Below are 57,671 nucleotides of genomic sequence, written 5' to 3' on the forward strand. Positions count from 1 at the left end.
AAACTGGATCCGGCCAAGGACTACACCCAGGACAAAGACTGCGTAGGTTGTCACGTGGATGGATTTGGTCAGAAAGGGGGCTATACGATCGAATCGCCCAAACCGATGCTGACGGGTGTAGGCTGTGAATCCTGCCATGGACCTGGACGTAACTTCCGGGGAGATCATCGTAAGAGCGGGCAGGCTTTTGAGAAATCGGGCAAGAAAACGCCTCGCAAAGATCTGGCAAAGAAAGGACAGGACTTCCACTTTGAAGAACGCTGCAGTGCGTGCCATCTGAACTACGAAGGTTCACCGTGGAAAGGAGCCAAAGCGCCTTACACCCCGTTTACACCGGAAGTGGATGCGAAATACACCTTCAAGTTTGATGAAATGGTCAAGGAAGTCAAAGCCATGCATGAACATTACAAACTGGAAGGCGTATTTGAAGGAGAGCCGAAATTCAAATTCCATGATGAATTCCAGGCCAGTGCCAAACCCGCCAAAAAAGGAAAATAGTGATGACCAGACTGCAAAAAGGATCGATTGGTACTCTGTTGACAGGAGCACTGTTGGGTATAGTCCTGGTGGCTGTTGTCTTTGGTGGAGAAGCGGCATTATCGACCGAAGAATTCTGCACCAGCTGTCATTCCATGACTTATCCGCAAGCCGAGTTGAAGCAATCCACCCACTATGGTGCGCTGGGTGTTAACCCGGGATGCAAGGACTGTCATATTCCTCAGGGAATAGAGAATTTCCATCTTGCGGTAGCGACACACGCGATAGATGGTGCCAGAGAACTGTATCTGGAGCTGGTCAACGACTACTCCACCCTGGAGAAGTTTAATGAAAGAAGACTGGAGATGGCTCATGATGCGAGAATGAATCTCAAGAAATGGGACAGCATCACTTGCCGCACCTGTCATAAGAAGCCGGCACCTCCTGGAGAGAGTGCTCAGGCTGAACATAAAAAGATGGAAACAGAAGGGGCGACCTGTATAGATTGTCATCAGAATCTGGTGCATGAAGAAGTTCCGATGACGGATTTGAATGCAAGTATTGCTCAAGGCAAGCTGGTATTGAAACCGGAAGATGATGGGGATGATGAAGAAGCTGATGAGGACGAAGATGAAGAAACCGAAGAAGCTGACGACAGCAGCGACAGCGAATCCGCTTCCTCCAGTGACAACAGCGACAACGAAGACGATAACAACGATGAGTAAGTTTTGAGTATGTAGTTGTTGAGTATCGAAGATACATCAAACAGCAAGTTGCAGTCTTTTGAGGCCAGATTGGCTTCCGGATTGTAGCTTGCTTTTTTATCAGAAGATTCGTAGTTTTCAGTTAAACAAATGTGTACAGGTGGATTGGTTAATTTGAATTCTGACAAGAGGTACGATGGGCAGCAAACTTTATATTAGGACGTTCGGCTGCCAGATGAACGAGTATGATTCGGCCAAAATGGCTGATATCCTGTTGTCTGAAAAGGGTATGGAGTTGGCCGAAACACCTGAAGAAGCCGATCTGATCCTGTTTAATACCTGTTCGGTTCGTGAAAAAGCACAGGAAAAAGTTTTTCATGACTTGGGACGCGTACGGCATCTTAAAAACAGCAAACCAGATCTTCTGATTGGTGTGGGTGGGTGCGTAGCCAGTCAGGAAGGTCCTGAGATAGTCAAACGTGCTCCGTTTGTGGATTTGGTATTTGGGCCTCAAACATTGCACAGATTGCCTGATCTGATCGATGCTCGCAGGCGTACAGGTCGTCCCCAGGTAGATATCAGCTTTCCTGAGATAGAGAAGTTTGATCGCTTGCCGCCTGCACGTACAGAAGGGTCCACTGCTTTTGTATCGATTATGGAAGGGTGCAGTAAATACTGCAGTTTCTGTGTCGTGCCTTATACCCGGGGAGAAGAAGTTTCGAGACCGCTGGATGATGTTCTTACCGAGGTAGCAGGACTTGCAATACAGGGCGTCAAAGAGGTTACGCTGCTCGGACAGAATGTAAACGCCTACTTAGGCAAAATGATCAATGGTGAGATTGCCGATTTTGCTACACTACTGGACTATATTCATGAAATTCCCGGTATAGAACGCATCCGATATACCACCTCTCATCCGAGGGAATTTACAGCTCGATTGATTGAAGCATATCAACGCTTACCGAAGCTGGTTGGTCATGTACATCTGCCCGTGCAATCCGGATCAGATAGAATATTAGCTGCAATGAAGCGCGGTTATACTACCGTTGAGTACAAATCCATTGTTCGCAAATTGCGTCTCGTTCGTCCGGATATATCAATATCATCCGATTTCATTATCGGATTTCCTGGAGAAACAGAGGATGATTTCGAAGCAACGATGAAACTGATTGATGATGTACATTTTGATGAATCTTTCAGTTTTATTTACAGCCCGCGTCCAGGAACACCGGCTGCTGATTTGCCGGATAACACGTCACATCAGATAAAATTGACAAGACTGTATCGTTTGCAGGAAAAAATTCAGCTTAATGCACAAGCAATCAGTCAGGGCATGGTCGACACTGTCCAGCGTATTTTGGTAGAAGGTCCGTCGAGAAAAGATCCTGGCGAATTTTGTGGCAGGACAGACAATAATCGGGTAGTCAATTTTGCCGGGCATGCAGGGCTGACAGGAAGTTTTATTGATATCAGAATAACAGCGGTTTCATCTCATACATTGCGTGGTGAAATTTCTGATATGCAATGATCATAGTGTTGCCATTGGCTTGCGGTTTTATCTGATTACTGCCAAAGTCCAAGCACGACAATGACACTTGATGCGGCAACAAAATCCAAGCCGGTTGAACTGATGTTCTCTCCCACGGACAATGAACGCCTGGCCAACCTTTGTGGCGCACTGGATGAAAACCTCAAACAGGTTGAGTATGCTTTCAATGTGATGATTTCACGCAGAGGGGGGCATTTTAAGCTTTATGGCTCTGTAGAACATACTCATCTGGCAATTCAGGCGCTAAAAAAATTTTATGATGATTCGTACCATCACCTCAGTGTGGAACAAATACAGCTGGGCCTGATTGAAATTCGAAATAATCCTTCACCTCCTCTTGGGGACTCGGATAGGGCTATTGCCGGTTCCAATGCAACTTCCTTGCAGCTTGTTACCCGTCGCGGCAATATTCAGGGCCGTACTGCCCGGCAGACTGATTACCTTTTTCAGATCAAGAAACATGATATTACTTTTGGTATTGGCCCGGCAGGTACCGGTAAGACTTATCTTGCCGTTGCCTGTGCAGTGGATGCGCTGGAGCGTGAACTGGTCAGTCGTGTTATTTTGGTGCGTCCAGCTGTGGAAGCTGGAGAAAGGCTGGGGTTTTTGCCGGGAGATATGGTGCAGAAAGTGGACCCCTACTTAAGACCGCTTTATGATGCTCTGTATGATTTGATGGGATTTGAAAAAGTCAGCAAGCATTTTGAAAGAGGGATCATCGAGATTGCGCCATTGGCTTTCATGCGCGGCCGTACTCTTAATCAGTCATTCATCATTCTGGATGAAGCACAAAATACAACGGCTGAACAGATGAAGATGTTTCTGACACGTATCGGTTTTGGCTCTAAAGCCGTTATCACCGGAGATATAACGCAGATAGATCTGCCTAAGCATCAGAAGAGCGGTTTGGTTGAAGCAGAACGAGTATTGAAGAATGTAAACGGGATCGCATTTACCCGCTTCAGGACGGAAGATGTAGTCCGTCATCCGTTGGTTCAACGTATAGTAGATGCCTACGAGAAATATGCCCCTGACAAAGAATCCGGTTGAGTCGCCAGATCATGAGCAGGAACTCGTACTGACAGTGCAGTACGTGGCTGATAAGACGGATATTCCGAATAGACGATTGTTTCGTAAGTGGGTTAAAGCAGCACTAAGTAAACCTGCAGAGGTGGTTATTCGTATTGTTGACAGGCAGGAAGGCGAAATACTCAATCGCGACTTTCGTGGCAAAAGTTCGGCAACCAATGTGTTGACGTTTGTGTATGACGACGATGTTCCGCTTTTGGGTGATATTGTGTTGTGTGCGCCAGTGATTTGCAACGAGGCACAGCAGCAAGGCAAAGATCTGACTGCTCATTATGCTCACCTTACTATCCATGGTATTTTGCATTTGCAGGGCTATGATCACATCCGCGATGAAGATGCAGTGGTGATGGAATCACTCGAAACAGAGATTATCACCAGACTCGGTTACCCCGATCCTTATGTCATTCAACATTGAGATGATATAAGCACGCGTGAGACAGTCTTTTTTATTCCCGATGTTATATACATTTCATGAACGAAACCTCCCCTAAAATCGGTTGGTTTGAGCATATCAGTACATTACTTTCGCGCAAACCGGAAGATCGTGAGCAATTGCTGGCTCTGTTGCATTCTGCTTATGAGCGCAACCTGCTTGATGCAGATGCATTGGCTATGATTGAGGGAGTGATGCAGGTTTCTGAAATGCAGGTACGTGATGTCATGATCCCTCGTTCGCAAATGGACACCATTGATATCAGTGAGAAACCGGAAGGGTTTATTCCATTTGTAATGGAGACTGCTCATTCGCGTTTCCCGGTTACGGATGGCAGCAAAGATCAGATTATCGGTGTATTGCTGGCAAAGGATTTATTACGTTATTACGCGAGCAGGGAAGAATTCAATATCAGGGATATGCTGCGCCCGGTGATCTATATACCCGAGTCCAAGAAATTGAATATTCTGCTTAAAGATTTTCGCAGTAACCGTAGCCATATTGCTATCGTCGTTGATGAGTATGGTGGCGTAGCCGGGCTCGTCACGATCGAAGATGTCCTGGAACAGATTGTCGGAGATATTGAGGACGAATTTGATTTTGATGAAGATGATGCTTACATTGTTGCAGATACGGATGGTCACTATCGTGTCAGGGCAATTACAGAAATATCCAGCTTCAATGAGACATTAGGCGCAACGTTCAGTGACAAGGAATTTGATACGATTGGCGGTCTCGTTATCAATAAATTTGGCCGGCTTCCTAAAAATGGAGAATCCATTACTATTGAGGGTTTCAATTTCACTGTCACGAGAGCGGACAGCCGTCGTTTGCATTTGTTGAAAGTAGAGCGTATCGAGCCCGGGGTGGTTGAAGATGCAGATTCTCATGACTCGGTTTAATCTCTGCGGGTTCAATTCCCCGCCCCTTGGGGCGCGAAGGCTGGCTGAAAGCCAGCGGGCTTGGAAGGCGCAGTTAATACCCAGCTGCTTGCAGCGAGGTGTTTTATTGTGTTTCAACAATATGCTGCGTTGCTGAATTAATGATGAATGGTTGTTTGTGATTGAGACAGAAGGTTGCAAATTGTTAAATAAAGCCCGCTTATATCTTCCTTATCCCGGGAATCTGAGAGATGAGTGATCGTGAAATCGATCAGCAGTTGGTAGAACAGGTACAACGAGGTGACAAGCGTGCGTTTGACCTGCTGGTTATCAAGTATCAGAGACGACTGGCGCGTTTATTATCGCGATTCATCCGTGATCCTGCTGAAGTGGAGGATATTACTCAAGAGACTTTTATCAAGGCCTACCGGGCATTACCTTCTTTTCGCGGTGATAGTGCCTTTTATACCTGGTTATATCGGATCGGGGTCAATACGGCCAAGAATTTTCTGGTATCACAAGGTCGTAAGCTTCCTGCAACTGTAAATGGGTTCGGTACCGAGGAGGCGGAAAATTTTGAAGGAGCCGATCAGCTTCGGGAAGTAAACACTCCGGAAAGTGAACTTATGGGCAAACAGGTTGCCCAAACCGTAAATCAGGCGCTTGAAGCTCTGCCCGAGGAGTTGCGCACGGCGATTATTCTCAGGGAAATCGAAGGGCTTAGTTATGAAGAGATTGCTGATATCATGAATTGTCCTATTGGTACGGTGCGGTCCCGGATATTCAGGGCACGTGAAGCTGTGGCCGACAAATTAAGGCCTTTATTGGGTACTGATAAAAGTAAAAGATGGTGACAAGAGGTGAAATTGTGAGAAATAAAGTTTCTGAGTTGATGGATGGTGAACTTGATGGCACTCATGCTGCCAAGATTATTAACGCAGTCAAAACCGACAACGATTTGTTTTCTGACTGGAAAATTTATCATGCAATCGGTGATTCGTTGCGTCAGTCGGCCGTTAATATAGATATATCGGAACAGGTCAGAAATCAACTGGCTGATGAGCCACTTTTATTATCACCTTATCCACACAAAACCCACCAAAATCGTAAACAAAAGCTGCTGGGTCTGTCGGTTGCCGCTTCGGTTGCTGCGTTATCGATTGGATGGCTGATATCTCAATCAATGGAACAGCATGAAACGACACTTAAAGAAATATATGTGGCTGAAAAAAATAACGGAAAGACTGCGCCTGTCGGAGGGCCTCGTTCGTTAATGACTTTTCAGCCGGTATCTGCGTATTCATCTCCTTCTATGCCTGTAAACACCCACTACAATAATGATCCTCTGATTTACAGGGATCTTACCTATGAAAGATCAGTTCGTTATCCAGCCACCGGAATATCTTCCCCTGCTGAGGTAGTCGGGGAACAGTCTGCTGCATCTGCTGAATAGCGCACCGGCCCAACTATATAAGAAAATAAACACTATCTCTTAACTGGTGATTGCATGGCTGACATAATCTCCCGGAATAATTTCCATTCAGGTATAGGATCCAGGTTTTTGATAAATACGGTTACAGTTGCGGATATATGGCGCAAGGGTATTTTTGCGATTTGTCTTTTGGTAGCAGCGTTTATGTTGTCTGCCTCATTGCATGCGAAGGATTTACCGGATTTTACTGACCTGGTGGAAAAGCATGGGCAAGCAGTTGTCAATATTAGTACCGTACAAACGCAGCAGATAGATGCGAACCATTTCTTTCCGGGAATTCCCAACATCCCCGAAGATTCTCCTTTTTACGAGTTTTTTCGCCGGCATATGCAACCTTTTTCCGGCCCGAGAAAATATGAATCCCGTTCACTGGGCTCAGGTTTCATCATCAGTAAGGATGGTTATATTCTGACCAATGCACATGTAGTCGAATCAGCCAATGAAATCACGGTCAGACTGACCGATAAGCGTGAGTTTGGTGCGAAAGTGATAGGGACCGATCGAAAAACGGATATAGCTCTGTTAAAAATTGATGCGGATGATTTGCCGGTAGTCACCCAGGGTAGCCCTGATCAGCTTAAAGTTGGCGAATGGGTGATCGCCATTGGTGCCCCTTTTGGTTTTGAGAATACAGTTACAGCAGGGATCGTGAGTGCGAAAGGGCGATCGCTTGCCCAGGAAAATTATGTTCCTTTTATTCAGACTGACGTGGCAATCAATCCAGGCAACTCTGGTGGGCCACTGTTCAATATGAAAGGAGAAGTCGTAGGGATTAACTCCCAGATTTACAGCCGTACGGGTGGCTTCATGGGGCTTTCTTTTGCTATTCCGATCGATGTGGCAATGGAAATTACCAGTCAGCTCAAGGCTTACGGCAAAGTCTCACGAGGAAAAATCGGTGTCATGATCCAGGAAATGACAGATGAGCTGGCGGAATCTTTCAATCTGGATAAGTCACGTGGCGCGCTGGTTGTTTCTGTGGAGAAAGACGGGCCGGCTGACAAGGCAGGCATCAAGATAAGGGATGTGATTCTGAGATTCGATGGTAAAGGTATCGATACTTCAAGTGATTTACCCCGCATAGTCGGAAATACGAAACCGGATGCCAGGGTATCTGTTGAAGTATGGCGTAATGGCTCAGTCAAGAAACTGACTGTTACAGTAGGGGAAATGCCTGGAGATGACAGTAGTACTACTGTCCAGAAACAAAGTAAATCAGGAGATGCCACCAGCAGGTTAGGGCTTGCTCTGAGAGAACTTTCTGCAAGCCAGAAGAATGAGCTTGGAATTGATAGCGGTCTGCTGGTCGAAGAGGTCTATGACGGAATTGCCAGCAGTGCAGGCATTCGTCCCGGAGATGTCATTCTGGGGTTCAATAACCAGGATATAAAATCTATCCAGCAGTTCAATAAACTATTGGATGATGCCAAAAAAGGCCGGAATATCGCTCTGCTGATAAAAAGGGGAGATATTACGACCTTTATTACTATAAAGATAAATGGGTAAGATTTGCTGCTGGTGCAATGAATAATCAGGTAGAACCCAGGAAATTGGTCGTATATGGAAGGGAAGGTTGTCATCTGTGTGAAGAGATGATTGCTTCCCTGCGGGTATTACAAAAAAAATCCTGGTTTGAGCTGGAAGTAATCAATATTGACGGGAATGAACATTTGACCCGATTGTACAATGATCGTGTTCCTGTTCTTTTTGCTGTCAACGAGGATAAGGAGCTGTGTCACTATTTCCTTGATTCAGATGTAATTGGCGCTTACCTCTCCTAATTTCATCTCACGGCTGATTCGTTGAACAGGTCGGATTTTCCATTCCGGAAGACGCGGCTTTCATATTTTCCTATTCTGCTTGGTATAAGAAATCGAGGTAGAGCAATCGTTGATAGGCTGACGCATTTAACAGACTCTCGCTGCTTCCGTGATCATCAGGGTATACTTGGCTGTCAGGCTATTTTGGCGAAATCAGCCGAATCTATCTTCCCTCTGTCGATTTGTATACAATCGCCCCTTTTGTCTCTAGCTTTTGTCGATTTTTCTCCCGAGCGGTGATTTCTTTTGATACAGCATATTCGTAATTTTTCCATCATCGCGCATATCGATCATGGCAAATCCACACTTGCCGATCGCATCATCCAGTTTTGTGGTGGTCTTTCCGACCGGGAAATGGAGGATCAGGTACTTGATTCGATGGATTTGGAGCGTGAGCGCGGTATTACGATAAAGGCACAAACTGCAGCGTTACACTATCAGGCCAAGGACGGTAAAAATTATCTGCTGAATCTAATTGATACCCCGGGCCACGTTGACTTTTCTTATGAAGTATCCCGCTCACTCTCTGCTTGTGAAGGCGCTTTGCTGGTTGTTGATGCCTCTCAGGGTGTTGAAGCGCAGACGGTGGCAAACTGTTATACCGCGATTGAGCAAGGTGTCGAGGTGATCCCGGTGCTCAACAAGATCGACTTACCTGCCGCGGATCCTGACAGGGTGATAGCCGAAGTGGAAGATATCATCGGAATTGAAGCCAAAGGTGCTTTGCGTATCAGTGCAAAGACCGGTGAGGGAGTGGATCAGGTCCTGGAAATGATTGTGGCGCAGATTCCGCCGCCTGAGGGAGATGTCGATGCACCACTCAAGGCGCTGATCATAGATTCCTGGTTTGACAGCTATGTGGGTGTCGTGATGCTGGTTCGAGTCGTGGATGGTGTACTGAGACCGGGCAACAAGATTTTGTTGATGTCCAGCAAAGCAAATTATTTATGTGAAGAAGTGGGCGTTTTCCAACCGAAAGCGGTAAGCCATAAATCTCTGAGTGCTGGCGAGGTGGGTTTTATCATTTCAGGAATCAAGGATTTGAAATCTGCCAAAGTGGGAGATACGGTGACACTTGCTGATCGCCCCGCCGGTGAGCCCCTGGCCGGGTTCAAGGAAATCAAGCCGCAGGTTTTTGCCGGGTTATACCCGGTCGAATCCAATCAATATGATGCATTGCGTGCGGCACTGGAAAAACTGCAGTTGAACGATGCTTCTCTGCATTTTGAGCCGGAAACTTCCCAGGCACTGGGTTTCGGGTTTCGTTGTGGGTTTCTGGGGTTACTGCACCTGGATATTGTGCAGGAACGGCTGGAGCGGGAATATGACATGGATCTCATTACCACTGCGCCCACGGTGGTTTATCAGGTTGTTCTGCGTGATGGCAAAATCACGGAAATCGAGAATCCATCCAGACTGCCCGACCTGTCCAGCATAGAAGAGATCAGGGAACCGATTATTACTGCGACGATTCTGGTTCCAGAAGAATACGTTGGCACAGTGATGACATTATGTACCGGCAAACGTGGTATCCAGAAAAACATGCAATACATGGGCAGGCAGGTAATGCTGGTCTATGAAATGCCTTTGAACGAGGTAGTTATGGATTTCTTTGACAGATTGAAATCTGTAAGCCGCGGTTATGCTTCACTTGATTATGAATTCAAGGAATTCAGAGCGGCTGATCTGGTTAAGCTCGACATATTGATCAATAGCGACCGGGTGGATGCTTTGTCTCTGATTGTGCATCGTGCCAGCAGCCAGCACCGCGGGCGGGAATTGGCACAGAAAATGCGTGAACTCATCCCGCGACAAATGTTTGACATTGCGGTACAGGCGGCAATAGGTGCTCACATTGTGGCGCGTGAGAATGTCAAGGCATTGCGCAAGAATGTATTGGCGAAGTGCTACGGTGGAGACATTACACGTAAACGCAAGCTGCTGGAAAAGCAGAAAGCGGGGAAAAAGCGTATGAAACGAGTCGGTAATGTTGAAATTCCCCAGGCAGCGTTTCTTGCCATCCTGCAGGTGGATGGCAAGTAACAAGTAAAAGTGCCGGCAAACGGGATGAGTAAGGTGTTGATCGGTATATTTCTAGGTCATGGGGTATTATGAACTTTCCTTTGGTGTTGCTTATTTTATTAGTAGTAACGGGCGGGATCTGGCTGCTTGATTATTTTGTGCTGAGGCACAAACGTGTTTCCGGAAATACCGAAGAGCCATGGTGGGTCGAATATCCTAAAAGCTTTTTTCCGATCATCCTGATTGTATTCAGCCTGAGATCGTTTCTGGTAGAACCTTTCAAAATTCCTTCCGGTTCGATGATTCCAACTTTGCTGATCGGGGATTTTATACTGGTCAATAAATACACCTACGGGATCAGACTGCCGGTAGCAAACCTGAAAATCATTGATATGAATGAACCCCAGCGTGGCGAGGTCATGGTATTTCGTTTTCCCGAGGATCCCTCTATCGACTACATCAAGCGAGTGATCGGTGTGCCCGGAGATATGGTTACCTACCGGAATAAACAGTTGAGTATCAATGATGTTCCCGTTCAGCTGGAGCAGGGGGGGGACTATAAATATATCGATGGTCCGGCATACATTTATACTCAACGGTTCAAAGAGAATATGGATGGCAGCGAACATGACATCCTGATCAATGAAGATATGCCGGATATTCAGCTATCTGCTATTCACCACTTCCCTAATCGGGAGAATTGCACCTTTGACCGGACAGGTTTTTCCTGCAAGGTCCCCGAAGGGAATTATTTTACTCTGGGCGATAATCGTGATGGCAGCAGTGACAGCCGTTACTGGGGGTTCGTGCCGGAAAATCATATCGTCGGGAAAGCCTTTCTGATCTGGTGGAATTTTAATGATCTGAGCAGAATAGGCACGTTGATCAAATAATGATTTGAATCTTCAGTATGTCGCGGAGGTATCTATGAATCCGATTTATTCCTCGATGAACAGAAGGCAGCAGGGAGTGAGTTTGCCGGGTCTGCTGACATGGTCGGTAATCATTATCCTGGTGGCGATCCTGGGGATGAGACTTGTTCCTGTTTACATCGAGTTTGCTGCAATCAAGCGGGCACTGGTGGCAATTGCCAGTGATTCCGAGTTGCATAATGCCGGTGTCCATGAAATTCGCCAGGCGTTTAACAAGCGCGCTGCCGTGGATGCCATAAAATCCGTAAACGGAAATGATATCGTCATTAGAAAGCAGGATGGGCAACTCGTGCTGGATATCAACTACACAGTTACGAAACCTCTGTTTGCAAACCTTTCTTTACTGATCGACTTCGATGCGGCCAGTGATCGATGACCAGTTCCCGGCCTATTGCACACAATACGAAAAACAAGCAGACAAAAACGCTGAAAGGGCGAGATTACGCAGTTTTTTTGCAGAAACTGGGTTATACCTTCAAACAGCCCGATTTACTCCGGGAAGCACTTACTCATCGCAGTCTCGGTTTTCCGAACAATGAACGTTTTGAATTTCTCGGTGACAGTGTGCTGAACTGTGCAGTATCAACATTGCTGTTCAAACGTTTTCCATCATTGCCGGAAGGAGACCTGACCCGATTACGTGCCAATTTCGTCAATCAGCAGGCATTGCATCGACTGGCATCCGCCCTGGGTATCGGAGAGCTGATTTTACTCGGCGAGGGTGAGCGTAAAAGTGGTGGGCATCATCGACCTTCGATTCTGGCAAATGCAGTGGAAGCCATCATTGGCGCGATTTATCTCGAAAGCGGGTTTGCAGTGGTGGAGCAGGTCATTGTTGCATTGTATGAACCCCTGATCAGGCAGTTGGATCCGGATACTTCCGGCAAGGATTCCAAAACCCTGCTGCAGGAATATCTGCAGAGTCGTAAAATCGCTCTGCCTGAGTACAGCGTGCTGTTGGCACAGGGTGATCCACACGCACAGGTTTTTCATGTGGAATGTGTCATTCCCGGATTCGGCATTCGCACGAGAGGTGAGGGAACCAGCCGCCGCCGGGCCGAACAGGAAGCTGCACGCCAAGCCTACGAACTTGCCATCGTAAGGCATTGAGTCGACATCACTCCATAAGCAACAAGCTATATTTTCTCGATCAATCTCAGTTTTTACCTGAATTTACCTGAAAAAGACATTGGCCATGAACGCACCCGGTTACAAAACTGGTTATATATCCATCGTGGGACGGCCCAATGTCGGTAAATCAACACTGTTGAATCATCTGATCAAACAGAAGATCAGTATTACTTCCAGAAAAGCGCAAACTACTCGCCATCGCATTCACGGGATATTGACCGATGCACAGTCGCAGTTTATTTTTGTGGACACGCCCGGTTTCCAGACGCGCCATCGCAGCCAGCTCAATCAGGTAATGAATCGGGTCGTTCTGCAAAGCATGCAGGATGTGGATGTCGTTGTATTCGTGGTTGAAGCAGGTCGATTTGGCCGGGAGGACGAACAGGTTCTGGAACAACTGCCGCGGAATCTGCCCGTGGTCCTGGTGATCAACAAAATTGATTTGCTGCCGGATAAATTGCAGTTGCTTCCGTTCATGCAGAAAATGGCAGATGTGTTCGAGTTTTCTGCTATCGTTCCGGTCAGTGCTTTGCAGAACAGACAGTTATCTGCCCTGATCGAAGCAATTCGTCAGCATTTGCCGGGAAATCCCTTTTTATTTGCCGAAGATGAGATCACCGATCGCAGTGAGCGGTTTCTGGCAGCAGAACTGCTGCGTGAAAAAGTGTTCAGGCAGATCGGAGAAGAAGTACCTTATTCGGTCAGCGTGGTGATAGAGCAGTTTACCGTGGAGGGTAATTTGCGACGCATCCATGCCTGTATCCTGGTGGAAAGGGAAAACCAGAAGGCTATCATCATTGGCAAGCAGGGGAAGAAACTGAAGGATATGGCTACACAGGCGCGCAAGGATATGGAAATGCTGTTCGGCAGCAAAGTCTATCTGGAAGTATGGGTCAAAGTGAAATCCGGCTGGGCGGATGATATCACTGCACTAAAGAGCCTGGGTTATGAGTAAAAGGGAAAGTTTTAGAAATCACTCATTGGAAACAAGCGGGAAAACTGAATAATCATGATAGCTCTGGGTGTCAATATCGACCATGTGGCAACAGTGCGCCAGGCACGCGGCACGACTTATCCCAGCCCGGTCGAAGCCGCACTGGTTGCCGAGGTGGCTGGTGCAGATGCGATTACGCTGCATTTGCGCGAAGATCGTCGTCATATACAGGAAAATGATGTCGTAATTCTGCGTGATCGGCTTAAAACCAGAATGAATCTGGAAAGTGCCGTAACAGAAGAAATGATTGCTTTTGCCTGCCGGATCAAACCGCACGATATCTGCCTGGTGCCAGAGCGACGTGAAGAACTGACGACGGAAGGCGGGCTGGATGTCATTCGCCATTTCCAGCAGGTGAGTGTGGCGTGCAAGCGCCTGGCAGAAGCGGGAATCCGCGTTTCACTGTTCGTCGATGCGCAGGCCGGTCAAATCGATGCCGCAGTCGAGGCAGGTGCTCCCGTAATTGAACTGCATACCGGCCGTTATGCGGATGCTGCAACACCCGAAATGCAGCAGGTCGAGCTGGAAACAATTCGTACCATGGCAGCCTATGCTTTTGGCCGGGGATTGCAGGTCAACGCCGGGCATGGGCTGCATTACGAAAATACCGTACAGATCGCCGCCATACCGGAGCTGTCCGAGTTGAATATCGGCCATGCCATCGTTGCCCGGGCATTGTTCGTCGGTTTTGCTGAAGCGGTTCGCGAAATGAAAGCCCTGCTCCAGCAGGCGCGTGCATGATATACGGCATCGGGACCGACCTGGTCGATCCTGCCCGGATTGCCAGCTCGCTGGAGCGTTACGGTGAACAATTTGCCAGACGTGTGCTGGCAGATTCTGAATGGCCAGATTACCTGGAGCACATCAAACCTGCACTGTTCCTGGCAAAGCGCTTCGCCGCCAAGGAAGCATTCTCCAAAGCAACGGGCACAGGCTTGCGTGCTCCGGTCATGTTCGGAAATATGGCTGTTCAGCATGATTCGCAGGGAAAGCCCTATTTTGAGTTTCAGCAGGAGCTGGCTGAATGGATAGGACAGCGTGGTATCACTCGCCATCATCTTTCCATCAGTGATGAGCTGACCATGGTAAGCGCCTTTGTCGTACTGGAAAAATAGAGATGTCCCTCGGCCCGCTGATGCTCGATATAGCGGGCACAGAACTGACTGAAACGGATCGTGTCCGACTAAGTCATCCCTTGGTGGGAGGCGTTATCCTGTTTGCACGGAACTACGCATCTCCGGCCCAGCTGGCCGGACTGACAGCGGAGATTCATGCGCTGCGATACCCGTCTCTGCTCATTGCAGTCGATCAGGAAGGCGGCAGGGTGCAGCGTTTTCGGGATGGTTTCGCTCGTTTGCCCCCAATGCGTGTGCTGGGAGAAATCTGCGACAGGAACCCGGATCGGGCGCATCACCTGGCGAGCCAGGCTGGTTATGTGCTGGCTGCAGAGCTCAAAGCCTGTGGTGTCGATCTGAGCTTTACACCCGTGCTCGATCTCGATTACGGACAGAGCTGCGTAATCGGTGATCGTGCTTTTCACCGAGAGCCGCAGGTCGTTGCCGATCTGGCTTGCGCCCTGATGAATGGTTTGCAATCAGCGGGAATGGCAGCAGTTGGTAAACATTTTCCCGGTCACGGTGCGATTCGAGCGGATACTCATGTTGAAACCGCCATTGATACACGCAGCTACACCGATATTGAGAAGGAAGATCTGATTCCTTTCCGCCGGATGATCGACGCGGGACTTTCCGGCATCATGGCAGCGCATGTCATTTATCCGGCCATCGACCAACATTCGGCAGGTTTTTCCAGCAGATGGCTGCAGCGCATTCTGCGGCACGATCTGGGTTTCGAAGGCTGTATTTTCAGTGATGACCTGGGTATGCAGGCCGCCAGGAATTATGGCAGCATCACTCGTCGGGCAGAGCAGGCTCTGCAGGCGGGCTGTGATATGGTGCTGGTATGCAATGATGCCGATGCGGCAGATGAACTGCTGGGATCTCTGCACTGGGAATTCTCTGCTGCCAGTCTGGCCAGAGTGGAATGCATGCGCGGACAACACATGATTCATTCTATGGCGCAGTTGCATGAAATGGAACGATTCCTCCAGGCAGCAGACGAGATCAGTAAAATCGATCCGGCCGGTATCAGCGTGTCTTTGTAAGTGTTTAATTTTACAACAAGTTATTTTTACCCTTAATTGATATGGATAATTTATTCGATGTGGCAGTCATCGGTGCAGGCCCTGGTGGCTATGTGGCGGCTATCCGCTGTGCGCAGCTCGGGCTCAACACCGTATGTATCGATGACTGGAAAAATGAGCAGGGCAAACCCAGTCTGGGTGGCACCTGTCTGAATGTCGGCTGTATTCCCTCCAAGGCATTGCTCGAATCTTCCGAGAATTTCGAACGGGCCGGACATAAATTTGCCGAACACGGCATCAAGGTGGATGGACTATCGATAGATGTCCCGGCCATGATCGCTCGCAAGAACAAGATCGTCAAAGCTTTTACCGGCGGCATTGGCATGCTGTTCAAGAAAAATAAAGTGACTGCCCTGCATGGTCGCGGAACGTTGCAAAAGCATGATCAGGCACGTGATGGCGGTGATGACAGCTGGGAAATCCAGGTGAGTGCCGATGGAAAAGAGCAGTCGGTACATGCCAGGCATGTCATCATCGCGACAGGTTCTACGCCCCGTACTCTGAAAGTGGCACCGGTCGACGGGAACAACGTGCTCGACAATGCGGGCGCCCTGGCTTTGCAACAGACTCCCGGGAAACTCGCCATCATCGGCGCGGGGGTGATCGGCCTGGAATTGGGAAGCGTCTGGCGCAGGCTGGGTGCGGAAGTGACCCTGCTGGAAGCCCAGGCTGATTTTCTGCCGGCAGCGGATGAACAGGTGGCCAAAGAGGCCTATAAAGCGCTGACACGCGAGACAGGACTCACCATTCATACCGGAGTCGAGATCAAATCGACCCGAGCAAGTGAAAACGGTGTGGAGATCGACTACGTCGATCGTGACAAGAATGCACAGAACCTGAAGGTGGACAAACTCATCGTAGCCGTGGGACGAGTTCCTAACACTTCCGGTCTGGGGGCTGAAGCAGCGGGATTGAAGCTCGATGAGCGCGGATATATCAGCGTGGATGAATTCTGCCAGACCAGTCTGCAAAATGTATATGCAATTGGAGATGTCGTAAGAGGGCCGATGCTGGCACACAAGGCTTCCGAGGAAGGTGTTGCCGTTGCCGAACGGATAGCATCAGGCCGGCAGGGAGCAACTGATTCATCTGGCCATGTGGATCTTGGAATGATGCCATGGGTGATCTATACCGCGCCGGAGATTGCCTGGGTAGGTAAAACCGAACAAACGCTGAAAGCAGAAGGGGTTGCCTACAAAGCGGGGCAGTTCCCGTTCATGGCCAATGGGCGTGCCCGTGCATTGGGAGAAACGACCGGGTTCGTCAAAATTCTGGCGGATGCGGAAAGTGATCGTATCCTGGGTGTACACATGGTGGGTCCTTATGTTTCCGAGATGATTGCAGAAGCCGTAGTTGCCATGGAATTTTCCGCCAGCAGTGAAGATCTGGCGCGTATCGTACACGCCCATCCCTCACTTTCCGAATCACTGCATGAAGCTGCATTGGGCGTGGATAAGCGGGCCATTCATATCTGATTCTTGTAAGATTTCGGCCTGGATCGTTCGGGAGGAAAACTGTATGAAACTGCTGTTTTTCTGTTTGTTGCTGGTTTCAATGTCTGTACCAGCGGTAGCGGGTAATGAAAAACAGATTTTCGAGCTGGAGGCGGCCATCATGCAGCAGCAACAGGAACAGCAGATCCTGTTTCAGCGGTTTCAAATGCTGCAGGAACTGCGACGCCACGAAATCACGCAGATTGAGCAGGCACTGCCGACCGGCAGTGACGTCATTATCAATGGCGAAGCACCGAAGTATGAAGACGTAGCCAGACAACGCAAGGAACGTGCTGAAAGGGTCCATCGCTATACGGATGAGCTGGATGAACTCTACATGCGCTATCAGGAAACGGAAAATGAAAGACGGGCGCTGATCGAACAGTTGAACGGACTGAAACCGGGCCAGGATGTTTCAGCAGAGCCGAAAAAATGATCGGATAGACTGGTACCTATTTCCCCCGTTCCCTGCTGACATAGGTGAAGAAGTGATTGCTGAAGCGGAACGGGTATCGTCTGATCTTCTTCACAACCCGCGTTTATGCAGATCCGGTTCCTGAAAAACGGATCCTGATTCAAAACATCGGACTTTCCGTCTGATCAGTGAACTCGGGATCCTGGAAAGAGTAATCCATTTCAGGCGGAAGCTGCTCCTGAAAGAAGTATTCATTGAGTGTTCCGAATATATCTCTCATGCCTGTCTCAGGATTGATTTTCGCTACGATGATGCCTTTGGGAGATGAAGTTTTTGCAACCGGTATCGATTTGAGTGCCGTGGCCATGTAGTCGATCCAGATGGGTAAAGCGGCCTGCCCTCCGGTTTCTCTGTTTCCCATGGATCTGGGTTCATCGAATCCCATCCAGGTAACCGCCACCAGATCTTTCTGATAACCGCAGAACCAGGCATCGACCGCGTTACTGGTCGTCCCCGTTTTTCCTGCAATGTCATTACGTTTGAGCGCTCTGGCCCGGGCAGCGGTTCCTCTCTGGACGACATCCTGCATCATGCTGGTCATCAAAAATGCATTGCGCGGGTCGATGACCTGTTTGGCATTTCGGCCGGCAGTGGCAAAGCGGGCCTGTTCGATGATGTTTCCGTGTTCATCCTCGATCCGCTCAATGAAATAGGGATGAATGTGGTAGCCCCCATTGGCAAAAGTGGCATAGCCGATGGCCATCTGCATCGGTGTGGCCGAGCCGGCACCGAGTGCCATGGGAAGGACTGCCGGGTGATGTTTCTTATCGAAACCGAAACGGGTGGCGTAATCCTGCGCGTAAGCCGGGCCAATCGCCTGAAGAATACGGACCGATGCCAGGTTTTTGGAATGTGTCAGTGCGGTGCGCATTCTGATCGGGCCGCTGAACTTGCCATCATAATTCCTGGGTTCCCAGGCTTTGCCGCCAGTTTGCTCCGGCCCCAGATACAATGGTGCGTCATTGATGATCGTAGCCGGGGTAAAGCCTTTTTCAAGTGCGGCAGAATAAACGAACGGTTTGAAGCTCGATCCCGGCTGGCGCCAGGCTTGCGTGGCATGATTGAATTTGTTGAGGTGGTAGTCAAACCCGCCTACCAGTGCACGAATGGCGCCATTGTTCGGGTCCATGGCAACCAGTGCAGCTTCGATTTCTGGCAGCTGAACGATCTGCCAGCTACCTTTTTCCGTTTTCTTCACCCGGATCAACGCACCAGGGCGTATCCGCTTCTCGCCGATTTTGGGATCGTTACTGAGAAATCGGTGAGCTGCTTTCAGACCATCCCCTGTGATCCGGATGGTTTCGCCATTTTTGCGGAAGGCTTCGACGGCACCGGGCGTAGCAGACAGAACGACTGCTGCCAGGATGTCATCGCTGTTGCCGATATCCTGCATGATGTCCTGCAATGCTTCGCGGTCCTTGAGATCTTTTGGCAGTTTCAGGAATGCTTCCGGGCCGCGGTAACCATGCCGGGCGTCATACTCCATGACGCCTTTGCGCAACGCACGGTAGGCTGCTTCCTGATCCGTTTTTCTCAGCGTGGTATAGACCTTGATTCCGCGAGTGTAGGCTTCTTCACGGTAGCGGTCGTAAACGATCTGCCGCACCATTTCTGCGACGTAATCAGCAGGCATGGCGAAGACTTTCACCCGGCGATGAATGGCAATCGCAGTCTCTTTTGCCCGTGCAAACTGTTCAGCAGAGATATATCCGAGTTCGTGCATCCGTTTCAGCACATACTGCTGCCGGGTTTTTGCCCGTTCCAGGTTAACGATCGGATTGAACCGGGAAGGAGCCTTGGGAAGTCCGGCCAGCATGGCTGCTTCCGCCAGATTGATGTCGGTGAGCTGTTTACCAAAATAAGATTGTGCTGCGGAAGAAAAGCCGTAACTGCGCTGTCCGAGATAAATCTGATTGATATACAGCTCGAGGATCTGATCTTTCTCTAAACTGTGCTCGATTTTGAAAGCCAACAAGGCTTCACTGAATTTTCTGGTAAGCGTTTTTTCCTTGGTCAGAAAGAAATTGCGTGCCACCTGCATGGTAATGGTGCTTGCCCCCTGATGCGCGCCGCCCGCCTTGAAATTGGAATAGATGGCACGTAAAACACCAATGTAATCCACCCCGTAATGCTGATAAAAACGATCATCCTCGGCTGCCAGAATCGCTTGTTTGAGTGATTTGGGCACTTCCTCGATTTTGATGAAATCCCTGCGTTCCTCACCGAATTCACCAATCAGCAAATTGTCGGCACTGTAAATTCTCAGCGGGATTTTGGGACGGTAATCAGTCAGTGTTTCAAGACTGGGCAGAGAGGGCAGCGTAACCAGGGCAGCAAACACCACCAGCAATGCGGCAAGCAAACCAGTGGCCAGAGCAACCAGGAAAAAACGGTAAAACCAGCGGAATAACATTCAGAGGCAGTGTATGTGTCGTGTAGGGTGAAAAATGATCTAGAACGAAATTATAAAGGGTATATCAATCGTTATTGTATGAATTAACTCATTCATTAAGCTGTCAGAATCGGCCTCAGTTGCAGTACCCCGTCCGGATGAAAATATTCCGGTCAACACGTTATGCAAGTGAGAGCAGAAATGGCCTTGAGTTCATCCATCCTGAAAAAACCTCTCGATATCAAGTTTGATATCGACTTCAGCCTGCTGGCAGGCACCGCTCGCATGTTGGGGGTGGATATCAGCGCCTCGTCGATCAAGGTGGTGGAACTTTCCAGGAAAGGCAGGTTGCCTCATTCATACCGCCTGGAGCGTTATGTGATCGAGCCCATGCCGGTGGATGCACTACAGGATGGCGGAATCAACCAGATCGAACAGGTAAGCGAATGTCTCCGGCGTGCTGTGAAACGGATGGGGGCACGGCAGAAAAAAATTGTCATGGCATTGCCGCTGACTTCTGTCATTACCAAGAAAATCAACGTTCCCGCCGGTTTGCGTGAGGATGATCTGGAATTTCAGGTTGAAACAGAAGCCAATCAGTATGTGCCATTTGCGCTGGATGAGGTCAATCTCGATTTTCAGGTGATCGGGCCGGTTCCCGGTCATCCGGAAGAAGTGGAAGTACTGCTGGCAGCCGCCCGCAAGGATAAGGTGGAAGATCGGGTGGCAACGGCAGTATCTGCCGGACTGAAAGTGATGGTGATGGATGTCGAGCAGTTTACTGCGCAGGCCGTATCTGCCAGAGCGATCAGACAGCAACTGCCGGATGATGGCAAGGACAAAGTGATTGCACTGATAGACATTGGTGCGAGCGTTACCCGGGTCAATGTGCTGTTGAACGGCGAATCCGTTTATATGCGTGATCTGTCTTTTGGTGGAGATCAGCTGACACAGGAAATCCAGAACCAGTTCAATCTTTCCCCCGAAGAAGCCGAGATTGCCAAGCGCAACGGAACATTGCCGGAAAATTACCGGAATGATGTGTTGCAACCCTTTTGTGAAACGGTGGCACTGGAAGTGTCCCGGGCACTTCAGTTCTTTTTTACTTCTACCCAGTATATCCAGGTGGACTACATTTTTCTGTCAGGAGGGTGCGCAGCCATCCCCGGCCTGGAAGAGATCATCTCTGAACGTACCAAAGTGATTACCCAGATCATCAATCCATTTGCTGACATGGAACTGTCCGGCCGGGTCGCACCGAGACAACTGAAAATGGATGCTCCCGTTCTGTTGACGGCCTGCGGCCTGGCCATGAGAGGATTTGACCCGTCATGATACGCATCAATCTGCTTCCACACCGTGAACTCAAACGTAAAGCGCGTCAGCAGCAGTTTGCCGTACTGGCCGGCCTCACTGTGATACTGGGTATGCTGATCATATGGGGAGTACACGAAATGGTACTGGATAAAATCGATTACCAGAATGGGCGCAATCAGTATCTGAAGGATGAGATCGCCGTGCTGGACCGGCAGATTGCCGAGATCAGATCGATCAGAGAAAAAATTCAGGAAATGCTGGCACGCAAAGGGATCGTCGAATCACTGCAAGGCAATCGTGCCAAGGTGGTGCACATGCTGGACGAGGTGGCCAGGCGAGTACCGGAAGGGGTTTATCTGAAGGGCTTCAAGCAGACGAACGAGCATCTCCGTCTTGCCGGCTATGCCCAGTCCAATGCCTGGGTATCGACACTGATGCGCAATCTGGATGCTTCATCCTGGATGGAATCGCCATTGCTGATCGAAATCAAGGCGGCTACCGCAAATGGTATCAGGCTCAGTGAATTCGATCTGAATGTCAGGTTGACCGAGTTACCGGAAGAAGGCAGTCATACCGGAGGAGAGGAAATGACATCAAAAATTACCGCAGCGGCGGGACAACCATGAACCTGCTGGAAGAGTTGCGTCATGTCAATCCTAATGAGCCGGGAAGCTGGCCGGCTGTAATTAAGGCGGGTGCGCTTGCACTGTTGCTGGCGACCCTGATGGTGGCCGGTTATTTTCTGGACTGGGAAGAACAGTGGACGACGCTGGAGCAGGTGCGGGAAGAAGAAAATACACTCAGAAGTACTTTTCTTGCCAAAAAGACCAGTGCAGTCAATCTCGATGTTCTGCGCCAGCAACTGGCAGAAGTGCAGCAAACGCTGGGCACCTTGCTCAAGCAATTGCCCAACAAATCTGAACTGGATGCGCTGCTGGTGGATATCAACCGGGCCGGGCTGGGACGGGGGTTGCAGTTCGAGCTGTTCAAACCTGATGCCAGGGAGACGGTGCGGGAGTTCTATGCCGAACTGCCGGTTACCATCAGAGTAACGGGCAATTATCACGATATCGGTGCTTTTGCCAGCGATGTGGCTCAGTTGCCGCGTATCGTCACGCTGCACAATATCGAGATCACTCCAGGGAAAGATCATCAGCTGATATTCAATGCGACGGCGAAAACCTTTCGTTACCTCGACGATGAGGAAATCGCAGCACATAAAAGAGAAATGTCGGAGAAAGACAAACAGAAGAATCCCAAGGGGGCGTCATGAGCAGCCGGTTCAGCTGGTGGATAGCTGTAATGATGTTGTCATTGGTGGGCGCATGCAGCCAGGAAGGTTATGAAGATCTGGAGTCTTTTGTCAGGGAATCAGGCGCTGGATTGAAGGGAAAAGTGGATCCCCTGCCTGAAATCAGGCCGCTGGAGCATTTCGTTTATCAGGCGTTTGACATCCCTGATCCCTTCAGCAATCGCAAAAACAAGCCGGGGAAACCGGATCGCAACGAACTGGAACCTGATCTGAAGCGACCGAAGGAAGCCCTGGAGAGTTTTCCGCTGGAGAACCTCGTCATGGTGGGTTCGCTGCGGCGCGGAAATAATGTGTTTGGTCTGGTCAGAGCGCCGGATAACTCGGTTCACCGCGTCAGGACCGGTAATTATCTGGGCCAGAATTTCGGCCTGATTACAGGCGTTTCCGAAGTGGAGATCAAATTGAGAGAGATTACACGGGATAGCGGGGACGAATGGAGCGAACGGGCCAGTGTACTCATGCTGCAAACTCAGGAGCAGAAGCAATGAACTGGATAACGGGAAACAAAGAGTACGAGAATCGCGTCATCGGGGTTATTCACCGGATCTGGCAATGCCTGCCAGCCTGTATTTTGCTGCTTGCATGGGGCTATGTTCAGACTGTAACCGCATCAGTCAATACACTGCGTGCAGTGGATGTCTCGTCACAAACGGATGGCAGGACGGTTGTCAGGGTGACTCTGGATAAACCGGTTGAAGTGCCACCTGCCGGAGTGCTGCTGAATGATCCTGATCGCCTTTATTTCGATCTGGAGCAGATGGACAGCGCACTGGGAAAGTCCGGCAGAATTTCCGGCCGGGGTGTCATCAAAAATATCGATGTCGTACCTGCCGAGGGCCGCATTCGTCTGGTGATGAATTTGTCAAACACGGCGGCCTATGAAACCGATGTCGAAGGCAATCATTTATTGATATCGCTCAGGAGCAATGAAATCTCTGGCGGAACTCCCGCCCGTCCGTCCGTTTCGACTTCCAGTCCGGCTAGAAGTGAAACGATGAGTCTGCGCGATATCGACTTTCACCGGGGTACCCAGGGTGAAGGCAGAGTGGAAGTAGAACTTTCGCAGCCGGGTGCAGTAATCAATGTCCATAGTCACGGCAGCAGATTGCTGGTTGAATTCATGAAGGCCTATCTGCCCCCTAATCTCGAACGGCGGTTGAATGTACTGGATTTTGCCACACCAGTGCAGTCAGTCGAAACGGTTGCCCGGGATGGCAACGTGCAGATGATCATCGAGCCGAAAGGGCGCTGGGAACATACTTCCTGGCAAACCGGCACCAGTTTCGTGGTGGAAATCAGACCGATGGCTGAAGCCGAAGATATACCCATTCACAAGAAACTGATCGATGGGGGCTATACCGGTGAAAAACTTTCACTTAATTTCCAGGATGTCGAGATTCGTTCGATTCTGCAGGTGATTGCAGACTTTACTGACCTGAATATCATCGCCAGTGACTCCGTCAAAGGTAATCTGACTTTACGGTTGAGGGATGTTCCCTGGGATCAGGCGCTGGATATCGTGCTGCAAACGAATGATCTCGATAAACGCAGGGCAGGCAATGTGATTTTCATTGCGCCCCGGGAAGAAATGGCTGCCCGCGAAAAGCTGCAACTGGAGCAGAACCAGCAAATAACCGAGCTGGAAGTACTGCAAACCGAGGCTTTCAAACTGAATTACAGAACCGCCAGCTCGATTCCGCTCAAAGGCATTCTGAGTCAGCGCGGTTCGGTGGAAGTGGATGACATCAGCAATACGCTGACCGTTACCGATATTCCCACGCGGCTGGCAGAAGTGGCAAGACACGTCGCCAACCTCGATACTCAGGTGCGGCAAGTCATGATCGAAACCCGGATCGTCGAAGCAACCGATACATTCAGCCGTAACCTGGGAGCTCGTTTCGGGGTGCAGAACGCCACCCGGATCGGCAGCGAGACCAACGGGCGGCGGCTGGGGATTTCCGGCAATTTAGGTAATTCCAGCGGATTGGCTGGTGGCACAGTATCCCCTTCTGGCGGGGATAATCTCAACGTCAATCTGCCGGCAGCTGCACTGGCCGGTGTTGCGGGTGGACCGGCCGCACTGGGCCTGAGCCTGATCAAGATCAACAATGGCACGCTAATCAATCTTGAACTCTCCGCACTGGAGTCGGACAGCAAGGGCCGAGTGATTGCCAGCCCGCGTCTGGTGACGGCCAATCGCGTGGAGGCAAGTATCGAACAGGGTACTGAAATTCCGTTCCAGACCATCAGCGTGACACGGCCGCAGATCCAGTTCAAAAAGGCCGTGCTTGGCCTCAAAGTGACACCGCAAATCACCCCTGATGACAACATCATCATGAAACTGCAGGTCAATCAGGATACCCGGGGAGAAAATACACCCGCCGGACCGGCGATCGACACCAAGCAGATCGTTACCGAAGTGCTGGTGGAAAATGGTGGCACAGTCGTCATCGGCGGTATTTTCGAACAGGTCGAGAAACAGGATCGTAATCAGGTACCACTTCTGGGAGACATACCCGTACTGGGGAATCTGTTCAAAAACACTGCGAAACGGGACGATAAACGCGAATTGCTGATCTTCGTCACCCCGCGCATCCTAAACGAAAACCTCAGTAACAATATTCGATCTGCATTAAATTGAATTCCTGATACAGTGTTTTGTAAGAAAGAAGGGGGCTTGATATAGCCCCCTTTATCATTACTGAATTTGAATCTGTGAAAAAAGAGGAGGATGGGTACAGATGGTGCAGCAACTTCTGACGCCGCATCAAAGCCAGTACATCGCCTGGCAGCTTACTCGCCGGGCAGCCAAAGACAGCGTAGAGTCGCTGGCCTCGACGTTGGTTGATTCTCAGGTTGACCTCAACCCGCACCAGGTCGATGCAGCTCTCTTCGCATGCCGTAATCCGCTGTCGCGTGGTGTGATCCTGGCGGACGAGGTAGGGTTGGGCAAGACGATTGAAGCGGGGCTGGTCATTTCCCAACATTGGGCAGAGCGGCGTCGCAAGATGCTCATCATCGTGCCTGCCAACCTGCGCAAGCAATGGCACCAGGAATTGCAGGACAAGTTCAATCTTCAGGGGTTGGTCCTCGAAGCGAAAAACTATAACGCCATGCGCAAGGAAGGTGTCACGCAACCCTTTCTGCATGCAGGCGGGCCGATCATCTGTTCCTACCAGTTCGCCAAAGCCAAGGCCGATGACCTCAGGCGCATCCATTGGGATCTGGTGGTCATGGATGAAGCCCACCGTCTGCGCAATGTCTACAAGAACGGCAACGTCATTGCCCGGACGATCCGCGATGCGCTGGAGCACGTCGATGCGAAAGTCCTGCTGACGGCCACACCGCTGCAAAACACCCTGCTGGAGCTTTACGGCCTGGTGAGCATGATAGACGAGCGTGTGTTTGGCGATCTCGATAGTTTCCGAACTCAATTTTCTGGCGTCAGAACCGAACAATCCAACCGGGCACTGCGAGAGCGGTTGACGCCGCTTTGCAAGCGCACGCTGCGCCGGCAAGTCCAACAGTACGTGCCGTATACCGCACGTATCGCCATCGTCGAAGAATTCACGCCCAGCCAGGAAGAGCAGCAGCTCTCCGCATTGGTCGCCGATTACCTGCGCCGCCCTAACCTCAAGGCACTGCCTGAAGGCCAGCGTCAACTGATCTCGTTGGTGCTATGGAAGCTACTGGCCTCGTCCAGCCACGCCATTGCCGGGGCGCTGGAGACCATGGCCAATCGTCTTCAAGGACAATTGGATGAGTTGCCTGATGTCCCTGACCTGACAGAGTCGCTGGATGACGACTACGAAGGACTGGATGAAACTGCCGACGAGTGGAATGGCGCAACCGCCAATGATGCCGATGCCAGCGCCAACGAACGAGCAGCCATTGCCGACGAAGCGGCCGAACTTCGACGCTTCAAGGAGTTGGCTACGAGCATTCGACAGAATGCCAAAGGGCAGGCGCTGCTGACAGCACTGGACAAGGCTTTTGCCGAGCTGGAGCGTTTAGGAGCGAGCAAGAAGGCCATCATTTTCACCGAGTCCAAGCGCACCCAGAATTACCTGCTTTCCCTGTTGGCTGAAACACCCTACGGCATCGTGCTGTTCAACGGCACCAACACCGATGCCAGGGCGCAGGCCATTTACAAAGACTGGCTGCAACGGCATGAAGGCAGCGATCGCATTACTGGCTCCAAAACCGCTGACACCCGCGCCGCGCTGGTTGAGCACTTCAAGGAGCGCGGCACCATCATGATCGCCACGGAGGCAGGCGCGGAAGGCATCAACCTCCAGTTCTGCTCTCTGGTCATCAATTACGACCTGCCGTGGAATCCACAGCGTATCGAACAGCGCATCGGTCGCTGCCACCGTTACGGGCAAAAGCACGATGTGGTGGTGGTCAACTTCGTGGACCGCAGCAACGAGGCGGATGCCCGTGTCTATCAGCTGCTGTCGCAGAAGTTCAAGCTGTTCGAAGGCGTATTCGGCGCCAGTGACGAAGTGCTGGGAGCCATTGGCTCCGGTGTGGATTTCGAGCGGCGGATCGCCGCCATCTACCAAAATTGTCGCGAACCCGAAGAAATCCGCAGCCGCTTCGAAGACCTCCAGCGCGAGCTTTCCAGCGAGATCGACGAAGCGATGCTCAGAACACGGCAGCTTCTGCTGGAGAATTTCGACGAGGAGGTGCAGGAGAAACTGCGCATCCACAGCCAGGACAGCCAGGCAGTGCTGAACAAGTACGAGCGCCTGCTGATGGACTTGAGCCGCACGGAATTGCGGGATCATGCCCGCTTTGATACTGCCGAAGAGGTCAATGGCTTTGTCCTGCACAGCCTGCCCGATGGGCTAGGTCTCGCCACTGGCAGCCGAGAACAGGCAGTGATGGCGGGGCGCTATGAACTGCCCAGACGCAGCGGCGATGCGCATCTTTACCGTATGGGCCATCCCTTGGCGGAATGGGCCATTGAGCGCGCCAAGGCAAGAGACCTACAAGCCCCTGCACGATTGGCGTTCGACTACGCCGCCTATGGCAAACGGCTCGTCAGCCTTGAAAAATGGCGCGGCCAGTGTGGCTGGCTGAGCGTGACCCTTTTGTCCGTCGAAACCCTGAACGATCAGGAGCAGCACCTGGTTGTTTCCGCCTGCACCCAAGCGGGGGAAGCGCTGCCAGAGGACGATCCAGAAAAACTGCTGCGCCTGCCAGCGCAGGTCGAAGGCGACGCGCACCTGCAAGTATGTGCCGAGCTCGTCGCCAACGTCGAAAGCCGGAAAAGCGTACTTCTGCGCGGGATCAATCAGCGCAATCTGGGCTACTTCGAGCAAGAGGTGCAAAAGCTCGATACTTGGGCCGATGACCTGAAGCTCGGGCTGGAGCAGGAAATCAAGGCCATCGACGGCGAGATCAAGGAGGTGCGCCGCACCGCCGCTGCGTCACCCACGCTGGAAGAAAAGCTGGCACATCAGAAACGCCAGCGAGAACTGGAAACCAGGCGCAGCAAACTACGCCGCGACCTGTTTGCGCGGCAGGATGAGGTGGAAGAGCAGCGGAACAAGCTGATTGGGGAGTTGGAAGAGCAGCTCAAGCAGCAGGTAGCGGAACGCATGTTGTTTACCGTCGAATGGGAGTTGACGTAATGGCAAAACGAGAAATTTCCCGAGGTTCGCTCTGGAATCAATGGGATCTGCATGTGCACACGCCAGCTTCATTCCACTGGTTGGGGAAGAAATTTGAGGGCGACCTGTCATCTGATGTCAATAAGGCGCTAGTGGATGAAATGATTGATGCCATGAACAAGGCAGAACCTGCGGTTTTTGCCATCATGGATTATTGGACATTCGATGGTTGGTTCGCGCTCAAGCGACGGCTTGCAGAACAAGACTCTCCTAAGCTTCACAAGAAAGTGTTCCCTGGAATCGAGCTGCGCCTTTCTGCCCCTACTGCGATAAGACTTAATGCTCATGTTGTTTTTTCGGATGAAATCCCCGACCAACACCTCAAGGATTTCTTGGCAGATCTTAAGATTGAGCGGACTGGCCGTTCTGTCTCCAAAGATGCACTTATTGCCCTGGCCAGAGCAACTGCCCCGGACATGCTTGAAAAGAAAGGGCATAAAAAAGATGTAGTAGTTACCGATGATGCGGATGCCCTTTTGGCCGGGTACAAGTTGGCTGAGATTAAAGCTGATAGCTACAAAGATGCTATATCAAAGGTCCCCAATGGATTGGCGATTGGTTTTATGCCATATGACACGAGTGATGGCTTGGCGGAGGTCAAATGGGAGGAGCATTACTCATATTTCCTTGGGCTTTTGGAGTCATCGCCAATTTTTGAATCCAGAAATCTGGAGCTTAGGTTCGCCTTCCTTTGTGAGGAGACGGAGAAGAACAAGGGCTGGATCGGAAATTTCAAGCATGGTCTGAAAGGAATTCCAAGGCTTGTGGTTGCTGGCAGTGATGCGCACTGCTTTATTGGCACTCCTGGAGATAACGACAAGCGCGGCTATGGTGACTTCCCGTCAGGAAAGAAAACCTGGATTAAAGCCGATCCATCGTTTCGTGGCCTAAAGCAAGCCATTCTTGAGCCTGCCAAACGCTCTTTCATTGGGCAGAAGCCCCCAAAATTACAAGAGATCGAATCCAACAAGGTTTATTACATCGACTCGCTGGAGGTCGCTAAGACTGGCAGCGAGTCGGATATTGGTAAATGGCTGGATGGCTGTGACATTCCGCTGAACCCCGATCTTGTTGCAGTCATTGGTAACAAGGGCAGTGGTAAGAGTGCGTTAGCGGATGTCATTGCGACACTTGGAAATTCCAAGCAATCAAGGCACTTCAGCTTTTTGAGGAAAGAACGTTTTCTTGGGAAGGCTGGCGAGCCTGCACGCCACTTCACAGGTACTTTGACATGGTGCGATGAAAGCACTGAGGCGCGGCCACTCAATGAGTTACCTTCGGAAGAGAAGCCGGAACTGGTTCGCTACATCCCTCAAGGCTACTTCGAGGAACTTTGCAATGAACACGTTTCTGGAAAATCGAATGCATTCGAGAAAGAACTGCGTGCCGTTATCTTTTCGCACACAAGTGAGGAGATGCGGCTTGGAGCGCTCGACTTCGATCAGTTAACTGAACAGCAGGAGCAATCGCTCAGAAACCGACTGGGCGAGTATCGCAAGGTGTTGTCATCCATCAATGCTGATATTGTGCGCATTGAAGAGCAGCTTCAGCCTATTGAGTTAGAAAGGTTGAATGAACTTCTTTTGCTGAAGATCAAACAAATTGATGAGCATGAAAAGCTAAGGCCAGTGGAGGTCGCCGCGCCAGCAGAAGCGCTAGATCCAGAACAAAAGAAAGCTTCGGAAGAGCTGGTTTCAATAAACCAAAAAATAGAATCATCCCAAAAGCGTTCACAAGAGATTGCGTTGGAGAACACCGATCTCGCCAAGCGGCAAAAGGCTATCACCAATATCCGCGAACAGTTGAGATTATTTCAGCGCGCATTCGAGCAGGCGCAACAGACTGTCTCCGATGACCTGAAAATTCTGGGTATCACATGGCCTGATTTAGCTGTTATTGATATCAAACAGCATATCCTTGATGAAAAATCGGCAGAAATTTCCAAGAAACAGGAACAGTTGAAGAGCGAAGCTGAAAAGATTGCCGAAGAGCTGAAGGAGAGTGTCGCATCGCAGCAAAGTTTTACGGCGAAATTGAATGCTCCCCAGCAGCAATTCGAAGCGTACCAGCAACAACTTTCCGAATGGAACAAAAAGCTGGCTTATCTGAAAGGTTCACCTACCGAGCCCGAAACCAAGGTCGGCTTGGAAACTCGTATTGAACAGATCAAGATGTTGCCGGAACAGCACACGGAGTTGGAAGAAAAACGCTTGCGCCTATCTGGTGAGATTTTCGACACATTAGACGCACAGCGCAAAGCACGCGAAGAGCTTTTCAAACCGGTGCAAGATCTGATCCAGAAAAACAGCTTGATACGTGAGGATTACAAGCTGCAGTTTCAGGCAACGCTTGCAGCCTCTTCGGAGGCTATCGCCGATCAGTTGTTTGCGCTAATCAAGCAGACTTGGGGGGATTTCCGAGGTCAGGACGAGGCGCCTTCGACGATTAGAAAACTGTTTGACAACTACGATTTGAACTCCAAAGAGGGGGCTCTGGCATTCATCGCCGCCTTGCAGGAAAAGGTTCAAGAAGCCTCAACGCTCTCCGGTGCGACTGTTGGAATTTTTAATCTGGTCAAGAAGGGGCAGTCTGCTATATCAGTATATGACTTGATCTTTGGGTTGAACTTCCTTGAGCCGAGATATTCGTTGCTGTTCCAGGACACGCAGATTGAGCAGCTATCGCCCGGTCAACGCGGTGCATTACTGCTGATTTTCTATTTGTTGGTGGACAAGGGTAAGACACCGATTATCCTCGACCAGCCAGAAGAAAACTTGGACAATGAGACAGTATTCCGGTTGCTTGTTCCGGTGCTTTCCGAAGCCAAGAAGCAACGGCAGATCATCATGGTCACGCACAATCCGAACTTGGCGGTTGTGTGCGATGCAGAGCAAATCATCTACGCAAAGTTTGATCGTGCTGACAATTCAACGGTCAGCTATGAATCCGGCGCTATCGAGAACTCCAATCTGAATGGAATTGTTGTAACAATTCTAGAAGGGACGAAGCCGGCATTCGACAACCGTTCCGGGAAGTATCACTAATATGGCAAGTAACCAAAAACTCGAACTCACCTGGATTGGAAAGGAGAAGCGGGCCAAGCTAGAACCGCGCATCCTGCTCGAAGATCCTGAGAAGTCTTATCATGCCAAGCAGCGTGTTTCGGAGAGTGACGTCTTCGACAACCGGCTGATTTTCGGTGATAACCTGCTGGCTCTGAAGGCATTGGAGCAAGAGTTTGCGGGTGAGGTGAAGTGTGTATTTATTGATCCTCCTTACAACACCGGCAGCGCGTTCACACACTATGACGACGGGTTGGAGCATTCCATCTGGCTGGGATTGATGCGGGATCGGCTGGAGATCATTAAGCGGCTATTGTCGAATGATGGTTCGTTGTGGATCACAATTGATGACAATGAATGCCATTATCTCAAAGTGCTATGCGATGAGATTTTTGGACGAGCCAACTACAAGACTACGATTACATGGCAAAGAAAATACAGCGTCAGTAATAATTTTCAGGGTATAGCAAGTATCTGCGATTTCGTGCTTGTTTATTCCAAAAGTGAAGCATTCAAAAATAATCTGCTTCCGAGAAGCGAGGAGTCAGCCGCGCGCTATAACAATCCGGACAATGATCCACGCGGGCCGTGGAAGGCGGTTGACTATCTTAATCAAGCAACGCCAGAAAAGCGCCCAAATCTTTGCTATGACATCGTTAATCCGAATACGGGTGTTGTCATCAAGAATACAAAAAAGGCTTGGAAATACGATCCCACTACACATCAACGTCACGTTGATGAGAAGCGAATCTGGTGGGGGCGCGATGGTGGAAATTCAGTTCCTGCCTTGAAGCTATTTTTGTCGGAAGTTCGTGATGGTATGACACCGCATAACTGGTGGTCTCACGAAGAAGTTGGTCATACCGACGAATCCAAGAAGGAAATGATCGGTCTTTATGGTCCACGAGATGTTTTCGACACTCCAAAGCCGGAACGGCTCCTAAAGCGCATTCTTGAAATTGCCACCAACCCAGGCGACCTCGTCCTGGACTCCTTCGCCGGTTCCGGCACCACCGGCGCGGTCGCCCACAAAATGGGTCGCCGCTGGATCATGGTCGAACTGGGCGAGCACTGCCACACCCACATCATTCCGCGCCTGAAGAAGGTCATCGACGGCGAAGACCCGGGCGGCATCACCAATGCGGTGGACTGGCAAGGCGGCGGTGGCTTCCGTTACTACAGTCTGGCCCCTAGCCTGATTGTGGAGGACCGATGGGGCAATCCGGTTATCAACCCGGAGTACAACGCTACGCAATTGTCTGAAGCCTTGTGCAAGCTGGAGGGCTTTACCTACGCTCCATCAGAAACTCGCTGGTGGCAGCAGGGGCATTCCAGCGAACGGGACTTTCTCTACGTCACCACCCAGAACCTGTCTGCCTCCCAGTTGCAGGCCTTGTCGGATGAGGTGGGCACGGAGCAAAGCCTGCTGGTGTGCTGCTCGGCCTTCCACGGCATCAGCGCGGCAGCGGCCGCTGCGCGCTGGCCGAACCTGACACTGAAGAAGATTCCGAAGATGGTGCTGGCCCGTTGCGAATGGGGCCATGACGACTACAGCCTGAATGTGGCGAACCTGCCGCTGGCAAAGCCTGAGCCGGAAACACCCGCCTCGCAACCTGCTCCCAAGAAAAAAGGAAAGAAAACCCTGCCAATGCCAGATTTATTCGGTGATGTGGAGGATGGTGCATGAGCAAAAAGGTCACAGCTATCCCTCCTGATTACATCGAGTGGCTATCAGACATTAAATCTCGTGTAACAGCCGCCCGACAGCGTACGGTGCTGGCGGCCAATGCAGAATTGATTCAGCTCTACTGGCAGATTGGTCGGGATATTCTGCAGCGGCAACAGTCCGCAAATTGGGGTGACAAGGTGCTTGACCGTTTGGCAAGCGATCTGCGTGCGGCCTTCCCGGAGATGAAGGGCTTTTCGTCCCGCAACCTGAAATACATGCGCTATTTCGCCGAACACTGCCCTCGGCAGGCATTTGGGCAGCAGCCTGCTGCCCAATTACCGTGGTTCCATGTCGTGACCTTGTTGACCAAACTGGCCGATACCGGGGCGCGCGAGTGGTATGCCCAGCGCGCCATCGCCGAAGGCTGGTCGCGCACCTCGCTGGAACTCAGCATCCGCAATCGTCTGCACGAACGGCAAGGCCAGGCCGTTACCAATTTCGGGGTTCGCCTGCCCGCGCCACATTCTGAACTGGCGCACGAAGCGCTGAAAGACCCTTACCTGTTCGACTTTCTCGGCTTGGGCGATAAAGCACACGAGCGTGAAATCGAGAACGCGCTGGTGCGGCACATTACCCAGTTTCTGTTGGAGTTGGGTAATGGATTCGCCTTCGTGGGTCGTCAGTTCCGGCTGGAGGTGAGCGATAAAGAGTTCTTCATTGATCTGCTTTTCTATCACACGCGGCTCAAATGCTATGTGGTAGTGGAATTGAAAGCCACCGAATTCAAACCAGAACACGCCGGACAATTGAATTTCTACCTGACGGCGGTGGACAGGCAAGTGAAAGCCCCCGACGACAATCCTACCATCGGCCTGTTGTTGTGCAAAACCCAGGATCGGCTGGTGGCGGAGTACGCGCTGCATGGTATCGATAAGCCAATTGGCGTAGCCGAATACGAACTGGTGCGCGCTTTACCAGAGCGGCTGGTCACCAGTTTGCCGACGGTGGAGGAGTTGGAGAATGAACTTCTGATCGCTCAGGAGACAAAAACATGAGCAAGAAGAAACAAGATGTCTCTATTGTCCGATCCTCAGCGGCAGAATACCTGACCTTTATTGCCGCCATGGGCGATCAATCGCAATCCGTGGAAATGCGCTATGAGGATGAAAACATCTGGCTGACGCAGAAGATGATGGCGTCGCTTTACGATGTTACCGTGCCTGCCATCAATCAGCACCTGAAGCGGATTTTTGACGACGGCGAACTACTGCCCGAGGCAGTTCTTAAGGATTATTTAATAACTGCCGCTGATGGCAAGCAGTACCGCACCAAGCATTACAACCTGCAAGCTATCATTTCTGTTGGCTTCAAGATCAACAACGTGCGAGCGGTACAGTTTCGCAAATGGGCGGGGCAAATCGTCAAGGACTACACCATCCAGGGCTGGACGATGGATGTGGAGCGCCTGAAAAAAGGTCACTTGTTCACAGATGAGTACTTTGATCGTCAGCTGGAATATATCCGTGAGATCCGCCTGTCTGAGCGCAAGTTCTACCAAAAGGTAACGGATTTATACGCAACGGCATTCGATTACGACAAGGACGCGCTGACCACCCGAGAGTTTTTTGCACTGGTGCAGAATAAATTGCATTGGGCAGTGCATCGACACACGGCAGCCGAGCTGATTGTGTCACGCGCTGATGCGGGTAGAACGAATATGGGGCTGACGCATTGGGCCGCTGCGCCACAGGGAAAAATTATCAAATCGGATGTTTCCATCGCCAAGAATTATCTGAATGTGCAAGAGATGGAGTATCTGGAGCGCATTGTGTCGATTTATCTGGATTTTGCTGAACTCCAGGCGATGCGCAAAATCCCCATGTCCATGCAGGATTGGGCCAGGCGACTGGATGGGTTCCTGGAGTTCAATGGCAATGAGATATTGATGGGGCCGGGTAAGGTATCGCAGGAGCAGGCAAAGCTGCACGCTGAAAGTGAGTTCGAGCAATACCGCATCGTGCAGGACAGGTTATTTCAAAGCGATTTTGATCGCTTGTTGTTGCAATTGGAGAGCAAGAATAAAGAGGAAGGCCAATGAACGCCCGCGTACAAAACCATATCACCGGGCGTTTGTCATTGCGCCCGCCGCAGGCTGAGTCGCTGACACGGTTGAGACAGGCACTGGACGCCGCACCGGAAATGCTTGGCCATGAACGCGATGTTTCTGCCATTCTGGCTACGCTGAAGGCCGAGTTTCCGACGCTTGCGGATTTCGAGCGCGAGTTCCCCTCGCTGTGCTTTGCGCTGGCCACGGGCGTGGGCAAGACGCGCCTGATGGGCGCGTTCATCGCTTACCTGCATCTGGCGCATGGGATCAATAACTTCTTCGTGCTCGCTCCCAACCTGACGATCTACAACAAGCTGATCGCGGACTTCACGTGCAATACACCCAAGTATGTGTTCAAGGGCATTGCCGAGTTCGCCCAGCAACCACCGCTGATCATTACCGGCGATAACTACGACCAGACCGGCGCGGCGGTGGATGATCAGTCGATGGGATTTGCGCACGATGTGCGTATCAACATTTTCAATATCTCCAAGATCAATTCCGAAGTGCGCGGTGGCAAGGAACCACGTATCAAGCGTATGCGCGAGGTGCTAGGCGACAGCTACTTCAACCATCTGGCGAATTTGCCCGATCTGGTGTTGTTGATGGATGAATCGCACCGCTATCGTGCCCAAGCCGGCATGCGGGCGATCAACGAGCTTAAACCCTTGTTTGGTCTGGAGGTGACAGCGACACCGTTTGTGGAATCCAGCAAAGGACCGGTGCCGTTCAAGAACGTGGTGATGGATTATCCGCTGGCGCGGGCGATGGAGGATGGCTTCGTCAAGGAACCGGCGGTGGTCACCCAGCGCAACTTCAAGGCCAGCGAGCACACGCCGGAGGAAGTCGAGAAGACCAAGCTGGAAGACGGTGTGCGCCTGCACGAAACCACCAAGGTGGAGCTGCTGACCTATGCTCGTGAAAATGGCTTGCAGGTGGTCAAGCCTTTCATGCTGGTGATTGCACGTGATACGACCCATGCCGGGCAACTGCTGACGTTGCTGGAGTCTGACGCTTTTTTTGATGGCCGCTATGCGGGCAAAGTGATTCAGGTCGATTCCAGCCAAACAGGTGCTCAAGAGGAAGAAATGATCTCACGCCTGCTGGCCGTAGAAAGTGTGGACGAGCCGACTGAAATCGTGATTCACGTCAACATGCTCAAGGAAGGTTGGGATGTAACCAATCTCTATACCATCGTGCCGCTGCGCGCAGCCAATGCGCGCACGTTGATCGAGCAGAGCATCGGGCGCGGGTTGCGGCTGCCCTATGGAAAACGTACCGGTGTGGCGGCAGTGGATCGTCTGAACATCGTCGCTCATGATAAGTTTCAGGAAATCATCGACGAAGCCAATCGTGGCGATTCGCCGATCCGGCTGAAGCAGGTCATCCTCGATGCACCGAGCGCCGACGACAAGAAGGTCAGCGTACAAGTTGAGCCCGGAGTAGCGGCTCGCCTCGGTTTGACGGATGCGCTGATCGTGCAGATCGATGCAGCCGGTACGCCTGATGAGTTGGTATCCAACACCGCACCGACACCCGTGTTTACCACCGAGGCCGAGAAGCAGGCGGCGCGTGTGGTGATGGAAGTGATCGGCAAGTATGAGGTCAGGCGCGATCTGGTGCCGACCAGCAGTGCGTTGCTCAAGCCGGAGGTGCAATCGGTACTTCTGGCGGAGGTGGCGGAGCTTTTGCGCCCGATGCAGGGCAGTTTGCTGGCAGGCATCGATGAAGCTGCGCCAACATTGGATTTGTCTACCATAGTGGCGAAGACGACTGAAATCGTGGTGCAGCAGACTATCGACATCCCGCGCATCGCCGTGGTGCCGAAAGGCGAAGTGACGACAGGTTTTCATCTGTTCACGCTGGATGTGAGTCAGCTTTACCTGCAGCCAGGTGAGCACGAAATTGTCGGCCAGATGCTGCGTACCAATGAGCAGTTTACGCTGGCGGCAGAGATCGGATTGAAGGAGCAGCGCCCGGAAGACTATATCGTTCATGCGCTGGTGGATTTCGACGATATCGATTACTTCACCCACGCCGGATTGCTCTACGACCTCGCAGGGCAGATGGTGCAGCATTTGCGTAGCTATCTGTCAGAGGACGAGGCCACCAGCATTCTGGATCGGGATCGCCGTCTGATTGCGCGGGAAATTCATGCCCAGATGATGGCCCACTTCTGGGAGAAGGCAACGGATTATGAGGTGCAAGTCAGTCGCGGTTTTACGGAACTCAAGCCTTGCAACTACACGGCTGTGGCGGATCAGACACCGTGCCATTTTCGCGAAACCGTGGAGGATGTGGGACGCATCAAGCAGATGCTGTTCGGCGGATTTACCAAGTGTCTGTACCCGCTGCAGAAGTTCGATTCGGATACGGAGCGGCGCTTCGCCGTCATCCTCGAACGCGATGCTGACAAGTGGTTCAAGCCCGCGAAGGGGCAGTTTCAGCTTTACTATAAGCTGGGTACCGAACAACCGGAGTATGTTCCTGATTTCGTAGTCGAAACGGAGTCGATCATCCTGATGGCCGAGACCAAGAAGCGGGATGATCTGAAAACGGGAGAGGTGGAAGCCAAGGCAGCTGCCGCCGTGCAATGGTGCAGGCATGCTTCGGACTTCACGGTGAGCGTCGGTGGCAAGCCGTGGAAGTATCTGCTGGTACCCCACGACGAGATCAATGAATCGAGACAGCTTACCGACTTCCTCCGCTTTGCGGTGAAGGGATGATGATGTTTTTCTGTGAACAGAATGAATGAAGGCGCCGGCTTCAGAATCAGTCCGGATGATTGTCTGGCTTGTTGACAGAAAAAGTCTTAGTTAACCAGGGAATTGCGTGATGGATAGGTCACTGCACCTGACGGTTGGGGGCAGGCACTTTCCGTTAAACGGGCGATTTCTATTTTGTCATGCCCCATCAGGTGAAAAACGGTTTCACCGTGCATCAGCAGGTAATCAGAAATGATGCGACGATGGCAGCGCCACCAGACAGCCTCGGAACACATGATTGCACATCTGCGTTTTCGTCCCAGAGCGATCAGCTTGGCAAGACCCTCGTGAAAAGTATCACTCAGTGCGTAATCAGCAAAATTGTGGAAGCTCTGATTTTCCCAGAAACCATTTACATTGGACGATACCGTTTTGGATCTGGCACGTAAACCACCCAGTTGCGGGATATGTTCGTAACTGATTTGGAATGCAGCCAGGCTGTCGGGAAATGTCTCCAGGTTGTACTGCGGATTGGTGCGTGACCGCGGAACGGTACGTACATCCACAACCTGTTCCACTTCTGCTGCATGCAGTAAGCCGATGAACTCTTCCAGCGTGCGGGTAGAGTGCCCGATGGTGTAAAAGGGCGGATTCATTTTCCAGTCAACCGGGGAGTGTTTGTTGAAAACAGTTATTTCTTACCTGTAATCGTGAAGTAACTCGTCATGAGGTTCCGGTAGTTGGGAATGTGGTTGGAAAAGAGCTCGCCAAGACCTTCGATATCATTACGCCAGTCACGGTGCAGCTCACAGGCCATGGCAAACCAGTTGATCAACTGTACACCGGCTGCCTGCATTCGCAACCAGGCGGTATGACGGGTTACTTCATTGAAAGTACCCGAGGCATCGGTGATGACGAATACTTCATAACCCTGCTCCAATGCTGATAGAGCTGGAAAAGCCACACAGACTTCGGTAACGACGCCGGCGATGATGAGTTGTTTACGTCCGGTGTTCTTTACCGCATTGACGAAATCCTCATTATCCCAGGCATTAATGTTGCCAGGCCGGGCAATGTAGGGAGCATTCGGGAACATTTCTTTCAGTTCTGGTACGAGTGGCCCGTTCGGACCTTCTTCGAAGCTGGTAGTAAGGATAGTGGGTAATTTGAAATACTTGCCACATGCACCGACAGCCAGAACGTTGTTCTTGAACTCGCTCGGTCCAAAGTCCTGGACTAATGAGATCAGACCTGCCTGGTGGTCTACCAGTAACAGTGCTGCGTCATCTTTGGAAAGGCGGCTGTATTTGAATGGTTTGCTCATGATTAAATTTCTCCGTAGTTGATGGTCCGAAATGAGTTAATTCTGATTCCAACACCAGGGCAATATCTAGCCTGGCAGATCAGTGTTGTTGCTGGGCAATCAAGGCCCGGTATTCGAGCGCCTGTTTGTCGCGCCCGATGGCTGCAACGGCGACTGTTTTACCTCCTGTTTTGTAACTGATCAGACAGTCATACGCAGCCATATCGCCTTCGATTTCAAGTGTATCCCATGGTCCCGCGTAGCCGACGTAACGAATCGAGATGTCGTAATGAGCACTCCAGAAGAAGGGGACATCCTGAAAAGCTGTATTTGCTCCAAGCATGTTTTCCGCCGCTATCTGTCCATGCCGTTCGGCAAGTACCCAGTGTTCAATTCGTTGTGTTTTGCCACTGGCTTCATCGCGCCAGCGCGCGACATCGCCTGCTGCAAAGATGCCGGGTACGCTGGTTTCGAGGTACTCATTCACCAAGATACCGTTATCGACGGTGATACCGGCTGCTTCTGCCAGTGATACGCATGGTCTGACACCGACTCCGATGATGACGAGATCGGCTGTAAGTTCTTTACCGTTGCTCAGTACGACTTTATGTGGCTCTATATGGGCAAGGGAGGTGCCCATGTGGAATTGCACGCCATGCTGTTCATGGAGACTGCGAATGAAATCACCTGGTTCAGAGCCGAGTATCTTTTCCAGCGGGTGTTTGTCCAGCGAAACCACGTGCACATCCAGCTCCCGTGCACGCAAGGCTGCGGCCGCTTCCAGACCGATGAATCCGGATCCCAGTATGACTGCGGCTTTGGCATGCTTTGCCCGTTCGATGATGGCGCGGCTGTCGGCCAGGGTACGCAGCGTGAAGACATGACTTTGATTTGCTCCGGGGATCGGTAATCGTACCGGTTCGGCACCGGTTGCCAGCAGCAGACGATCAAACGGGAAGATGCGGCCATCAGCAGTCGTGACAGTGTGTCCGGTGGTATTGATCTTTGTGACCGTCGTGTGAAGCTGAAGGTCGATACGGTTGCGCACATAGAAATCATCAGATTTCAGGGGAATCCATTCTTCCGGTGCATTACCGGCAAGATAATCTTTTGACAGATTGGGGCGGTCGCAGGGCGCATCGGAATCTTCGCTCAGCATGGTGAGTTGTCCCTGATAGCCGCGCCGGCGTAACATTTCTGCACAAGCAAAACCCGCAGCACCGCCACCGATGATGACGACATTAGCCGGCTGGTTTGCTGCCGCGACGGGTATGGATCTGGGTTTTGGCGTGATTTTGTCCCGCACCATGATCCGATCTCCATCACGCTCAACCTGCCAGCACGGTAAGGGATCGAATGCGGGAGCACCGAGGGCTTCACCGCTGCGTAGCGAGAAACAGGCATGGTGCCAGGGACAGCGTACCGTTTCGCCGACGACCAGTCCTTCCGTCAGAGGAGCACCATAGTGTGTACAGGTTGCGCCCACGGCCGTTATTTCATCACCTATGCGGGCAAGAATGACCGGTTCGTCTCCTACATGCCCGCGCAGCAGCGGCTGATTGCCAAAATCCGAGAGGGAAATACCTTGTGTCAGGTCGGGGCCTGCTTCTTCAGATAAGTATGAAGTCATTGCGATCCTCCTTCTTGAAAGCGGTTACCGATAGCACTACCTGTAACCGGCCGGCGTGGACAGCTGTGGTTCATATGCGAATGCCTGAAAGACCACAACTACTGCACAGCTATTCATAGCATAGCACGAGATCATTTCATCCGCGGGGTATCACCATCGTATTTCCGGGGAGAATCAGTCTCGCAGCAGAACAGATTTGACGGCGGATTTATGATGAGCGGGTGGCAGTGACTGGCGGGTTGTCAGTTAGATGCCACCCTCGAAACCGATTTGCCGCCAGGCTTCATAAATGATGACTGCTGCCGCATTGGAGAGATTCAGGCTGCGGGAGGCGGAAAGCATGGGAATGCGGATGCGCTGATCCTGCGGGAAGTTTTCCAGCACTTCGGCGGGTAATCCGCGCGTTTCGGAGCCGAACAGGAACACATCATTGCCTGTATAAGCCACCTTGCCATGGTGATGAGTTGCACGGGTGGTGACAGCAAAGATGCGGCATCCATCCATGAGTTTCAGGCAGGATGCCAGATCTTCATGCACGGTGAGGCGGGCCCATTCATGGTAATCCAGCCCGGCGCGCCGCAGTTGTCGGTCACTCAGATCGAACCCCAGTGGCCGGATCAGATGCAGTTGTGCACCGGTGTTGGCGCACAGACGGATGATGTTGCCGGTATTGGGGGGGATTTCCGGTTGGTGGAGAATGATCTGGAGCATACGGGATTGATTTTAAGGCTTGATCGGTCGCTTGGTTTCGTCGTTCCCAGGGAGATCGGTTGCTCTTTTTGCGGCCGGGGCACCCGGAAATGCTCTTGCGATCACCCAGGCACGGACATCGGTTGCTCCGTGGCGGCGTATGACCTTGGCCAGTTCATTCAGAGTGGCGCCGCTGGTCATGACATCATCCACGATGGCGACCCGTTTTCCGGAAAAATTCCGGTTACAGGTAAAGGCATTGCGAACATTCTGTGGACGGTTTTTCCACGGCAGCTCAGTTTGCGAGGGTGTGCTGCGGATGCGTGTACAGGCGGCGGACAGCAACTCGACTCCTGTTTGTCTGCATAGATGACGGCTGATTTCGAGTGCCTGATTGAATCCTCTTTCTCGCAGTCTGGCCGGGTGGAGTGGCACCGGGATGAGGTAATCAGGCAGAGGATCATCTCGGAATCTGCCCAGCAGCAAGCCGGCCAGTATCGGTGCCAGTGGCAGATCGGAGCGATATTTCAATGCCTGCACCAGAGCATCTGCCGGAAAAGTGTAGCGCAAGGCGGCCCGGATATGGCTCCAGGCAGGTGGATTGCGCAGGCAGGTGCCACAAATTTCCGGTGAAGTCATTGGTAACAGGCAGGACGGACAGTGCACGGGGGGCAATCCGGGAAGATCCTGCAGGCAGGCATTGCAAATATCCTGATGATTGGGTGCCTGGCACAATACACAGTGTTTATGGCTGAACAGTTGTGCAATATTTAATCGCCTGTTTAATATTGGAGAGGAAGAAATTGACAATTCGGGTGTTATCCGTAATGATTTCGCACTATTCATTATAACTTGGAGCAGGCTCTCGCCGAGAATGATCATGGAATCCGCAACCAGTTTGATTTCTGAAAAACAGTGCGAATGTGCACATCCCAACTCTGATTCGGCAGTACAGGGGTCATCATTGCGCTGGTCGATCGCAGCGATCGAATCGCTGCTGGATCTGCCATTTTCTGATCTGATTTTTCAGGCACAGACAGTGCATCGCCAGTATCACGATGCTAATGCCGTGCAACTGTCCACGCTGATTTCCGTAAAAACCGGTGGATGTTCAGAGGATTGTGCCTATTGTCCGCAGGCGGCGCGTTACCACACCGGGGTGGAGAATCAGGCGATTCTGTCGCGTGAGGAAGTCGTGGCGGCAGCCACTCAGGCCAAGGAAAGCGGTGCCACCCGTTTCTGTATGGGGGCGGCATGGCGCGGACCGAAGCAGCGCGATATCGAGTACATGACCGAAGTCATCAGTGCAGTCAAGGCATTGGGGATGGAGACCTGTGCCACACTGGGCATTCTGAAGCCAGGTCAGGCTACTCAGCTCAAACAGGCTGGACTGGATTACTATAATCACAATCTCGATACTGCCCCCGAGTTTTATGGCGAAATCATTACCACGCGTGAATATCAGGATCGGCTGGATACACTGGAGGAAGTGCGTGGCGCCAATATCAACGTGTGTTGTGGCGGTATCGTCGGCCTGGGGGAATCTCGCATGGCCCGGGCAGGATTGATTGCACAACTGGCCAATCTCGATCCTTATCCTGAATCGGTGCCGATCAATTATCTGGTTCAGGTAGAGGGTACACCCTTGTACGGCACGCCTGAGCTCGATCCATTCGAATTCGTCCGTACCATTGCGGCAGCGCGTATTACCATGCCCAAAGCGATGGTCAGACTTTCCGCCGGCCGCCGGCAAATGCCGGAAGCCATCCAGGCACTGTGTTTTCTGGCGGGTGCCAATTCCATCTTCTACGGCGATAAACTGCTGACGACGGGTAACCCGGATACGGAAAAAGATCTGGCGTTGTTTGAAAAACTGGGGCTGCATGCATTGTAGTCGGTGTGCAGGGTAGTCGTATGTTGGCGGATCTGAGCGAAGCGTTACGGGAGCGCCAGCAGGAAGGGCTGTACCGTTCACGTCCGGTGCTGGAAGGGCCACAATCTCCACATGTCACTATCGATGGCAGGGATTTTCTGGCTTTTTGCAGTAACGATTATCTGGGGTTGGCCAATCACCCGGCCTTGATCGAAGCTGCAGCGGAAGGTGCGCGGTGTTATGGCGTCGGCTCGGGCGCTTCTCACCTGATCAGCGGTCATTTTCGTGCACATCATGAACTGGAGGAAGCGCTGGCGGCATTTGTCGGGCTACCGCGCACCTTGCTGTTTTCCACCGGATACATGGCCAATATGGCAGTGGTGACTGCGCTGGCAGGCCGGGGAGATGCGATCTTTGCAGATCGCCTCAATCATGCTTCACTCAATGATGCTGCTTTGCTTTCTCGTGCTCGTTTCATTCGTTACCCGCATCTCGATCTCGATACCCTGGCACGGCAGCTGGAAACGACGAAAGCCCGGCGCCGGCTGGTCGTCACCGATGCGGTATTCAGTATGGATGGTGATATGGCACCGGTTGCCGAGCTGCTGACATTGTGTCAGCGCTTTGATGCCTGGCTGCTGCTGGATGATGCGCATGGATTCGGTGTGCTCGGGGAACGGGGTAAGGGCAGTCTGTATCATTCGCAAAGAATAGAACGGGATACACCCTATCTGATTTACATGGCAACGTTGGGCAAGGCGGCGGGGGTATCCGGTGCTTTCGTAGCGGCACAAGCACCTGTCGTTGAAACACTCATCCAGCATGGCCGCACCTATGGCTATACTACGGCAGCACCACCTTTGCTGGCGCACACCTTACTGACCAGCCTGCAACTGATCAGTCAGGAGAGTTGGCGGCGGGAACGACTTGCTTTGCTGATCGAGCGATTGCGGCAGAGGTTGCACTCCCTTCCCTGGCCATTGCTGCTGTCTGAAACCCCGATACAGCCATTGCTGGTGGGCGAAAGTCAGGAAGCCGTTCGGCTGGATCTGGCGTTGCGTGAGCGTGGTATCTGGGTGCCAGCTATTCGTCCGCCGACCGTACCACAAGGCATGGCACGATTACGCATCAGTTTGTCTGCTGTGCATACTGAGGCGGATGTCGATCGATTGGGTGCAGCTTTGCGTGATCTGGCCCAGTGTTGACATGGCCTCGATACATATCGAGACGACTGGAAATGGTCCTGATCTGGTGATGTTGCATGGCTGGGCCATGCACAGCGGTGTATGGGATGGCGTGGTGGAATCGTTATCGCAGCGTTTCCGGCTGCATCAGGTCGATCTGCCCGGGCATGGTGCCAGCCGTGATTGTGCGCTGGATTCACTGGATCAGATGACCGAAGTGATTGCGGACCGTTTGCCCGGTCGTTATAGCGTGTGTGGCTGGTCGCTCGGCGGTCAGGTAGCGATCAGGCTGGCATTGCAGGCGCCGGAACGTGTCCAGCAACTGGTACTGGTTGCCAGTACCCCCTGTTTTGTCAGGCGCGCGGACTGGCCATGGGGAATGGAAGATTCCACCCTGACGCTGTTCATGGAAAATCTGGCGCGCGATTATACCCAGACGCTCAACCGTTTTCTGACTCTGCAAGTCAGCGGCAGTGAGGATCAAGCCCGGGTACTGGCATGGTTGCGTAAGAGTATTCTGCGTGGCCAGCCGCCAACGCCGGCAACACTTCAGGCAGGATTGAAAATTTTGCAGACCAGTGATTTGAGGGCTGAATTGAATCAGGTCAGTCAGCCTGTACTGCTGATCCACGGCCGGAACGATGTTATCACCCCGGCCGGCGCAGCAGACTGGATGCAGCAACATTTACCCCGGGCGCGGCTGGTGCTGTTTCCCCATTGCGGCCATGCGCCGTTTCTTTCTTTTCCTGAGCAATTCGTGAGTTGTTTCGATGCATTATGATCATGTACTCGACAAGCGTATGCTGCGTCGATCGTTCGAACAGGCGGCAGCCGGTTATGACCAGTCTGCTGTGTTGCAGCGGGAAATATGTGACCGCATGCTGTCCCGTCTGGAATACATCAAATATGTTCCCGCCAGAATACTCGATGCGGGCAGCGGAACCGGTTATGGCACGCGCAAGCTGATCGAACGCTATCCTGCGGCAGAAATCATGCCGATGGATATTGCGCTGACGATGCATCGCTGTGCGCGCATGGCGATCTCGGAGCAAATACCAGGATGGCAGCGCTGGCTGCCATTCAGGCGCCACTGGCCCAGAGATTATATTTGTGCGGATATCGAACAGTTACCTCTGGGCGAAGCCAGTATCGGGATGATCTGGTCCAATCTGGCGATCCAGTGGTGTAATGATCTCAGGCAGACATTCGCGGAAGCCTATCGTGTGCTGGAGAACGGCGGCCTGCTGATGTTCAGCACATTCGGACCAGATACATTGAAGGAATTGCGGCAGGCTTTCAAGTCAGCGGATTCGTTCAGCCACGTCAATCGGTTTACGGATATGCACGATATCGGTGACATGCTGGTGAATTGTGGCTTTTCATTACCAGTCATGGATATGGAATACATCACGCTGACTTATGAGGATGTCAGGGGGGTGATGCAGGATCTCAAGGCAATCGGTGCTCGCAACGTGACACAAGGGCGCAGGCGCGGATTGACCGGCAAAGCGGCATGGCAGCAAGTAATCGAGCGGTATGAGGCGCTGCGTCAGGATGGAAGGCTGCCGGCCACGTATGAAGTGGTGTATGGCCATGCCTGGAAACCGGAATCGCGCCAGGTTCAGTTGAAGCCGGAGACACGGCGCAAGCTTGGTCTGGAGCCATAATGGCACCCGCCGGATTGTTTGTCACCGGCACCGATACCGGAATCGGTAAAACTGTAGTGAGCTGTGCCCTGCTGCACGCTTTCTCGGCTGAAGGCCATACGGTGATCGGAATGAAACCAGTGGCGGCAGGCTGTGAAAACGGGCAATGGCAGGATGTGGAAAATCTGAAGAAAGCCAGCAATGTCAGCATGCCGCAATCACTGATCAATCCCTATGCCTTTGTGGAACCGGTTGCGCCGCATATCGCTGCTCGACAGGCAGGCATCGTTATCGACCTGAGGGTGATTCGGCAGGCCTGTGAACAGCTGCAGGCGGCAGCAGAGGTAACGATAGTCGAAGGTATCGGAGGTTTTCGGGTGCCGCTGTCATCATCAGGTACACCGAATGGCCGCTATGACACCAGCGATCTCGCCAGAGTGCTGGGGTTGCCGGTAATTCTGGTGGTGGGTATGCGGCTGGGTTGTCTCAATCATGCATTGCTGACAGCCCGTGCGGTTGAATCAGCCGGATTGAAACTGGCGGGTTGGGTAGCGAATACCATCGACCCGGAAATGCTGCAACCGGCGGCAAATCTGCAGACACTGACTGAATGGCTCGACTGCCCGTTGCTGGGTGTTCTGCCGTTTCAGGAACAGCTCGACGTGCAGCAGCTTGCCGGGCTGATCGATCTGTCCCGACTGGAATGAAGCCGGTATCGAAACAGGATCTGAAGCGTGGCCTGATTTACAGTATCAGTTTGAGTTTCTCGGTGGCCTTGACGAGTTCGATCAGGATGCCGGGTTCCCAGGCCGAATGGCCGGCGTCATTGACTACGATATAGTCGGCCTGCGGCCAGGCCAGGTGCAGATCATGTGCGCTGACGATCGGACAAACGGCATCGTAACGCCCCTGGACAATGACACCAGGCAGATGATGGATCTTATGTACATTTTCGAGCAGGCTGTTTTCCGGCAGAAAGATATTATTTCTGAAGTAATGGGCTTCTATCTTTGCCAAGCCGAGCGCAACTGTGTCACTGGTGAAATAATCGACTGTGTCAGGATTGGGCAGCAGGGTTGAGCAACTTCCTTCGTAGCGCCCCCACGCTTTCGCCGCTGGCATGTGGACAGCGGGATCGGGATCCATCAGTAAACGGTAGTAAGAAGAAAGAATGTCGCATTGTTCGATCGGTGAGAGGCGGGCGACAAATTCGCGCCAGACTTCGGGAAAAAAATTGCGCAAGCCGTACAGGAACCAGTTGATTTCACCGGGCCGACAAAGAAAGATGCCGCGCAGGATGAATCCCAGACAGCGATCAGGATGAGCTTCGCCATAGGCAAGTGCCAGTGTGCTGCCCCAGGAGCCGCCAAAGATCAGCCATCGTTCGATACCGAGGTGCTGCCGCAAGGTTTCGATATCTTCGATGAGCAGCGGAGTAGTGTTGTCTCTGGTTTCACCCAGCGGTAGCGAACGTCCGGCGCCACGCTGATCGAAAATGACGATCCGGTAACGGGCAGGATCAAAGAAACGCCGATGGGCAGGTGTGGCACCCGCCCCCGGCCCGCCGTGCAGGAATAAGACGGGGATGCCGTTCTGATTGCCTGATTGTTCCCAGTACATGGTGTGAGTGTCATCCAGCGGAAGCATGCCGTGATCATGAGGTTCGACTGGGGGAAAAAGCCCGGTATGTGTCATGGTATGTTGTACAGGTTTGTTATAAAGGAAGCACAGATTATGGTTGTGTAATGGCATTTTAGCACTGTGGTATGTCAGGATTGTATCCGGTAGTTTGGCTGGATGATTGCTGTTAACCAGGTCTGATGCTGCCAGTCGAATGAAAATGGGCTCGCAGAGGTGAGAATACTGTATAGTCGCGCGGGTAGCGCGATGCCGATGTAATCGGCAGTGATCAGGCCAGGTAGTTTGCAGGAATTTCGTACTGCGTGTGTTGTCTGCTGGACAGAAACTTGAAAAGATAAAACAGGAGCAGAAGGATTGATGCTGGTAAAAACCGGGATAAGGTAAATTGCCTGTGGACGAAATGGCTTCACAGGGTTCCCAACCGTCGAGACTGGGCCTGGTTTTGACCGGGGGCGGTGCACGGGCCGCTTATCAGATAGGTGTGCTGCGGGCAATTGCCGAAATGCTGCCCCCGCACGCTCGCAGTCCTTTTCCGGTTGTCTGTGGGACTTCCGCCGGAGCAATCAATGCTGCTGGTCTCGCCATGGCTGCAACCCATTTTTCTACCGGAATCAAACGGCTGGAAGCAGTATGGGGCAATCTGCATACTGGCCAGATCTATCGTTCTGATCTGATCGGGGTACTGCATAATGCGCTGCGTTATTTTGGCTCGATCGTGTCGAGCAGAATGGCAGGTAAACCCGTTTCGCTGCTGGATAATACACCACTCAGGCAGCTATTGGCCTGTCATTTGCCCTTCAGAGGGATACGCAGGAGTATTCATGCAGGGGCGCTGCACGCGCTCGGCATAACGGCCTGGGGGTATGCGTCCGGGCAGTCGGTTACTTTTTATCAGGCCAGTCCCAGCGTCATTCCCTGGAAGCGTGCGCAACGCATTGGTGTTCCTTCGCGCATTGGTATCCAGCATCTGGTGGCATCTGCTTCGATTCCGTTCATTTTTCCGGCAATCCGGGTCAATCGTGAGTATTTTGGTGATGGCTCCATGCGGCAGCTTGCGCCGCTCAGCCCCGCATTGCATCTCGGCGCAGACCGCTTGCTGGTGATTGGTGTGAACGAGAAAAAGGAGACTGATTGCGAACGTACCAAGGTAACCGGATATCCGCCGCTGGCGCAGATTGCCGGGCATGTGATGAACAGTATTTTCGTCGACAGTCTGGATGTCGATCTCGAGCGTTTGCAGCGTATCAACCAGACATTGAGCCTGATTCCGGGGATGCAAGCAGGAAACGGTCCTGCGCTGCGCATGGTGGACTGCATGGTGATTACACCCAGCGAAAGGATCGATGAACTGACACAAGCGTATGCCAACAGTTTGCCGCGTCCGATCCGCTACTTTTTTCGTGCTGCCGGGGCAATGGGTCCGAAGGGTTCTGCCATGCTCAGTTATGTATTGTTTGAGGCTCCTTTTTGCCAGGCACTGATCGATTTGGGTTACCGGGATACCTTGCGCCGGCAGGATGAGCTATTTGCATTTATTTCCGAGCGACGGGAGTAGAAAATATGGATGTGACCGATCCACAGTTCTGGATTGCCGTTTTTCAGATCATTGCCATCGATATCGCTCTGGGTGCAGACAATGCCGTGGTGATTGCGCTGGCATGCCGGAATCTGCCGGAGAATAAGCGTAATCAGGGAATATTCTGGGGAACGGCAGGGGCGATCGGGATACGAATCCTGCTGGTCTTTTTTGCACTTCAGCTGTTGGCATTGCCTTATTTGAAAATTACCGGTGGTTTGTTGTTGTTGTGGATCGGCGTTAAACTGCTGTTGCCGGAGCCCGCTAGTGAAAGCGGGCCGGTTGTGAAAGGGGGAGCGACCACTCTACCGGGCGTGATCAGGACCATCATCATCGCCGATACGGTGATGAGTCTGGATAATGTCATGGGAATTGCCGGTGCAGCCAGGGACAGTCTTGCGCTGGTGATATTCGGCCTGCTGTTCAGTGTTCCCATCATCGTCTGGGGCAGCAAGCTGGTGATGAAATGGATCGAGCGTTTTCCTGTCATCGTCGTTATCGGTGCCGGTTTGCTCGGCTGGATTGCCGGTGATTTGCTCACAGGTGATACGATCAGTCAGGAATGGGTTGCAACACAGGCTGCCTACCTGCAATGGCTGGTGCCGGCAGCCTGTTCGCTGCTGGTGATCGGGACCGGAAAATGGCTGACAGCCCGGATACAGAAAAAAGCGCGGGCATCCATGGATTTACTGGGGAAAGATTGAACCTGGAAACTGTTCAGTTGGATGCGCAGTGAGGCAACGGGTTGATCCCGCTAAAACATAGTCTGTGATGAAACACACGTGAAAGAGAGGTGCCTTATGTTAAAAATGTTACTGCCGGTCGATGGTTCTGAAGCTTCCGGACGGGCGATCGAGGAGTTTGTGAAAAGGCTCGACTGGTATCGTGAAAAACCGGAGATTCACCTGCTGAACGTGCGGATGCCGCTGACCGGTAATGTTTCCATGTTTGTCAGCAAGGAAGAGATTGGTGATTATTACCGCGAGGAAGGTCTTAGAAATCTGCAGCAGGCTCGCGGCTATCTGGAAGAAAAGGGGGTTGCCTACCGGCACCATATCGTCGTGGGGGAAGTGGTGACCATGATCCTGCAATTTGCCGAGGAAATACAGTGTGACCAGGTCGTTATCGGTCCGCGCGGATTGGGTGCGGTCAAGGGTTTGTTGCTTGGCTCGGTTGCCAGCAAACTGATCCAGCTTTCGACTGTTCCGGTTTTGTTGCTCAAATAGCAGGAAATCCATCGTAATCCTCCATCTGTTAAAGCAAATGATCTGCCGGCGGTTGCCGTTAAATCCGGGGTGGAGGGTTCATCAATTTGAAATTAAAAGTATTGGGCTGTGGCGGTGGAATAGGGAGTAATTCTCATACCACCGCAATGCTGCTGGACGAGGATATTCTGATCGATGCCGGCACCGGAGTCGGCACGCTCGCGTTGGATGATCTGCTGAAAATCGATCATGTATTCGTCACGCATTCCCACCTGGATCATATTGCATTCATTCCTTTTCTGGTCGACACGACTGGCAGTCTGCGTGATCGTCCGCTGATCGTGCATGCTCTGCCTGCAACATTGGAATGTCTGCAGAAGCACATTTTCAACTGGCATGTCTGGCCGGATTTTTCCCGTATCCCTGATGCCGTCCGCCCCTATATGCGTTACCAGCCATTTGCGGTGGGTGAGACTATAGTGCTGGGTTCGCGCAGAATTACACCGCTGCCGGCTTGCCATGCTGTTCCGGCTGTGGGCTTTCAGCTTGATTCCGGTCAGGCCAGTCTGGTATTTACCGGTGATACCACTGCCAATGATGGATTATGGGAAGCTATCAACCGGATTACCAACCTACGCTATCTGATCATCGAATCTGCCTTCAGTGATGTCAAACATGACATCGCGAGGCGTTCCGGACATTTCTATCCTGCCTTGCTCGCAGATGAACTGAATAAACTGCAGCATGATGCCGAAATATACATTACCCATCTGCGTCAGGGGGAAGCAGAGCTGACCATGCAGGAAATTCTTGCCAGAATCAGCCGTTTTGATCTGCGCAGATTGATGAGTAATCAGATATTTGAATTCTAGGATAGAGTGAATATGAGCATATCTCTGGCTTCTGAAGCCGGTTCCGGCATCATCCCAGGCAATGGGATTCCGTCGGATTCTGCCGGGCGTTTGCAATCTGTGATTGACAGGATTCAGGCGGCGGGAAATGTTGATGAAATCATATTCGAAACAAGCCGGGATATCTGCGAGATTTTCAACGCGGATCGCCTGACGGTCTATACCCTCGGTGACGATAAAACCAGTCTTACGTCACGTGTTAAAACCGGACTGGATTCCTGGCAGAATCTGAAACTGCCCATCAACGAACACAGTATTGCCGGCTTTGTGGGGCTGCACAAACAAGCCGTCAATTTCAGAGATGTTTATGATCGGTGTGAGCTCAGGGAACAGAGTGAATATCTGCGTTTCTTGCAGGAAGTGGACAAGCGGACCGGCTACCGGACCAAACAGATGCTTGTGGTACCGATTCTGAATGCCGGTGATAACGATCTGCTGGGTGTGGTGCAGCTCATTAACAACAAGGCCGATGAACCTTTCTCGCAAAGGGTTGTGGATGAATTGAGTGAAATCTGCCAGGCGTTGGCAGTCGCCATCAGGCAGCGCCAGATGCAGCAGTTACTGGGCAGAACCCGTTATGATCAGTTGATCGTCAATGCCTTGATCAGTGCCAGCGAATTTGAGTTGGCAACCAGGCAGGCGCGTGAAACAGGCCGCGATCTGGAAGATGTGCTGATCGATGAATTCGGCATCAGTGTGACGCAGGTGGGTGGAGCACTGGCTGTCTTCTTTGGCGTGAGATATGAACGATACCGGCCGGATCGGATCAAGCCGATGGACCTGCTCAAGAATCTCAAACGTGAATTTGTCGAGAGCAACAGTTGGCTGCCGATCGATGATGGAACTGAAGGGTTGATGGTGCTAACCCTGGATCCCGAACGTATCAGAGCATTACGTATCGTCAACCAGATTTTTCCAAAGCGCAAGATCATCTACGCGGTTTGTACCCGGCGTGAATTTCAGGCCATGCTGGATCTGTTTTATGGCGGTAATGAAACCGAGAATCTGGGTGGCAGCATCGATGAAATGCTTTCCAATCTGGGTGAGGGCGATGGCGGGGAAGAAACCAGAGAGACTGATACGGATGAAGCTTCCGCTGCGGCGGATAACGAACTGGTCAAACTGGTCAACCGCATCATCATGGATGCCTATAAAACAGGTGCTTCGGATATTCATGTCGAACCCTTGCCGGGTAAGGGGAAAACCAGTATTCGCTTCCGCAAGGATGGTTCACTGATGCCCTATATCGAAATTCCAGCCAGTTATCGCAATCCGCTGGTGACCCGTATCAAGATCATGTGTGATCTCGATATTTCAGAAAAGCGTAAACCGCAGGATGGCAAGATCAAGTTTCGCAAGTTTGCGCCTCTTGATATCGAGCTTCGGGTCGCGACGATTCCTTCGGCTGGCGGTGTGGAAGACGTAGTGATGCGTATTCTGGCGGCTGGTGAGCCGATTCCACTGGAGAAAATGGGATTTACCTCCTTCAACCTGGAACGGCTGAAATCGATCATCAGTAAGCCTTACGGGCTGTTCTTCGTCTGCGGTCCGACGGGTTCCGGTAAAACGACGACGCTGCATTCCATTCTCAAATATCTGAACCGGCCGGAAACCAAAATCTGGACGGCGGAAGATCCGGTTGAAATTACGCAGAAAGGATTGCGTCAGGTGCAGATCAACCCGAAAGCCGGCCTGACATTCGCCACGATCATGAAATCCTTTCTGCGGGCAGACCCCGATATCATCATGGTGGGTGAAATGCGTGACAAGGAAACAACCAGTATCGGCATCGAGGCTTCGCTTACCGGACATCTGGTTTTCGCAACCCTGCACACCAACAGTGCACCCGAATCCATCATCCGTTTGCTGGATATGGGCATGGATCCGTTCAATTTTGCTGATGCGTTGCTCGGGATTCTGGCGCAACGTCTGGCCAAGCGACTGTGCAAATGTAAAAAACCTCACGTGGCCAGTCGGGAGGAAATTCGCGCGCTGCTGGTAGAGTATTGTGAAGAACTGAAGAATATCGGGAGCTTCAAGGCCGATCCTGATGCAGCCTGCCGTGAAATCGAATCTCGCTGGGTTCAGCAGTATGGCGATGAAAACGGGCAGATTACCCTGTATGAGCCGGTTGGTTGTGAGCACTGTACACAAACGGGCTATGCTGGCCGGGTGGGTTTGCATGAATTGCTGACTGCCACCGACGCACTCAAGAAAAATATACAGGAACACGCACGTGTTGCTGAAATGCTGGTAACCGCATTGCATGACGGTATGCGTACCCTGAAACAGGACGGGATAGAAAAAGTGTTGCAGGGAATTACCGACATTCATCAGGTGCGGGCGGTGTGTATCAAATGATGTCGTGGCAGTGGTGTTTTGTTAGTGTGAACATGCCCTGCTGGTAATTTCAGTACAACCGGTTCCTGCTCTTGTCCTGCTGGTAGCCATGAATGTCTGGCTTGCAGCATGGCTGGATAACCGGCGTGGTTTTCCCCTAATTCCTTCTTTTGCTTTGAATAGATTCTGCTAGTCTTGCTGATGCAGAATGCATGCTTCGGGATGATGTTCTTCCAGGCTCACAATGGTGCTCCCCAGGCAGCCTTCCGGATATTTCCGGGTGATTACGACGATTGCAGTGAAGTTTCAGGAGGATAATCATGCAGATTTCAGATGACAAAAAGATATTACAGCTGGTCAAATCTTCGACTGCCAGTAAGAAGAGGGCGAGGGGGACGGTAAAAGGCCGGAATCCGGTGATCGGTGCAGATGAGTATGGTCAACAGGTCGAGCAGTACGCGCGTCGTATCCGGGAGACCAGTGATGTAAACGAGATTATCAATATTCTGGATACCGTGCTGGGAGAAACCCGGAATCTGCGTTACAGCAATGAGGTATATAGTGCGCAGGAACAGGTACGGCTTGCAGAAAAGCAGATCGAATCACTCAAACTGGAGCTGGAGCAACTGCGGGAGCTGATACATTACGATCCCATGACTGGCGCATTCAATCGGCGTGGCCTGGATGCTGTTTATGTGCGAGAGGCGGCGCGTGCTGACCGAAACGAGAACACACTGTGTGCGGTTATGCTTGATCTGGATGACTTCAAGCAGATCAATGATACCTATGGTCATCAGTTTGGTGATGATGTTCTGGTTCATTTTGTGACGGTTGCAAAGAAATCATTACGGCCAAGTGATGTGGTCGCTCGTTATGGCGGCGAAGAATTTGTCGTATTGCTGCCGGATACCACGCTGGAATCGGCAGTCTGGGTGATGCAGCGTCTGCAGAATAACTTTTCCAGGAAAGTATTATCGGATATGGAGGGTAATTCCGTTCCGGTGACCTTTAGCGGGGGCGTTGTTTCCCGGCAGTTTCGCGAAGGTCAGAAGTCTTTGCTCAAACGTGCGGATGAGGCACTTTATCAGGCTAAGCAATCCGGTAAGAGCCGCGTAATGATTACACCTGTTAATGAGTGACATTTAATGGAGAATATTTTTCTGGGTAAGCAGCCGATTCTGGATCGTAATCAGAATCTGGTTGCCTATGAGTTCCTGTTCCGGACAACAGAGGATAATCAGGCAAATGTTTCGGATGGTTTCCGTGCTTCTGCCAATGTAGTGGTGAATGTGTACGGTCACCTCGGGATTCAGCAGGTGCTGGGTAATCTGCGCGGATTCATCAACGTCAACCATGAGCTGCTTCTGGATGATGCAGTTTTGTTGCTGCCCAGTAAACATGTGGTGCTGGAACTGCTGGAAACGATTTCTGCCACACCTGAAGTAGTGCAGCGTTGTATCGAGCTGAAACAGATGGGATACCAGCTTGCGCTGGATGATGTGACCCGGATTGATGACAGAATCGGACCATTGCTTCCGATCATCAATGTGGTCAAGGTTGATGTGCTGGCGCTGACTGATAATGAAATCATCGACTTGATCCAGAAACTGAGAGCATGGCCGGTCATCCCGCTGGCAGAGAAAGTGGATAGCCCAGAACGTGCCAGAATGTGCATGGACTTGGGGTTCGAGATGTTTCAAGGTTATTTTTTTTGCCAGGCCGGTAATTGTTTCCGGTGGCAAGATCGAATCCGGAAGATTATCTCTTCTGCGATTGCTGTCGCTGGTGATGCGCGATGCGGAGATCGAGGAAATAGAACAGCTGCTCAAGCATGAACCGGGTTTGAGTTACAGTCTTTTGCGAATGGTCAATTCGGTAGCGGCAGCATTGCCGCAGAAAATCGGTTCCATACGGCAGGCTATCATCGCGATGGGTTACCGGCCTTTGAAAAGGTGGGTTCAGTTACTGCTGTATGCTGCGGATCCTTCCGGAGAACTGAACGAGGCCAATGCGCTGATGCAAACCGCAGCTATCCGTGGAAGACTGATGGAACTGATTGCAACCATTGATCGCCCGCATGACAAAAATTACCAGGATCGAGCTTTCATGACCGGGATAATGTCTTTGCTGGACACGCTGTTTAGTATGGAAATTCAGCAGATCGTGGATAAGCTGGAAATGCCGGATGAAGTGATTCGTGCCCTGGTGCATCGTGAAGGTCGGCTTGGTTGTAAGCTGCGGCTGATCGAAGCCAGAGAAAAAGGAAATGCAGAACAGGTCGAGAAAGCCATGGCGGAACTCGAATTTCTCGATCGGCCTGATCTGGTAAAAGCAGATCTCGATGTTCTGGATTGGGCCAACCATATCAATCGGCCGGCCTCATCCTGATCGATGCGGGTTTGTCTGTTGAGTTCTTCCTGCATGATAGCCATGTACGTGGAGCACAATCCTCAGGCCCGGTTAGGTCGTGTTGTTACTAAAATAGTTACTTCCATTGTAAAAAAATCTGGGTTAGAATCATCTTCAGCTTTATGGGTTTGTAGAGGTAAGAAGGTACATAAAGTGAGTAATGCCGGGTACTTGGACTAAAAAGTCACCGTCCGTTTCCCGCGCGAATGGGAGTTTATCCGAGGCAGGATAAAGAGTTTAACTATATTAGGAGGATAAAGCATGGGATACAGTGATGCAGCGACAACCCAGAGAGAAATCGAAAAAAATAGTGGAGCATGGAAAGTAATTTTGGTTAGTACAGCAGCTTTTATTGTAATCGGAGCTATAATCTGGTTCGGTGGAATCGGCGGCAAATACTAATATTTACCCCTTGTACCATATTCAGGCAATCTGGGTCCCGTTGGGTCCAGGTTGCCTTGTTTTTTGGGAAGCCGATTTTGTTAAAATTGCTGCCTTATCCGTACGGGCTCAGTAACTCTCAGTAAGTTTTCCTCTTCCTCCTTCTTAAGCAATTCTTCTTTTTCACACCTCTGTCATTTTTTGTGGGTCAACCCATACATCGAATTGTTCTGCGGTGACATAACCCAGCCTGATTGCGGCTTCTTTTAATGTCAGCATTTCATGATGGGCTTTTTTGGCTATTTCTGCTGCTTTGTCGTAACCAATGTGAGGATTGAGCGCGGTTACCAGCATCAGAGACTCCTGTAAATGCTGCTTGATTCGTACTGTATTGGCCGTAATACCGGCTGCGCAATGGGTGTTGAAGCTTTCTGCACCATCTGCGAGCAAACGTGTACTTTGTAAAAAATTGTGAATGATCAGTGGTTTCATGGTATTGAGTTCGAAATTTCCCATGGCGCCTCCCAGATTGATTGCAACATCATTGCCCATGACCTGACAGGCAAGCATGACAACTGCTTCCGATTGGGTAGGATTGACTTTTCCGGGCATGATCGAACTGCCGGGTTCGTTCTCCGGGATAAGGATTTCACCAATACCGCAACGCGGGCCGGATGCCAGCCAGCGGACGTCATTGGCAATTTTGATCAGTATAGCTGCTAGTGTTTTCAGCACCCCATGCGCATGGACCAGTGCATCATGCGCGGCCAGTGCCTCAAATTTATTGGCAGCTGTTATAAAAGGATAGCCGCTGAGGCGTGCAATTTCTGCCGCGACACGGCGTGCAAATTCCGGATGGGTGTTGAGACCGGTACCTACGGCTGTCCCCCCCAGCGCCAGTTCGAGCAGATGCGGCAGCGCAGATTCGAGATGAGCCAGGCCATG

General features: G+C 51.6%; 52 protein-coding genes (1 of these 52 running past the window's edge). 44 read left to right on the plus strand and 8 right to left on the minus strand.

Translation table 11 applies throughout. From position 1 onward, the window contains the following. The 20 genes from B5D58_RS03860 to B5D58_RS03955 all read left to right on the plus strand — a co-directional run. The coding region (locus tag B5D58_RS03860) for a cytochrome c family protein (RefSeq protein ID WP_078737647.1) at positions 1-498 on the plus strand (498 nt) is incomplete at its 5' end. A 2-nt stretch (positions 499-500) separates the two neighbouring features. Further along, positions 501-1,202 (plus strand): NapC/NirT family cytochrome c, encoded by a 702-nt coding sequence (locus tag B5D58_RS03865; RefSeq protein WP_011111568.1) that lies wholly within the window; start codon positions 501-503, stop codon positions 1,200-1,202. A gap of 175 nt (positions 1,203-1,377) precedes the next feature. Next, entirely contained in the window at positions 1,378-2,709 is a 1,332-nt protein-coding gene (miaB, locus tag B5D58_RS03870) for a tRNA (N6-isopentenyl adenosine(37)-C2)-methylthiotransferase MiaB (RefSeq protein WP_011112819.1), read from the plus strand. 60 nt (positions 2,710-2,769) lie between these two features. Beyond that, the gene (locus tag B5D58_RS03875) at positions 2,770-3,780 is read left to right on the plus strand and encodes a PhoH family protein (protein ID WP_011112818.1); all 1,011 of its coding nucleotides are present in this window, start codon (positions 2,770-2,772) and stop codon (positions 3,778-3,780) included. Next, complete coding sequence (ybeY, locus tag B5D58_RS03880; protein ID WP_050731282.1) at positions 3,755-4,234, plus strand: rRNA maturation RNase YbeY; 480 nt, start codon at positions 3,755-3,757, stop codon at positions 4,232-4,234. The genes B5D58_RS03875 and ybeY overlap by 26 nt, the downstream gene beginning before the upstream one ends. 56 nt (positions 4,235-4,290) lie before the next feature. Beyond that, positions 4,291-5,154 carry an HlyC/CorC family transporter gene (locus B5D58_RS03885; RefSeq protein ID WP_011112816.1) on the plus strand — a complete coding sequence of 288 codons (864 nt, stop codon included), beginning with the start codon at positions 4,291-4,293 and terminating at the stop codon, positions 5,152-5,154. A gap of 230 nt (positions 5,155-5,384) precedes the next feature. Further along, a complete protein-coding gene (gene rpoE / locus B5D58_RS03890; RefSeq protein WP_011112815.1) occupies positions 5,385-5,987 on the plus strand; it encodes an RNA polymerase sigma factor RpoE in 603 nt (200 codons plus the stop codon). A gap of 14 nt (positions 5,988-6,001) precedes the next feature. Next, on the plus strand, positions 6,002-6,586 hold the full coding sequence (locus tag B5D58_RS03895; RefSeq protein ID WP_143023694.1) for a sigma-E factor negative regulatory protein: 585 nt from the start codon (positions 6,002-6,004) through the stop codon (positions 6,584-6,586). 183 nt (positions 6,587-6,769) lie between these two features. Beyond that, entirely contained in the window at positions 6,770-8,131 is a 1,362-nt protein-coding gene (locus tag B5D58_RS03900) for a DegQ family serine endoprotease (protein WP_050731318.1), read from the plus strand. 17 nt (positions 8,132-8,148) lie between these two features. Next, positions 8,149-8,406: a glutaredoxin family protein gene (locus B5D58_RS03905; protein ID WP_011112812.1), complete on the plus strand. Its 258-nt coding sequence runs from the start codon at positions 8,149-8,151 to the stop codon at positions 8,404-8,406. A gap of 285 nt (positions 8,407-8,691) precedes the next feature. Further along, positions 8,692-10,488 (plus strand): translation elongation factor 4, encoded by a 1,797-nt coding sequence (lepA, locus tag B5D58_RS03910; RefSeq protein ID WP_011112811.1) that lies wholly within the window; start codon positions 8,692-8,694, stop codon positions 10,486-10,488. A 68-nt stretch (positions 10,489-10,556) separates the two neighbouring features. Then, complete coding sequence (gene lepB / locus B5D58_RS03915; protein ID WP_011112810.1) at positions 10,557-11,360, plus strand: signal peptidase I; 804 nt, start codon at positions 10,557-10,559, stop codon at positions 11,358-11,360. 34 nt (positions 11,361-11,394) lie between these two features. Further along, entirely contained in the window at positions 11,395-11,775 is a 381-nt protein-coding gene (locus B5D58_RS03920; protein WP_011112809.1) for a DUF4845 domain-containing protein, read from the plus strand. Next, entirely contained in the window at positions 11,772-12,509 is a 738-nt protein-coding gene (gene rnc / locus B5D58_RS03925; protein WP_011112808.1) for a ribonuclease III, read from the plus strand. The genes B5D58_RS03920 and rnc overlap by 4 nt, the downstream gene beginning before the upstream one ends. 85 nt (positions 12,510-12,594) lie before the next feature. After that, complete coding sequence (era, locus tag B5D58_RS03930; protein WP_011112807.1) at positions 12,595-13,485, plus strand: GTPase Era; 891 nt, start codon at positions 12,595-12,597, stop codon at positions 13,483-13,485. Positions 13,486-13,539: 54 nt separating this feature from the next. Next, a complete protein-coding gene (pdxJ, locus tag B5D58_RS03935) occupies positions 13,540-14,265 on the plus strand; it encodes a pyridoxine 5'-phosphate synthase (protein ID WP_011112806.1) in 726 nt (241 codons plus the stop codon). Next, positions 14,262-14,639, plus strand: coding sequence for a holo-ACP synthase (gene acpS / locus B5D58_RS03940; RefSeq protein WP_011112805.1), 378 nt, complete (start codon positions 14,262-14,264; stop codon positions 14,637-14,639). The genes pdxJ and acpS overlap by 4 nt, the downstream gene beginning before the upstream one ends. 2 nt (positions 14,640-14,641) lie before the next feature. Further along, positions 14,642-15,688: a beta-N-acetylhexosaminidase gene (nagZ, locus tag B5D58_RS03945; protein ID WP_011112804.1), complete on the plus strand. Its 1,047-nt coding sequence runs from the start codon at positions 14,642-14,644 to the stop codon at positions 15,686-15,688. A gap of 41 nt (positions 15,689-15,729) precedes the next feature. After that, complete coding sequence (lpdA, locus tag B5D58_RS03950; protein WP_011112803.1) at positions 15,730-17,202, plus strand: dihydrolipoyl dehydrogenase; 1,473 nt, start codon at positions 15,730-15,732, stop codon at positions 17,200-17,202. A 43-nt stretch (positions 17,203-17,245) separates the two neighbouring features. After that, positions 17,246-17,656 (plus strand): hypothetical protein, encoded by a 411-nt coding sequence (locus B5D58_RS03955; RefSeq protein ID WP_011112802.1) that lies wholly within the window; start codon positions 17,246-17,248, stop codon positions 17,654-17,656. A 139-nt stretch (positions 17,657-17,795) separates the two neighbouring features. On the opposite strand, the gene B5D58_RS03960 is transcribed toward B5D58_RS03955, so the two are convergent. Further along, the gene (locus B5D58_RS03960) at positions 17,796-20,108 is read right to left on the minus strand and encodes a penicillin-binding protein 1A (protein ID WP_011112801.1); all 2,313 of its coding nucleotides are present in this window, start codon (positions 20,106-20,108) and stop codon (positions 17,796-17,798) included. A 180-nt stretch (positions 20,109-20,288) separates the two neighbouring features. Between B5D58_RS03960 and B5D58_RS03965 the strand changes: the two genes are divergently transcribed. The 11 genes from B5D58_RS03965 to B5D58_RS04015 all read left to right on the plus strand — a co-directional run bounded on the left by B5D58_RS03965 (position 20,289) and on the right by B5D58_RS04015 (position 37,958). Beyond that, entirely contained in the window at positions 20,289-21,422 is a 1,134-nt protein-coding gene (locus tag B5D58_RS03965) for a pilus assembly protein PilM (protein ID WP_011112800.1), read from the plus strand. Further along, positions 21,419-22,030: a PilN domain-containing protein gene (locus tag B5D58_RS03970; RefSeq protein ID WP_011112799.1), complete on the plus strand. Its 612-nt coding sequence runs from the start codon at positions 21,419-21,421 to the stop codon at positions 22,028-22,030. The genes B5D58_RS03965 and B5D58_RS03970 overlap by 4 nt, the downstream gene beginning before the upstream one ends. Then, entirely contained in the window at positions 22,027-22,677 is a 651-nt protein-coding gene (locus tag B5D58_RS03975; RefSeq protein ID WP_011112798.1) for a type IV pilus inner membrane component PilO, read from the plus strand. The genes B5D58_RS03970 and B5D58_RS03975 overlap by 4 nt, the downstream gene beginning before the upstream one ends. Further along, positions 22,674-23,204, plus strand: a complete 531-nt coding sequence (locus B5D58_RS03980; RefSeq protein WP_011112797.1) for a pilus assembly protein PilP — start codon at positions 22,674-22,676, stop codon at positions 23,202-23,204. The genes B5D58_RS03975 and B5D58_RS03980 overlap by 4 nt, the downstream gene beginning before the upstream one ends. Then, complete coding sequence (gene pilQ, locus B5D58_RS03985; RefSeq protein WP_011112796.1) at positions 23,201-25,357, plus strand: type IV pilus secretin PilQ; 2,157 nt, start codon at positions 23,201-23,203, stop codon at positions 25,355-25,357. Before B5D58_RS03980 ends, pilQ begins: the two co-directional genes overlap by 4 nt. 100 nt (positions 25,358-25,457) lie before the next feature. After that, the gene (locus B5D58_RS03990; protein ID WP_011112795.1) at positions 25,458-28,355 is read left to right on the plus strand and encodes an SNF2-related protein; all 2,898 of its coding nucleotides are present in this window, start codon (positions 25,458-25,460) and stop codon (positions 28,353-28,355) included. Further along, positions 28,355-31,438 carry a TrlF family AAA-like ATPase gene (locus B5D58_RS03995; protein WP_011112794.1) on the plus strand — a complete coding sequence of 1,028 codons (3,084 nt, stop codon included), beginning with the start codon at positions 28,355-28,357 and terminating at the stop codon, positions 31,436-31,438. Before B5D58_RS03990 ends, B5D58_RS03995 begins: the two co-directional genes overlap by 1 nt. A 1-nt stretch (position 31,439) precedes the next feature. Continuing rightward, positions 31,440-33,143, plus strand: coding sequence for a site-specific DNA-methyltransferase (locus tag B5D58_RS04000; RefSeq protein WP_011112793.1), 1,704 nt, complete (start codon positions 31,440-31,442; stop codon positions 33,141-33,143). Then, entirely contained in the window at positions 33,140-34,180 is a 1,041-nt protein-coding gene (locus B5D58_RS04005; protein ID WP_011112792.1) for a PDDEXK nuclease domain-containing protein, read from the plus strand. The genes B5D58_RS04000 and B5D58_RS04005 overlap by 4 nt, the downstream gene beginning before the upstream one ends. After that, positions 34,177-35,223 carry a virulence RhuM family protein gene (locus B5D58_RS04010; RefSeq protein ID WP_011112791.1) on the plus strand — a complete coding sequence of 349 codons (1,047 nt, stop codon included), beginning with the start codon at positions 34,177-34,179 and terminating at the stop codon, positions 35,221-35,223. The genes B5D58_RS04005 and B5D58_RS04010 overlap by 4 nt, the downstream gene beginning before the upstream one ends. Then, complete coding sequence (locus B5D58_RS04015) at positions 35,220-37,958, plus strand: DEAD/DEAH box helicase family protein (RefSeq protein ID WP_011112790.1); 2,739 nt, start codon at positions 35,220-35,222, stop codon at positions 37,956-37,958. The genes B5D58_RS04010 and B5D58_RS04015 overlap by 4 nt, the downstream gene beginning before the upstream one ends. Positions 37,959-38,044: 86 nt before the next feature. Here B5D58_RS04015 and B5D58_RS04020 read toward each other — a convergent pair whose 3' ends face one another. The 5 genes from B5D58_RS04020 to B5D58_RS04040 all read right to left on the minus strand — a co-directional run bounded on the left by B5D58_RS04020 (position 38,045) and on the right by B5D58_RS04040 (position 42,199). Continuing rightward, positions 38,045-38,593 carry a DUF488 domain-containing protein gene (locus B5D58_RS04020; protein ID WP_011112789.1) on the minus strand — a complete coding sequence of 183 codons (549 nt, stop codon included), beginning with the start codon at positions 38,591-38,593 and terminating at the stop codon, positions 38,045-38,047. A gap of 35 nt (positions 38,594-38,628) precedes the next feature. Continuing rightward, complete coding sequence (gene ycaC, locus B5D58_RS04025) at positions 38,629-39,261, minus strand: isochorismate family cysteine hydrolase YcaC (RefSeq protein WP_011112788.1); 633 nt, start codon at positions 39,259-39,261, stop codon at positions 38,629-38,631. A 79-nt stretch (positions 39,262-39,340) separates the two neighbouring features. Continuing rightward, positions 39,341-40,870 carry an FAD-dependent oxidoreductase gene (locus B5D58_RS04030; protein ID WP_011112787.1) on the minus strand — a complete coding sequence of 510 codons (1,530 nt, stop codon included), beginning with the start codon at positions 40,868-40,870 and terminating at the stop codon, positions 39,341-39,343. A gap of 246 nt (positions 40,871-41,116) precedes the next feature. Then, on the minus strand, positions 41,117-41,581 hold the full coding sequence (gene trmL / locus B5D58_RS04035) for a tRNA (uridine(34)/cytosine(34)/5-carboxymethylaminomethyluridine(34)-2'-O)-methyltransferase TrmL (RefSeq protein WP_011112786.1): 465 nt from the start codon (positions 41,579-41,581) through the stop codon (positions 41,117-41,119). A 12-nt stretch (positions 41,582-41,593) separates the two neighbouring features. Next, the gene (locus tag B5D58_RS04040; protein WP_234988990.1) at positions 41,594-42,199 is read right to left on the minus strand and encodes a ComF family protein; all 606 of its coding nucleotides are present in this window, start codon (positions 42,197-42,199) and stop codon (positions 41,594-41,596) included. A gap of 241 nt (positions 42,200-42,440) precedes the next feature. On the opposite strand from B5D58_RS04040, the gene bioB reads away from it, so the two are divergent. From bioB to bioD, 5 genes are read left to right on the plus strand one after another with little or no spacing between them, the layout of a single operon-like run. Next, on the plus strand, positions 42,441-43,454 hold the full coding sequence (gene bioB / locus B5D58_RS04045) for a biotin synthase BioB (protein WP_041356864.1): 1,014 nt from the start codon (positions 42,441-42,443) through the stop codon (positions 43,452-43,454). A gap of 20 nt (positions 43,455-43,474) precedes the next feature. Further along, positions 43,475-44,638, plus strand: coding sequence for an 8-amino-7-oxononanoate synthase (bioF, locus tag B5D58_RS04050; RefSeq protein WP_011112783.1), 1,164 nt, complete (start codon positions 43,475-43,477; stop codon positions 44,636-44,638). A gap of 1 nt (position 44,639) precedes the next feature. After that, a complete protein-coding gene (gene bioH / locus B5D58_RS04055) occupies positions 44,640-45,398 on the plus strand; it encodes a pimeloyl-ACP methyl ester esterase BioH (protein ID WP_041356863.1) in 759 nt (252 codons plus the stop codon). Beyond that, positions 45,388-46,284 carry a malonyl-ACP O-methyltransferase BioC gene (gene bioC, locus B5D58_RS04060; RefSeq protein ID WP_011112781.1) on the plus strand — a complete coding sequence of 299 codons (897 nt, stop codon included), beginning with the start codon at positions 45,388-45,390 and terminating at the stop codon, positions 46,282-46,284. Before bioH ends, bioC begins: the two co-directional genes overlap by 11 nt. Continuing rightward, entirely contained in the window at positions 46,284-46,970 is a 687-nt protein-coding gene (gene bioD / locus B5D58_RS04065) for a dethiobiotin synthase (RefSeq protein ID WP_011112780.1), read from the plus strand. Before bioC ends, bioD begins: the two co-directional genes overlap by 1 nt. Before the next feature lie 37 nt (positions 46,971-47,007). Here bioD and pip read toward each other — a convergent pair whose 3' ends face one another. Further along, positions 47,008-47,958 (minus strand): prolyl aminopeptidase, encoded by a 951-nt coding sequence (gene pip, locus B5D58_RS04070; RefSeq protein ID WP_041357323.1) that lies wholly within the window; start codon positions 47,956-47,958, stop codon positions 47,008-47,010. 346 nt (positions 47,959-48,304) lie between these two features. On the opposite strand from pip, the gene B5D58_RS04075 reads away from it, so the two are divergent. The 8 genes from B5D58_RS04075 (at position 48,305) to B5D58_RS14035 (ending at position 56,324) form a co-directional block, all read left to right on the plus strand. Beyond that, complete coding sequence (locus B5D58_RS04075; RefSeq protein WP_011112778.1) at positions 48,305-49,459, plus strand: patatin-like phospholipase family protein; 1,155 nt, start codon at positions 48,305-48,307, stop codon at positions 49,457-49,459. A 5-nt stretch (positions 49,460-49,464) separates the two neighbouring features. Beyond that, a complete protein-coding gene (locus tag B5D58_RS04080) occupies positions 49,465-50,184 on the plus strand; it encodes a TerC family protein (RefSeq protein ID WP_011112777.1) in 720 nt (239 codons plus the stop codon). A gap of 96 nt (positions 50,185-50,280) precedes the next feature. Continuing rightward, a complete protein-coding gene (locus B5D58_RS04085) occupies positions 50,281-50,706 on the plus strand; it encodes a universal stress protein (protein ID WP_011112776.1) in 426 nt (141 codons plus the stop codon). Between the two features lie 86 nt (positions 50,707-50,792). Then, a complete protein-coding gene (locus tag B5D58_RS04090; protein WP_011112775.1) occupies positions 50,793-51,557 on the plus strand; it encodes a 3',5'-cyclic-nucleotide phosphodiesterase in 765 nt (254 codons plus the stop codon). 12 nt (positions 51,558-51,569) lie between these two features. Next, positions 51,570-53,957 (plus strand): GspE/PulE family protein, encoded by a 2,388-nt coding sequence (locus B5D58_RS04095; protein WP_011112774.1) that lies wholly within the window; start codon positions 51,570-51,572, stop codon positions 53,955-53,957. 299 nt (positions 53,958-54,256) lie between these two features. Then, positions 54,257-55,075 (plus strand): GGDEF domain-containing protein, encoded by an 819-nt coding sequence (locus tag B5D58_RS04100; protein WP_041356862.1) that lies wholly within the window; start codon positions 54,257-54,259, stop codon positions 55,073-55,075. Positions 55,076-55,081: 6 nt separating this feature from the next. After that, complete coding sequence (locus tag B5D58_RS14030) at positions 55,082-55,771, plus strand: EAL and HDOD domain-containing protein (RefSeq protein WP_234988991.1); 690 nt, start codon at positions 55,082-55,084, stop codon at positions 55,769-55,771. After that, the gene (locus B5D58_RS14035) at positions 55,725-56,324 is read left to right on the plus strand and encodes an EAL and HDOD domain-containing protein (protein ID WP_234988992.1); all 600 of its coding nucleotides are present in this window, start codon (positions 55,725-55,727) and stop codon (positions 56,322-56,324) included. The genes B5D58_RS14030 and B5D58_RS14035 overlap by 47 nt, the downstream gene beginning before the upstream one ends. Positions 56,325-56,909: 585 nt before the next feature. On the opposite strand, the gene fumC is transcribed toward B5D58_RS14035, so the two are convergent. Further along, on the minus strand, positions 56,910-57,671 hold the 3' portion of the coding sequence (fumC, locus tag B5D58_RS04110) for a class II fumarate hydratase (protein WP_011112773.1). Its footprint extends 627 nt past the window's final position; only the last 762 of its 1,389 coding nucleotides appear in the window; the start codon falls outside the window, past its right edge; its stop codon occupies positions 56,910-56,912.

It is taken from the genome of Nitrosomonas europaea (assembly GCF_900167395.1).
GTDB lineage: Bacteria > Pseudomonadota > Gammaproteobacteria > Burkholderiales > Nitrosomonadaceae > Nitrosomonas > Nitrosomonas europaea.

What these genes read in the sequence shown, in the direction of transcription:
- B5D58_RS03865 (WP_011111568.1), top strand. Translation starts at nt 501, where the DNA reads ATGACCAGACTGCAAAAAGGATCGATTGGTACTCTGTTGACAGGAGCA.
- miaB (WP_011112819.1), top strand. Translation starts at nt 1,378, where the DNA reads ATGGGCAGCAAACTTTATATTAGGACGTTCGGCTGCCAGATGAACGAG.
- B5D58_RS03875 (WP_011112818.1), top strand. Translation starts at nt 2,770, where the DNA reads ATGACACTTGATGCGGCAACAAAATCCAAGCCGGTTGAACTGATGTTC.
- ybeY (WP_050731282.1), top strand. Translation starts at nt 3,755, where the DNA reads ATGCCCCTGACAAAGAATCCGGTTGAGTCGCCAGATCATGAGCAGGAA.
- B5D58_RS03885 (WP_011112816.1), top strand. Translation starts at nt 4,291, where the DNA reads ATGAACGAAACCTCCCCTAAAATCGGTTGGTTTGAGCATATCAGTACA.
- rpoE (WP_011112815.1), top strand. Translation starts at nt 5,385, where the DNA reads ATGAGTGATCGTGAAATCGATCAGCAGTTGGTAGAACAGGTACAACGA.
- B5D58_RS03900 (WP_050731318.1), top strand. Translation starts at nt 6,770, where the DNA reads ATGTTGTCTGCCTCATTGCATGCGAAGGATTTACCGGATTTTACTGAC.
- B5D58_RS03905 (WP_011112812.1), top strand. Translation starts at nt 8,149, where the DNA reads ATGAATAATCAGGTAGAACCCAGGAAATTGGTCGTATATGGAAGGGAA.
- lepB (WP_011112810.1), top strand. Translation starts at nt 10,557, where the DNA reads ATGAACTTTCCTTTGGTGTTGCTTATTTTATTAGTAGTAACGGGCGGG.
- B5D58_RS03920 (WP_011112809.1), top strand. Translation starts at nt 11,395, where the DNA reads ATGAATCCGATTTATTCCTCGATGAACAGAAGGCAGCAGGGAGTGAGT.
- rnc (WP_011112808.1), top strand. Translation starts at nt 11,772, where the DNA reads ATGACCAGTTCCCGGCCTATTGCACACAATACGAAAAACAAGCAGACA.
- era (WP_011112807.1), top strand. Translation starts at nt 12,595, where the DNA reads ATGAACGCACCCGGTTACAAAACTGGTTATATATCCATCGTGGGACGG.
- pdxJ (WP_011112806.1), top strand. Translation starts at nt 13,540, where the DNA reads ATGATAGCTCTGGGTGTCAATATCGACCATGTGGCAACAGTGCGCCAG.
- acpS (WP_011112805.1), top strand. Translation starts at nt 14,262, where the DNA reads ATGATATACGGCATCGGGACCGACCTGGTCGATCCTGCCCGGATTGCC.
- nagZ (WP_011112804.1), top strand. Translation starts at nt 14,642, where the DNA reads ATGTCCCTCGGCCCGCTGATGCTCGATATAGCGGGCACAGAACTGACT.
- lpdA (WP_011112803.1), top strand. Translation starts at nt 15,730, where the DNA reads ATGGATAATTTATTCGATGTGGCAGTCATCGGTGCAGGCCCTGGTGGC.
- B5D58_RS03955 (WP_011112802.1), top strand. Translation starts at nt 17,246, where the DNA reads ATGAAACTGCTGTTTTTCTGTTTGTTGCTGGTTTCAATGTCTGTACCA.
- B5D58_RS03960 (WP_011112801.1), bottom strand. Translation starts at nt 20,108, where the DNA reads ATGTTATTCCGCTGGTTTTACCGTTTTTTCCTGGTTGCTCTGGCCACT.
- B5D58_RS03965 (WP_011112800.1), top strand. Translation starts at nt 20,289, where the DNA reads ATGGCCTTGAGTTCATCCATCCTGAAAAAACCTCTCGATATCAAGTTT.
- B5D58_RS03970 (WP_011112799.1), top strand. Translation starts at nt 21,419, where the DNA reads ATGATACGCATCAATCTGCTTCCACACCGTGAACTCAAACGTAAAGCG.
- B5D58_RS03975 (WP_011112798.1), top strand. Translation starts at nt 22,027, where the DNA reads ATGAACCTGCTGGAAGAGTTGCGTCATGTCAATCCTAATGAGCCGGGA.
- B5D58_RS03980 (WP_011112797.1), top strand. Translation starts at nt 22,674, where the DNA reads ATGAGCAGCCGGTTCAGCTGGTGGATAGCTGTAATGATGTTGTCATTG.
- pilQ (WP_011112796.1), top strand. Translation starts at nt 23,201, where the DNA reads ATGAACTGGATAACGGGAAACAAAGAGTACGAGAATCGCGTCATCGGG.
- B5D58_RS03990 (WP_011112795.1), top strand. Translation starts at nt 25,458, where the DNA reads ATGGTGCAGCAACTTCTGACGCCGCATCAAAGCCAGTACATCGCCTGG.
- B5D58_RS03995 (WP_011112794.1), top strand. Translation starts at nt 28,355, where the DNA reads ATGGCAAAACGAGAAATTTCCCGAGGTTCGCTCTGGAATCAATGGGAT.
- B5D58_RS04000 (WP_011112793.1), top strand. Translation starts at nt 31,440, where the DNA reads ATGGCAAGTAACCAAAAACTCGAACTCACCTGGATTGGAAAGGAGAAG.
- B5D58_RS04005 (WP_011112792.1), top strand. Translation starts at nt 33,140, where the DNA reads ATGAGCAAAAAGGTCACAGCTATCCCTCCTGATTACATCGAGTGGCTA.
- B5D58_RS04010 (WP_011112791.1), top strand. Translation starts at nt 34,177, where the DNA reads ATGAGCAAGAAGAAACAAGATGTCTCTATTGTCCGATCCTCAGCGGCA.
- B5D58_RS04015 (WP_011112790.1), top strand. Translation starts at nt 35,220, where the DNA reads ATGAACGCCCGCGTACAAAACCATATCACCGGGCGTTTGTCATTGCGC.
- B5D58_RS04020 (WP_011112789.1), bottom strand. Translation starts at nt 38,593, where the DNA reads ATGAATCCGCCCTTTTACACCATCGGGCACTCTACCCGCACGCTGGAA.
- ycaC (WP_011112788.1), bottom strand. Translation starts at nt 39,261, where the DNA reads ATGAGCAAACCATTCAAATACAGCCGCCTTTCCAAAGATGACGCAGCA.
- B5D58_RS04030 (WP_011112787.1), bottom strand. Translation starts at nt 40,870, where the DNA reads ATGACTTCATACTTATCTGAAGAAGCAGGCCCCGACCTGACACAAGGT.
- trmL (WP_011112786.1), bottom strand. Translation starts at nt 41,581, where the DNA reads ATGCTCCAGATCATTCTCCACCAACCGGAAATCCCCCCCAATACCGGC.
- B5D58_RS04040 (WP_234988990.1), bottom strand. Translation starts at nt 42,199, where the DNA reads ATGACTTCACCGGAAATTTGTGGCACCTGCCTGCGCAATCCACCTGCC.
- bioB (WP_041356864.1), top strand. Translation starts at nt 42,441, where the DNA reads ATGGAATCCGCAACCAGTTTGATTTCTGAAAAACAGTGCGAATGTGCA.
- bioF (WP_011112783.1), top strand. Translation starts at nt 43,475, where the DNA reads ATGTTGGCGGATCTGAGCGAAGCGTTACGGGAGCGCCAGCAGGAAGGG.
- bioH (WP_041356863.1), top strand. Translation starts at nt 44,640, where the DNA reads ATGGCCTCGATACATATCGAGACGACTGGAAATGGTCCTGATCTGGTG.
- bioC (WP_011112781.1), top strand. Translation starts at nt 45,388, where the DNA reads ATGCATTATGATCATGTACTCGACAAGCGTATGCTGCGTCGATCGTTC.
- bioD (WP_011112780.1), top strand. Translation starts at nt 46,284, where the DNA reads ATGGCACCCGCCGGATTGTTTGTCACCGGCACCGATACCGGAATCGGT.
- pip (WP_041357323.1), bottom strand. Translation starts at nt 47,958, where the DNA reads ATGACACATACCGGGCTTTTTCCCCCAGTCGAACCTCATGATCACGGC.
- B5D58_RS04075 (WP_011112778.1), top strand. Translation starts at nt 48,305, where the DNA reads ATGGCTTCACAGGGTTCCCAACCGTCGAGACTGGGCCTGGTTTTGACC.
- B5D58_RS04080 (WP_011112777.1), top strand. Translation starts at nt 49,465, where the DNA reads ATGGATGTGACCGATCCACAGTTCTGGATTGCCGTTTTTCAGATCATT.
- B5D58_RS04085 (WP_011112776.1), top strand. Translation starts at nt 50,281, where the DNA reads ATGTTAAAAATGTTACTGCCGGTCGATGGTTCTGAAGCTTCCGGACGG.
- B5D58_RS04095 (WP_011112774.1), top strand. Translation starts at nt 51,570, where the DNA reads ATGAGCATATCTCTGGCTTCTGAAGCCGGTTCCGGCATCATCCCAGGC.
- B5D58_RS04100 (WP_041356862.1), top strand. Translation starts at nt 54,257, where the DNA reads ATGCAGATTTCAGATGACAAAAAGATATTACAGCTGGTCAAATCTTCG.
- B5D58_RS14030 (WP_234988991.1), top strand. Translation starts at nt 55,082, where the DNA reads ATGGAGAATATTTTTCTGGGTAAGCAGCCGATTCTGGATCGTAATCAG.
- B5D58_RS14035 (WP_234988992.1), top strand. Translation starts at nt 55,725, where the DNA reads ATGCGCGATGCGGAGATCGAGGAAATAGAACAGCTGCTCAAGCATGAA.